The 55,589-nt window shown below is 63.1% G+C and carries 60 protein-coding genes (2 of these 60 only partly in view); 44 read left to right on the plus strand and 16 right to left on the minus strand.

Annotated features, from left to right (window positions below):
- Both RBJ75_RS03980 and RBJ75_RS03985 read right to left on the minus strand, forming a co-directional pair.
- On the minus strand, positions 1–1,271 hold the 5' portion of the coding sequence (locus RBJ75_RS03980; RefSeq protein WP_317528702.1) for a diguanylate cyclase domain-containing protein. Its footprint begins 526 nt before the window's first position; 1,271 of the gene's 1,797 nt are visible here — the first part of the coding sequence; the start codon lies at positions 1,269–1,271; its stop codon lies off the left edge, out of view.
- A gap of 224 nt (positions 1,272–1,495) precedes the next feature.
- On the minus strand, positions 1,496–2,098 hold the full coding sequence (locus tag RBJ75_RS03985) for a GntR family transcriptional regulator (RefSeq protein WP_234707435.1): 603 nt from the start codon (positions 2,096–2,098) through the stop codon (positions 1,496–1,498).
- Positions 2,099–2,507: 409 nt separating this feature from the next.
- On the opposite strand from RBJ75_RS03985, the gene RBJ75_RS03990 reads away from it, so the two are divergent.
- From RBJ75_RS03990 to RBJ75_RS04005, 4 genes are all read left to right on the plus strand, one after another.
- Positions 2,508–3,296: an ABC transporter ATP-binding protein gene (locus RBJ75_RS03990; RefSeq protein WP_044413085.1), complete on the plus strand. Its 789-nt coding sequence runs from the start codon at positions 2,508–2,510 to the stop codon at positions 3,294–3,296.
- Positions 3,296–4,174: an ABC transporter permease gene (locus RBJ75_RS03995; RefSeq protein ID WP_044413082.1), complete on the plus strand. Its 879-nt coding sequence runs from the start codon at positions 3,296–3,298 to the stop codon at positions 4,172–4,174. The genes RBJ75_RS03990 and RBJ75_RS03995 overlap by 1 nt, the downstream gene beginning before the upstream one ends.
- A gap of 55 nt (positions 4,175–4,229) precedes the next feature.
- Positions 4,230–5,210 carry an ABC transporter substrate-binding protein gene (locus tag RBJ75_RS04000; RefSeq protein WP_044413079.1) on the plus strand — a complete coding sequence of 327 codons (981 nt, stop codon included), beginning with the start codon at positions 4,230–4,232 and terminating at the stop codon, positions 5,208–5,210.
- A 65-nt stretch (positions 5,211–5,275) separates the two neighbouring features.
- Positions 5,276–6,571 (plus strand): amidase, encoded by a 1,296-nt coding sequence (locus RBJ75_RS04005; protein WP_044413076.1) that lies wholly within the window; start codon positions 5,276–5,278, stop codon positions 6,569–6,571.
- A gap of 34 nt (positions 6,572–6,605) precedes the next feature.
- On the opposite strand, the gene phaC is transcribed toward RBJ75_RS04005, so the two are convergent.
- Positions 6,606–8,411 (minus strand): class I poly(R)-hydroxyalkanoic acid synthase, encoded by a 1,806-nt coding sequence (phaC, locus tag RBJ75_RS04010; protein ID WP_044413074.1) that lies wholly within the window; start codon positions 8,409–8,411, stop codon positions 6,606–6,608.
- 262 nt (positions 8,412–8,673) lie between these two features.
- Between phaC and RBJ75_RS04015 the strand changes: the two genes are divergently transcribed.
- The 7 genes from RBJ75_RS04015 (at position 8,674) to recJ (ending at position 16,064) form a co-directional block, all read left to right on the plus strand.
- On the plus strand, positions 8,674–8,982 hold the full coding sequence (locus RBJ75_RS04015) for a hypothetical protein (protein ID WP_276156864.1): 309 nt from the start codon (positions 8,674–8,676) through the stop codon (positions 8,980–8,982).
- A 183-nt stretch (positions 8,983–9,165) separates the two neighbouring features.
- A complete protein-coding gene (locus RBJ75_RS04020; protein WP_044413069.1) occupies positions 9,166–10,386 on the plus strand; it encodes an LL-diaminopimelate aminotransferase in 1,221 nt (406 codons plus the stop codon).
- A gap of 26 nt (positions 10,387–10,412) precedes the next feature.
- Positions 10,413–11,735 carry a homoserine dehydrogenase gene (locus RBJ75_RS04025; protein ID WP_044413066.1) on the plus strand — a complete coding sequence of 441 codons (1,323 nt, stop codon included), beginning with the start codon at positions 10,413–10,415 and terminating at the stop codon, positions 11,733–11,735.
- Between the two features lie 48 nt (positions 11,736–11,783).
- A complete protein-coding gene (gene glpX, locus RBJ75_RS04030) occupies positions 11,784–12,782 on the plus strand; it encodes a class II fructose-bisphosphatase (protein ID WP_044413063.1) in 999 nt (332 codons plus the stop codon).
- Positions 12,783–12,787: 5 nt separating this feature from the next.
- Complete coding sequence (locus tag RBJ75_RS04035; RefSeq protein WP_044413060.1) at positions 12,788–13,237, plus strand: GNAT family N-acetyltransferase; 450 nt, start codon at positions 12,788–12,790, stop codon at positions 13,235–13,237.
- Between the two features lie 159 nt (positions 13,238–13,396).
- Positions 13,397–14,125 carry a haloacid dehalogenase type II gene (locus RBJ75_RS04040; RefSeq protein ID WP_044413057.1) on the plus strand — a complete coding sequence of 243 codons (729 nt, stop codon included), beginning with the start codon at positions 13,397–13,399 and terminating at the stop codon, positions 14,123–14,125.
- Positions 14,126–14,222: 97 nt separating this feature from the next.
- Positions 14,223–16,064 (plus strand): single-stranded-DNA-specific exonuclease RecJ, encoded by a 1,842-nt coding sequence (gene recJ / locus RBJ75_RS04045; RefSeq protein ID WP_044413054.1) that lies wholly within the window; start codon positions 14,223–14,225, stop codon positions 16,062–16,064.
- Between the two features lie 176 nt (positions 16,065–16,240).
- Here recJ and RBJ75_RS04050 read toward each other — a convergent pair whose 3' ends face one another.
- The gene (locus tag RBJ75_RS04050; RefSeq protein WP_044413101.1) at positions 16,241–16,531 is read right to left on the minus strand and encodes a hypothetical protein; all 291 of its coding nucleotides are present in this window, start codon (positions 16,529–16,531) and stop codon (positions 16,241–16,243) included.
- Between the two features lie 295 nt (positions 16,532–16,826).
- On the opposite strand from RBJ75_RS04050, the gene RBJ75_RS04055 reads away from it, so the two are divergent.
- A complete protein-coding gene (locus tag RBJ75_RS04055) occupies positions 16,827–17,402 on the plus strand; it encodes a sce7726 family protein (RefSeq protein WP_044413051.1) in 576 nt (191 codons plus the stop codon).
- On the opposite strand, the gene RBJ75_RS04060 is transcribed toward RBJ75_RS04055, so the two are convergent.
- From RBJ75_RS04060 to RBJ75_RS04070, 3 genes are all read right to left on the minus strand, one after another.
- Complete coding sequence (locus RBJ75_RS04060; protein ID WP_152647751.1) at positions 17,325–18,419, minus strand: beta family protein; 1,095 nt, start codon at positions 18,417–18,419, stop codon at positions 17,325–17,327. The two genes, RBJ75_RS04055 and RBJ75_RS04060, sit on opposite strands and share 78 nt — an antisense overlap.
- Positions 18,420–18,491: 72 nt before the next feature.
- Positions 18,492–19,715 carry a lytic murein transglycosylase gene (locus RBJ75_RS04065; RefSeq protein WP_044415328.1) on the minus strand — a complete coding sequence of 408 codons (1,224 nt, stop codon included), beginning with the start codon at positions 19,713–19,715 and terminating at the stop codon, positions 18,492–18,494.
- 84 nt (positions 19,716–19,799) lie between these two features.
- A complete protein-coding gene (locus tag RBJ75_RS04070) occupies positions 19,800–20,858 on the minus strand; it encodes an FUSC family protein (protein ID WP_234707489.1) in 1,059 nt (352 codons plus the stop codon).
- Between the two features lie 207 nt (positions 20,859–21,065).
- Here RBJ75_RS04070 and RBJ75_RS04075 point away from each other — a divergent pair, with 207 nt between their 5' ends.
- The 3 genes from RBJ75_RS04075 (at position 21,066) to RBJ75_RS04085 (ending at position 24,813) form a co-directional block, all read left to right on the plus strand.
- Positions 21,066–21,290, plus strand: coding sequence for a hypothetical protein (locus RBJ75_RS04075; RefSeq protein ID WP_152647810.1), 225 nt, complete (start codon positions 21,066–21,068; stop codon positions 21,288–21,290).
- A 67-nt stretch (positions 21,291–21,357) separates the two neighbouring features.
- Complete coding sequence (locus tag RBJ75_RS04080) at positions 21,358–22,233, plus strand: hypothetical protein (protein ID WP_152647809.1); 876 nt, start codon at positions 21,358–21,360, stop codon at positions 22,231–22,233.
- A 36-nt stretch (positions 22,234–22,269) separates the two neighbouring features.
- Complete coding sequence (locus tag RBJ75_RS04085) at positions 22,270–24,813, plus strand: hypothetical protein (protein WP_044415326.1); 2,544 nt, start codon at positions 22,270–22,272, stop codon at positions 24,811–24,813.
- A 141-nt stretch (positions 24,814–24,954) separates the two neighbouring features.
- Here the strand turns inward: RBJ75_RS04085 and RBJ75_RS04090 are convergent, their stop codons facing one another.
- Positions 24,955–25,512, minus strand: coding sequence for a MarR family winged helix-turn-helix transcriptional regulator (locus tag RBJ75_RS04090; protein WP_411194514.1), 558 nt, complete (start codon positions 25,510–25,512; stop codon positions 24,955–24,957).
- Between the two features lie 74 nt (positions 25,513–25,586).
- On the opposite strand from RBJ75_RS04090, the gene RBJ75_RS04095 reads away from it, so the two are divergent.
- A complete protein-coding gene (locus tag RBJ75_RS04095; RefSeq protein WP_234707427.1) occupies positions 25,587–26,054 on the plus strand; it encodes a carboxymuconolactone decarboxylase family protein in 468 nt (155 codons plus the stop codon).
- A 26-nt stretch (positions 26,055–26,080) separates the two neighbouring features.
- Here the strand turns inward: RBJ75_RS04095 and RBJ75_RS04100 are convergent, their stop codons facing one another.
- Together RBJ75_RS04100 and efp are read right to left on the minus strand one after the other, a co-directional pair.
- Positions 26,081–27,646, minus strand: a complete 1,566-nt coding sequence (locus RBJ75_RS04100) for a peptidoglycan DD-metalloendopeptidase family protein (RefSeq protein ID WP_044412545.1) — start codon at positions 27,644–27,646, stop codon at positions 26,081–26,083.
- Positions 27,647–27,839: 193 nt separating this feature from the next.
- Positions 27,840–28,406, minus strand: a complete 567-nt coding sequence (gene efp / locus RBJ75_RS04105; protein ID WP_044412529.1) for an elongation factor P — start codon at positions 28,404–28,406, stop codon at positions 27,840–27,842.
- A 441-nt stretch (positions 28,407–28,847) separates the two neighbouring features.
- Here efp and RBJ75_RS04110 point away from each other — a divergent pair, with 441 nt between their 5' ends.
- From RBJ75_RS04110 to RBJ75_RS04130, 5 genes are all read left to right on the plus strand, one after another.
- Positions 28,848–29,081, plus strand: coding sequence for an AbrB/MazE/SpoVT family DNA-binding domain-containing protein (locus RBJ75_RS04110; RefSeq protein WP_044412526.1), 234 nt, complete (start codon positions 28,848–28,850; stop codon positions 29,079–29,081).
- Positions 29,078–29,482, plus strand: a complete 405-nt coding sequence (locus RBJ75_RS04115) for a PIN domain-containing protein (RefSeq protein ID WP_044412523.1) — start codon at positions 29,078–29,080, stop codon at positions 29,480–29,482. The genes RBJ75_RS04110 and RBJ75_RS04115 overlap by 4 nt, the downstream gene beginning before the upstream one ends.
- Entirely contained in the window at positions 29,479–30,525 is a 1,047-nt protein-coding gene (gene epmA / locus RBJ75_RS04120; protein WP_044412520.1) for an EF-P lysine aminoacylase EpmA, read from the plus strand. The genes RBJ75_RS04115 and epmA overlap by 4 nt, the downstream gene beginning before the upstream one ends.
- Positions 30,522–31,616 carry a lysine-2,3-aminomutase-like protein gene (locus RBJ75_RS04125; protein ID WP_044412517.1) on the plus strand — a complete coding sequence of 365 codons (1,095 nt, stop codon included), beginning with the start codon at positions 30,522–30,524 and terminating at the stop codon, positions 31,614–31,616. Before epmA ends, RBJ75_RS04125 begins: the two co-directional genes overlap by 4 nt.
- A gap of 201 nt (positions 31,617–31,817) precedes the next feature.
- A complete protein-coding gene (locus tag RBJ75_RS04130; RefSeq protein ID WP_044412542.1) occupies positions 31,818–32,108 on the plus strand; it encodes a hypothetical protein in 291 nt (96 codons plus the stop codon).
- A gap of 42 nt (positions 32,109–32,150) precedes the next feature.
- On the opposite strand, the gene RBJ75_RS04135 is transcribed toward RBJ75_RS04130, so the two are convergent.
- Entirely contained in the window at positions 32,151–32,741 is a 591-nt protein-coding gene (locus RBJ75_RS04135; protein ID WP_044412514.1) for an HdeD family acid-resistance protein, read from the minus strand.
- Positions 32,742–32,994: 253 nt separating this feature from the next.
- Between RBJ75_RS04135 and RBJ75_RS04140 the strand changes: the two genes are divergently transcribed.
- Positions 32,995–33,369: a hypothetical protein gene (locus tag RBJ75_RS04140; protein ID WP_044412511.1), complete on the plus strand. Its 375-nt coding sequence runs from the start codon at positions 32,995–32,997 to the stop codon at positions 33,367–33,369.
- A gap of 168 nt (positions 33,370–33,537) precedes the next feature.
- Here the strand turns inward: RBJ75_RS04140 and pstS are convergent, their stop codons facing one another.
- A complete protein-coding gene (pstS, locus tag RBJ75_RS04145) occupies positions 33,538–34,542 on the minus strand; it encodes a phosphate ABC transporter substrate-binding protein PstS (protein WP_044412508.1) in 1,005 nt (334 codons plus the stop codon).
- 36 nt (positions 34,543–34,578) lie between these two features.
- Positions 34,579–35,856, minus strand: coding sequence for a phosphonoacetate hydrolase (gene phnA / locus RBJ75_RS04150; protein WP_044412505.1), 1,278 nt, complete (start codon positions 35,854–35,856; stop codon positions 34,579–34,581).
- A gap of 155 nt (positions 35,857–36,011) precedes the next feature.
- On the opposite strand from phnA, the gene RBJ75_RS04155 reads away from it, so the two are divergent.
- From RBJ75_RS04155 to RBJ75_RS04215, 13 genes are all read left to right on the plus strand, one after another.
- Positions 36,012–36,908 (plus strand): LysR substrate-binding domain-containing protein, encoded by an 897-nt coding sequence (locus RBJ75_RS04155; RefSeq protein ID WP_044412502.1) that lies wholly within the window; start codon positions 36,012–36,014, stop codon positions 36,906–36,908.
- A 109-nt stretch (positions 36,909–37,017) separates the two neighbouring features.
- Positions 37,018–37,329: a hypothetical protein gene (locus RBJ75_RS04160; RefSeq protein WP_152647745.1), complete on the plus strand. Its 312-nt coding sequence runs from the start codon at positions 37,018–37,020 to the stop codon at positions 37,327–37,329.
- Positions 37,326–37,640, plus strand: coding sequence for a hypothetical protein (locus RBJ75_RS04165; RefSeq protein WP_044412497.1), 315 nt, complete (start codon positions 37,326–37,328; stop codon positions 37,638–37,640). Before RBJ75_RS04160 ends, RBJ75_RS04165 begins: the two co-directional genes overlap by 4 nt.
- Before the next feature lie 447 nt (positions 37,641–38,087).
- Complete coding sequence (locus tag RBJ75_RS04170) at positions 38,088–39,287, plus strand: hypothetical protein (protein WP_044412494.1); 1,200 nt, start codon at positions 38,088–38,090, stop codon at positions 39,285–39,287.
- A 2-nt stretch (positions 39,288–39,289) separates the two neighbouring features.
- Entirely contained in the window at positions 39,290–39,616 is a 327-nt protein-coding gene (locus RBJ75_RS04175) for a hypothetical protein (protein ID WP_044412493.1), read from the plus strand.
- Complete coding sequence (locus tag RBJ75_RS04180; RefSeq protein WP_044412491.1) at positions 39,613–39,822, plus strand: helix-turn-helix transcriptional regulator; 210 nt, start codon at positions 39,613–39,615, stop codon at positions 39,820–39,822. The genes RBJ75_RS04175 and RBJ75_RS04180 overlap by 4 nt, the downstream gene beginning before the upstream one ends.
- 36 nt (positions 39,823–39,858) lie before the next feature.
- Positions 39,859–41,133: a phage portal protein gene (locus RBJ75_RS04185; RefSeq protein ID WP_080901057.1), complete on the plus strand. Its 1,275-nt coding sequence runs from the start codon at positions 39,859–39,861 to the stop codon at positions 41,131–41,133.
- 26 nt (positions 41,134–41,159) lie between these two features.
- Entirely contained in the window at positions 41,160–41,633 is a 474-nt protein-coding gene (locus tag RBJ75_RS04190) for an HK97 family phage prohead protease (RefSeq protein WP_317528708.1), read from the plus strand.
- Positions 41,634–41,637: 4 nt separating this feature from the next.
- Positions 41,638–42,804, plus strand: a complete 1,167-nt coding sequence (locus tag RBJ75_RS04195; RefSeq protein WP_044412484.1) for a phage major capsid protein — start codon at positions 41,638–41,640, stop codon at positions 42,802–42,804.
- A 63-nt stretch (positions 42,805–42,867) separates the two neighbouring features.
- The gene (locus RBJ75_RS04200) at positions 42,868–43,296 is read left to right on the plus strand and encodes a hypothetical protein (RefSeq protein WP_044412481.1); all 429 of its coding nucleotides are present in this window, start codon (positions 42,868–42,870) and stop codon (positions 43,294–43,296) included.
- Between the two features lie 126 nt (positions 43,297–43,422).
- Positions 43,423–44,010, plus strand: a complete 588-nt coding sequence (locus tag RBJ75_RS04205) for a phage head-tail connector protein (RefSeq protein ID WP_152647744.1) — start codon at positions 43,423–43,425, stop codon at positions 44,008–44,010.
- Positions 44,011–44,464: 454 nt separating this feature from the next.
- A complete protein-coding gene (locus tag RBJ75_RS04210) occupies positions 44,465–44,854 on the plus strand; it encodes a P27 family phage terminase small subunit (RefSeq protein WP_044412475.1) in 390 nt (129 codons plus the stop codon).
- A complete protein-coding gene (locus tag RBJ75_RS04215; RefSeq protein WP_044412472.1) occupies positions 44,829–46,418 on the plus strand; it encodes a terminase large subunit in 1,590 nt (529 codons plus the stop codon). The genes RBJ75_RS04210 and RBJ75_RS04215 overlap by 26 nt, the downstream gene beginning before the upstream one ends.
- Before the next feature lie 483 nt (positions 46,419–46,901).
- On the opposite strand, the gene RBJ75_RS04220 is transcribed toward RBJ75_RS04215, so the two are convergent.
- Positions 46,902–48,077, minus strand: a complete 1,176-nt coding sequence (locus tag RBJ75_RS04220; RefSeq protein ID WP_080901056.1) for a helix-turn-helix domain-containing protein — start codon at positions 48,075–48,077, stop codon at positions 46,902–46,904.
- Positions 48,078–48,101: 24 nt separating this feature from the next.
- Between RBJ75_RS04220 and RBJ75_RS04225 the strand changes: the two genes are divergently transcribed.
- The 3 genes from RBJ75_RS04225 to RBJ75_RS04235 all read left to right on the plus strand — a co-directional run bounded on the left by RBJ75_RS04225 (position 48,102) and on the right by RBJ75_RS04235 (position 50,057).
- Positions 48,102–48,560: a hypothetical protein gene (locus RBJ75_RS04225; RefSeq protein ID WP_044412463.1), complete on the plus strand. Its 459-nt coding sequence runs from the start codon at positions 48,102–48,104 to the stop codon at positions 48,558–48,560.
- A gap of 493 nt (positions 48,561–49,053) precedes the next feature.
- A complete protein-coding gene (locus RBJ75_RS04230) occupies positions 49,054–49,407 on the plus strand; it encodes a hypothetical protein (protein WP_152647743.1) in 354 nt (117 codons plus the stop codon).
- Positions 49,377–50,057 (plus strand): hypothetical protein, encoded by a 681-nt coding sequence (locus tag RBJ75_RS04235; protein ID WP_152647742.1) that lies wholly within the window; start codon positions 49,377–49,379, stop codon positions 50,055–50,057. Before RBJ75_RS04230 ends, RBJ75_RS04235 begins: the two co-directional genes overlap by 31 nt.
- Before the next feature lie 391 nt (positions 50,058–50,448).
- On the opposite strand, the gene RBJ75_RS04240 is transcribed toward RBJ75_RS04235, so the two are convergent.
- The gene (locus RBJ75_RS04240; protein ID WP_044412454.1) at positions 50,449–50,748 is read right to left on the minus strand and encodes a hypothetical protein; all 300 of its coding nucleotides are present in this window, start codon (positions 50,746–50,748) and stop codon (positions 50,449–50,451) included.
- Positions 50,745–50,996 carry a hypothetical protein gene (locus RBJ75_RS04245; RefSeq protein WP_152647741.1) on the minus strand — a complete coding sequence of 84 codons (252 nt, stop codon included), beginning with the start codon at positions 50,994–50,996 and terminating at the stop codon, positions 50,745–50,747. Before RBJ75_RS04245 ends, RBJ75_RS04240 begins: the two co-directional genes overlap by 4 nt.
- Before the next feature lie 37 nt (positions 50,997–51,033).
- Between RBJ75_RS04245 and RBJ75_RS04250 the strand changes: the two genes are divergently transcribed.
- From RBJ75_RS04250 to RBJ75_RS04275, 6 genes are all read left to right on the plus strand, one after another.
- Positions 51,034–51,525 (plus strand): hypothetical protein, encoded by a 492-nt coding sequence (locus tag RBJ75_RS04250; RefSeq protein ID WP_152647740.1) that lies wholly within the window; start codon positions 51,034–51,036, stop codon positions 51,523–51,525.
- 374 nt (positions 51,526–51,899) lie between these two features.
- Entirely contained in the window at positions 51,900–52,562 is a 663-nt protein-coding gene (locus RBJ75_RS04255) for a hypothetical protein (RefSeq protein WP_044412449.1), read from the plus strand.
- Positions 52,562–52,828 carry a helix-turn-helix transcriptional regulator gene (locus RBJ75_RS04260; RefSeq protein ID WP_080901055.1) on the plus strand — a complete coding sequence of 89 codons (267 nt, stop codon included), beginning with the start codon at positions 52,562–52,564 and terminating at the stop codon, positions 52,826–52,828. Before RBJ75_RS04255 ends, RBJ75_RS04260 begins: the two co-directional genes overlap by 1 nt.
- Positions 52,818–53,912: a tyrosine-type recombinase/integrase gene (locus tag RBJ75_RS04265; RefSeq protein WP_044412533.1), complete on the plus strand. Its 1,095-nt coding sequence runs from the start codon at positions 52,818–52,820 to the stop codon at positions 53,910–53,912. The genes RBJ75_RS04260 and RBJ75_RS04265 overlap by 11 nt, the downstream gene beginning before the upstream one ends.
- 214 nt (positions 53,913–54,126) lie before the next feature.
- Complete coding sequence (locus RBJ75_RS04270; RefSeq protein WP_044415921.1) at positions 54,127–55,374, plus strand: tyrosine-type recombinase/integrase; 1,248 nt, start codon at positions 54,127–54,129, stop codon at positions 55,372–55,374.
- 214 nt (positions 55,375–55,588) lie between these two features.
- Position 55,589 carries a 1-nt sliver of a helix-turn-helix transcriptional regulator gene (locus tag RBJ75_RS04275; RefSeq protein WP_044415923.1) on the plus strand. It continues 188 nt past the right edge of the window, so a 1-nt sliver of its 189-nt coding sequence is all that appears in the window; only part of the start codon is in view: it crosses the right edge, with 1 base visible at position 55,589; its stop codon lies beyond the right edge, outside the window.

A 55,589-nucleotide genomic window follows, 5' to 3' on the forward strand; every position in this document is an offset into this window, starting at 1 on the left:
TGGATCGCGTGCTGAAGCACGTGGGCGAATTCGTTGTGGAATTTGGTCCGGTTCGGCAATTGGGTGAGCGGGTCGTGCAGCGCCTGATAGGCGATCAATTGATTCGCCTCATGCCATTTGGTCACGTCTTCCACCGTCGCGACCCAGCCGCTGCCTTGCACTGGCTGCTCCGTCACCCGCAGGACCCTGCCGCCGAAGTCGACCTCCCTGACCGCCGGACGGCCGGCGGCCATTTCGGCCATGACATCCGCAAAGTATTGATCCGGGTCGCCGTCGAAATCGCCCGCGGCCTGGCGGTATTCGAGCTGATCGCGCAACGACATGCCACGCAGCGTCGCGGCCGGAACGCTGCTCATCGCCGCGTATCGCGCATTGAACAACATCGCGCGACCCGCCGCGTCGAACATGCACAGCCCCTGCGGCATGTTCTCGATCGCGGTGTCGAGCAACAGCCTTTGTTGCGCCAGCACGGCGCGGATGCGGCTGTCGCTCAGCGCCGCGATGAAGCACGCGCCGAGGATCGCCACCGCCACGCCGGCGAGCACGAAGGATGTCGCGGCATGCGACAGCGGGCCGCCCGCAATGGCGTGAGAGCGAACGGGCTGGAACGCAGTGGTGCCGATCGCCAGGACGTGGTCGGCGATCAAGGCGGCGGTGAGCAGCGCCGAGGCGGTCAGCATGATCGACAGCCGGTGGCGATGGATCGCCAGGTGAAAGGCGAGGCTGCCGAAACCGGCGCTCAGCAGCAAGGATGCAATCCAGGTCGTGGCGGACCAATCGACCTGGCGGGGGACGTCGAAGCCCAACACTTCGATGGCGTGGATGGCCGAGATTCCGAGCCCGACCACGGCGCCGCCGATCGCACCAGCCCAGGGCGAATTGTCGCGCACGGCGATTGCGACTCCGGTTCCGGTGGCCAGAATGGCGACCGCCAGCGACAGCAAGGCCAGGCCGAAATCATAGGCGGCGGGGTCGGCGATATGGGCACCCAGCATCGCGATCGCGTGGGTGGCGAAAATCCCGTAGCCGCATGCCGCGGCGTTAAGGCCGAGCCAGATCAGCCGGCTGCGCCCCCGACACGCCAGCGCGCGCTTGAACAGACCGAGCGAGACCACGCTGGCCAGCAGGCCGGTCGCCATCGCCAGCGCGACCAGACGCAGGTCATGGTGGGTGAAATGCTGGAGATCGACGTCAATCATGATGGGTCCGGGTAAGCAGCTGCGCTGTTTCCTCCCACGACAAGCGGTAATGGCCGGTGAATCGGCGCCCACTCGCTGCGCGCATGGCTAACAGAAACTTGAGCGCGGCACGCTATGATACGCGGTGGCCCGCGGCCACGCGCCATGCGCGCGGCGCCGGCATCGCTTCACATCGACGGCAACAGCATCGGCACCGAAGATGAAAATGATGGGTCCCGCCCGCGCTCTCGAAGGATAGGCCTGAAATTCAGTGCGCCATTGGAGCCAGGCCTTGCGGCAATGCCGGCTTCGGATTCCTAGCGCATGAATGCCGTGGTCAGCAGTCCATCGTCGTGGCCGTTCGCGGTCTTCTGTTCGGCCTCGTGTTCGATGGAGAGCAGGGTTTGCGCAAGATGGCGTTCGGTCTTGGCGACGATTCCACCGCGATCCCGGCTGCGGTACAGCGCCAACAGGTCGGCGTGGTCGCGATTGTTCATGTCGCGAATTTCGGGCTTGGCAAACAGCGACAGCACCACATAAGGCGAGGCCGCATGGGCCAGATTGTAGACGATGCTGCCGAGGCGGCTGCCGCTCGCATTGCCGGTCAACGCGGCATGAAACTCTTCGTTCAGGGTCGCCCAGTTCTGCGCCGAAACCTTGCCGCACATCTTGCGATGACAGGCTTCGGCGCGGTCGAGGCCGTCATCCGTAATCGCGTCAAAAGTTCGCTCGGCGAGCAAAGGCTCCAGCCGCAGCCGCATCTGGTAGATTTCCTGCACGTCGTTCAGCGTCAGCCCGCGAACTACCGCGCCGCGGCGTTCATCGAGTGAGATCAGGCCTTCGGCCAGCAAGTCACGAAACGCTTCCCGTACCGGCGTCGTGCTGACGTCGAGCTGGCGGGCGATGTCCTCCTGCCGCAAGCGTGATCCCGCCGGGTAGCGCCCCTGGAGAATTTTCGTCCGCAAGTTTCCCAGAACATATTGTCGGACTGTGGTGGGCTGTCCACGTCCCCTCATCGGTTGCTCCTATCCTGGTCGCGCCGGCATTCGGCGGCGGCACGCTCAACATCCGCCGCGGAACGAAACGAACCCGGCCAGCATACATCATCGATATCACATGTCAGCGGCGGAGCGGCGCCTGTCTCGTGTGCATAATGCACAATGCATTGTGGCCAGGGCGCGGGGTGGGCGTTTCGACGGCGGCGGCCCGGGGCACGCGCATTTCGGCAACTCGTTCAGTTGTCGCGGTTATTCCCGCTATGGCGACGTCGTGCGATTCATTCGCGAGTCTGGCATAGCGCTTGCTAGGTGTCTGCCAAAGGAGCTTCCGATGGCAGAGCCACAAATCCAGCTGAGTGTTCGTGACGTCCGGAAGGTGTTTCCCGGCAAGGGCGGCGCGGTCCCGGTGCTCGACGGACTCTCTTTCGACATCTATGAACGCGACTTCGTCAGCATCATCGGGCCGAGCGGGTGCGGCAAGACCACGATCTTCAATGTGATCGCCGGGCTACTCAACGCCGATAGCGGCAGCCTGATCTATCGTGGCGAGCACGTCACAAGTTTGCGTGGCCGCATCGGCTACATGATGCAGAAGGACCTGCTGTTTCCCTGGCGCACGGTGCTGGACAACGTCCTGCTCGGCCTGCGCGTGCGCGGCGTCGCGGATGCCGAAGCGCTCGACACCGCGCGGGAATATCTCTCGACATTCGGCCTGTCGGGATTTGAAAAGGCCTACCCGAAGACATTGTCGGGCGGAATGCGCCAGCGGGTGGCATTGATCCGCACGCTGATCATGGATCCCGACATTCTTCTGCTCGACGAACCGTTCTCCGCGCTCGACTATCAGACGCGGCTGTATCTCGAAGGCGTGTTGATGGAGGCGGTCGAAACCTTCCACAAGACCGTGATCCTGATCACCCACGACGTCGACGAGGCGGTCGCCCTGTCGAAGCGTGTCGTGGCGTTGAGCGGGCGGCCGACGCGGGTCAAGAACGTGCACACCATCGAGATCGAACGCGCTGGCCCCGTCGAGGCCCGCAGTGACCGCCGCTTCTCCGAATATTTTCACATGCTGTGCGGCGAACTCGACATTCAGACCAGCAAAGCGAAGGTCAACTGATGGCAAGCGCAGTCGAAGCCCGGTCGCCATCGGGCGGCAACGTGATCGCTGGTGACCTCGAGCCCGGCAAGTCGAGGCAGGGCCTGATCGTCACGCTTGATACGCGGATCGGCCGCGCGGCGCTACAAACGCTCGCCGTCGTGGCGTTCTTCGCGCTGTGGGAGTTCGGCGTGGCGATGGGCTGGATATCCGAGTTTCTGGTCGGCAAGCCGTCCGGCATCTGGGCGCGTTTCGTGATTCAGGTGCTCGACGGATCGCTGTTCGTCGACAGCGGATATACGCTTTATGAGGCGATCATCGGCTTCGTCGTCGGCACCATCGTGGGATCGATTCTCGGTCTTGCGATGTGGTACTCGATCTTCGTGGCGCGGATGGTCGAGCCGTTCATCGTGGCGTTGAACAGCGTGCCGAAAATTGCGCTCGCGCCCGTCATTCTGCTCTGGTTCGGCACCGGCCTCTTGTCCAAGGTCGTGCTCGTGGTGTCGATGACCGCATTGGTCGCCTTGATTGCCGCCTATCAGGCCGCCAAGGATGCCGACAAGGACCTGCAATCGCTGATGGTGTCGATGGGCGGCTCCAAGCACCAGATCTTCTACAGCGTTATCATCCCGTCCTCTTTGCCCGCAATCATCGCAACGTTCCGGATCAACATCGGCTTCGGCCTCGTTGGCGCGGTCGTCGGAGAATTCATTTCTTCAAAGCGCGGCCTCGGGCATCTCGTCTACAACGCATCGAGCCTCTACGACCTCAACTCGGTCTGGGTCGGACTCTTCGTTCTCATGTTCATGGGCTACGTGCTCTATCACGGGATCGATGCGCTGGAGCGATACCTGCTTCCTTGGAAACAGGACATCGGACACACCACCGCTCACGTTTGAGCGCGGCGGCAACTAATTCCAAGGATCACCAGCCCCAACCACGGAGCGTAACTAAATGCGGTCAATCCAAAAGTTCGTAGGTGCAGTGACGGTCGTCGCGTCGCTGGCGATCGCCGGCACGGCACCAACCGCCGCGATGGCGAAGCAGGTGACGATCTCTCAGGCCTTCCAGTCCATGCTCTATTTGCCGTTCTACGTCGCCATCGACAAAGGCTTCTTCAAAGAGCAGGGCGTCGACGTCGACAAGCAGACCGCCGGTTCGCCGACGACGGCGTTGTCGTCGGTGCTGTCCGGCAGCGCGCAGTTCTCGATTCACGGCCCCGAATGGACCGCGATCGCCAATTCGAAAGGCGCCGATGTCGACATTATCTGCAACGTCGTGAACGGCGCCGCGGTGTGGGTCGCCGCGACGCCCAACTTCAAGTTCGACAGCATCAAGGACGTCAAGGGTCAGAAAGTGGTCTCCGGGCTGATGCCGACCACCAGCACCTCGCTGTTCATGAAGCTGCTCAAAGATAACGGCATGAATCCGGATGCCGATGTCGACTTGCTGCAGGTGCAGATTGGCGCCGAGCCCGGACCGTTTCTCGGCGGGCAGGCCAAGCTGGCGGTGTTCTATGAGCCCGGCCTGGATCAGGTGGTGGCGAAAGGCATGAAAGTCGTGGTCAGCTTTCCGAAGTCCTATGGCCCCTACGCCTTCTCGTCGATCACGGCCAAGAAAGACGTCGATCCGAAGGACGCACAGGCTGTCGTCAACGCGATGGAACTGGCGCTGCGTTTCATGCAGGCCAATCCCGATGAGACCGTCGCCATCGCCAAGAAGGAATTTCCGACACTTGATGGCGCCATCGTCGAGGCAGCGGTCCGGCGCATGATGAAGGAGGAGGTCTATCCGTCGAGCGTGCAAACGTCGCCGCAGGCCTACAAGACAGCAATGCAGACCCAGATCGCCCTTGGCAATCTGAAAGAGGCGCCGACATACGAAACCTTCGTCGTTCAGGACTATGTCAAGAACGCCCTCGCATTGCCGAAGTAAATCGCAGGCGCCGGCGGTCAGCTGCGCCGCCGGCGCTCCTCCTCTCTTCAGGATTCGTCCCCACCATGTCGTACCCAGTCGGGCTGCTCGCGGCCCATCATGCTATTCGCGCAGGAACGCTGAGCCGTGCCGACTATCTGGCGGCCTGCACCGCGCGCGCCGATGAAATCGAACCCTGGCTCAAGGCCTTCGTCTATCGGGCGACCGCCGGTGAGCTCGATGGCGCTGGCGACGGCCCGCTGGCCGGCATCCCGGTCGGCGTCAAAGACATCATTGCCACCGCCGGCATGACGACGACGAACGGCTCGCCGATCTTCGCCGATCACGTTCCGGAACAGGATGCGCCCGTCGTCGCGCGCATCAAGCGGCTTGGCGGCATCGTCTTCGGCAAGACGGTGAGCACGGAATTCGCATGGCGCTGCCCCGGGCCGACGGTCAATCCCTGGAACCGACGACATACGCCGGGTGGCTCGTCGAGCGGTTCGGCGGCCGCCGTGGCGGCCGGCATCGTGCCGCTCGCGCTCGGCACCCAAACCGTCGGCTCGATCCTGCGCCCGGCTGCCTATTGCGGCGTGGTCGGCTTCAAGCCGAGCTACGGCGCCATCGCGCGCGAGGGTGTGCAGCCGCTGGCGCAATCGCTCGACCATGTCGGGCTGTTCGCCCGGTCGGTGGACGACGCGGCCTATGCGTTCAGCCTGCTGTCGGACGCCGGCGACGCCATGGCCGACGAGGTCGGCAACGGCGCCGGTGAAGCGCTCGCGACGTCCTCGCTGCGGCTCGGCATCGTTCGACCGCCGATCTGGGATCGCGTCAGCGGCGAGCAGAACCAGGCGTTCGACCAAGCCCTGGACAAGCTTCGGCGCGCCGGCGCCAAGGTCGAAGAGCTGCAATTGCCGGCGGTTTATTGGCAGGGGTTCGAAGCCGCTGAAACGATTCTCGCGGCCGAAGCCGCCACGATCTACAATCCTTTGGTCGAGCGGTTTCCCGATCTCACAAGTTCGCAATTGAAGGAATTGGCGGCGACGGGCAGCGCCATCGCGGTCACGCGCTATATCGCCGCGCGGCAGCTGCAATCAGAATTGCAGGACGCATTTCCGCGGCACGTCGATGGCCTCGACGGCATTCTCACCGTGCCGGCGCCGGGCGAAGCCCCCGAAGGACTGGCCTATACGGGCGATGCCAGCTTCTGCGCGGTGTGGACCTTGCTCGGTCTGCCGGCGCTCGCCATGCCGATCGCCAGATCCGCGCGCGGGCTGCCGCTCGCAATCCAGTTGATCGGCCGATATGGCCAGGATGTCGCGATGCTGCGCACGGCACGCACAATCGAGGCGTGCCTGGCGACGCCAGTCGAGGCGCTGTGACTGGCATAGACCATAACGGCGGCGTCCGCGGCAATCAGGCGCGGACGCGGACGTAGCTTCCGGGCGCGTCCTCGATCCCGGGGAATTCGGCGCTGCCGACCTGTCGGGCGGGAACCTGTTCGGGGTCGAATTCGCCCAGCCATTCGCGCCAGTTCGGCCACCACGAGCCCTTGTGCTCCTGGGCGGTCGCCAGCCATTCGGCGACGCTGGTCGCCTTGCTGGTATCATTGGTCCAGAATTGATACTTGCCCGCCGCCGGCGGATTGACCACGCCGGCGATATGGCCGGATCCGGACAACACATACTTCACCGGCCCGCCGAAGAACTGCGAGCCATACAGCACCGACTCGGCCGGCGCGATATGGTCCTCGCGGGTCGCCAGATTGTAGATCGGCACCTTGACCTTGGTGAGGTCGAGCAGGGTGTTGTCGAGCACCATGGTGCCGGCCGACAGCCGGTTGTCGAGATAGCAATTGCGCAAGTAGTAGGAATGGTTGGCCGCCGGCATCCGCGTGGCGTCCGAATTCCAGTGCAGCAGGTCGAAGGCGGAGGGCGGCTGGCCCTTCAGATAATTGCTGACCACATAGGACCAGATCAGGTCGTTGGAGCGCAGCATGTTGAAGGCCATCGCCATCCGCGCGCCCTCGAGCACGCCGCTCTGCTTCATGTCGCGCTCCAGCGCGGCGATCTGGTCCTCGTCGACGAACACCATCAGGTCGCCCGCATGGGTGAAATCGACCTGCGTGGTGAGGAAGGTCGCGGAGGTGACGCGGACCCGGCGCTTGTCGGCGAGCCATGCCAGCGTCGAGGCGAGCAGGGTGCCGCCGACGCAATAGCCCAGCGTATGCACCTTCATCTCGCCGGTGACCTTCTCGATGATGTCCATCGCGGTCAACGGCCCCTGTTTCATGTAGTCGTCAAAACCCTTGGCGGCGAGGCGCTTGTCCGGGTTGACCCAGGAGATCACGAATACGGTGACGCCCTGATCGACGCACCATTTGATGAAGGATTTGTCCGGCTTCAGATCTAGGATGTAGTATTTGTTGATCCATGGCGGCACGATCAGCAGCGGGGTGCGCAGCACGTTCTCGGTGGTGGGCGTGTACTGGATCAGCTGCATCAGCTCGTTCTGATAGATCACCTTGCCGGGCGTGGTCGCCATGTTGACGCCGACCGCCAGATTGGCCGGGTCGGACTGCCGGATCCGCAACTGGCCCTGGCCGGCCTCGATATCCTCGGCCAGCATCTTCATGCCGCGCACCAGGTTGTCGCCGTTCGACGCCAGCGTCTCGCGCAGCAATTCCGGATTGGTCATCACGAAGTTCGACGGCGCCAGCGCGTTGCTGATCTGCTGGACGTAGAACGCGGCCTTCTTCCTGGTGTGCGGGTCGAGACCCTCGGCCTCGGTGACCAGCTCATTGGCCCATTTGGCCGTCAGCAGATAGGCCTGCATCAGGAACTCGAAGAACTGGTTCGCCTTCCATTCCGGGTCGCTGAACCGCTTGTCGCGCGGCGGCGGCTCGATCACCGGCGCGACCTGCTCGCCGACCAGCCGGCGGGCGGAAGTGCCCCACAGGTCGAGATAGGCCTTGCCCAGCCTGGTCTGCAATTCGGTGGCGCGCGCGCGGTCCGACATCCAGTAGTCGGCGACCGTGGTGAAGGTCTTCACCACCTCGGTCATCTCGGTCGGCGGCTTGTCCTTGGCCTCGCCATTGTCGCGTGGCTTGAGATAGGCGGCGAGGGCCTGACCACTGGACTCCATCGCCCGCGCCAAATTCAGCGCGAATGCCTCCGGATCGAACTTTTTGGTAGGTTCGGCTTGTGCTAACACTTCGGACATTGTCGGACACTACGGTTTCGGTGGATTTCTCGCTCAGGTCGCGGCTTGCCGGCCGATGATGACACAGATCTGTTGACGTCGCTGATTTCGATGTGCTGCACTGCGACAAATGGACTTCGTTCGGTCACACTGCTGACCCCATGGCAGGCTTAGCTCACCGGACTTTAATGGATTGACAGCAAGATGGTTGCCCCGCCGGTGCGACGTTAAGTGGCAGGGCGGACGATGCGGGAAGTGACAGGGCGTAACGATGCGAGGCGAGATGATTTTTTTACGATCACCAGATTCGCCTGGATGGGCGGAACGCACGGCGCGCGGCACCGTCATGGCGGTGCTGTTGCTCGCTGGCCTTGGCCTCGGCGGATGTTCGATCTCGCTGTCGGAGCTGCCGGGGGGCAGTGACGCCACCCCCGCCAAGGAGGCGGACGCGTTTCCGGCGGTCAATGACCTGCCGACCGGGCGGGAAGACACCGCGATGGCGCCGGCCGAACGCAGCAAGATCGAAAAGGAGCTGATCGCCGCCCGCGAACGTCAGGCCGTCGTCGCCGCGCCGTCGTCGGCCACGAAATAGCCGCAAAGCACCCCCCGCCCGGTAACATCGCCCGGGGCAGGGCGGCTCCTCACGCCAGGCGCATGCCAGCCCTGTGGCCGCTCGGCGCAAAATCGGCTTATCAGACCGATTCCGCGTGAATCGGATTCCCCTCCGGTCGCAAACGCGGTAACGATCCAGCCGTTCGGTCGGGAGTCGAGGACCATGGAAGAATTTTACCGCATACGCCGTTTGCCGCCTTACGTGTTCGAGCAGGTCAACCGGGCCAAGGCCGCCGCGCGCAACGCCGGCGCCGATATCATCGATCTGGGCATGGGCAATCCGGACCTGCCGGCCCCGGCGCATGTGATCGAAAAGCTCAAGGAGACCCTCGGCAAGCCGCGCACCGACCGCTATTCCGCCTCGCGCGGCATCACCGGGCTGCGCAAGGCCCAGGCCGGCTATTACGACCGCCGTTTCGGGGTGAAGCTCAATCCCGATACCCAGGTGGTGGCGACGCTGGGCTCCAAGGAAGGTTTTGCCAATGTGGCCCAGGCGATCACCGCGCCGGGCGACGTCGTGCTGTGTCCGAATCCGTCCTATCCGATCCATGCCTTCGGCTTCCTGATGGCCGGCGGCGTGATCCGCTCGGTGACGTCGGATCCGACGCCGGAATTCTTCGCGGCCGCAGAGCGGGCGATCATCCATTCGATCCCCAAGCCGATCGCCATGATCGTGTGCTACCCGTCCAATCCGACCGCGCAGGTCGCCAGCCTGGATTTCTACAAGGATCTGGTCGCGTTCGCGAAAAAGCACGAGATCTACATTCTGTCGGATCTGGCCTATGCGGAGGTCTATTTCGACGAGTCCGACCCGCCGCCCTCGGTGCTGCAGGTGCCGGGCGCGATGGACGTCACCGTCGAATTCACCTCGATGTCGAAGACCTTTTCGATGGCCGGCTGGCGGATGGGCTTCGCGGTCGGCAATGAGCGCATCATCGCGGCGTTGGCGCGGGTGAAATCCTATCTCGATTACGGCGCCTTCACGCCGGTCCAGGTCGCGGCGACCGCGGCGCTGAACGGCCCGGACGACTGCATCCGCGAGATGCGCGACACCTATCGCAAGCGCCGCGACGCGCTGGTGGAGAGTTTCGGTCGCGCCGGCTGGGAGATTCCGCCGCCCTCGGCCTCGATGTTCGCCTGGGCGCCGCTGCCGCCGGCATTCCGCGAGGTCGGCAGCATGCAATTCGCCACCCTGATGGTGGAGAAATCCGGCGTCGTGGTGTCGCCGGGCGTGGCATTCGGCGAGCATGGCGAGGGTTATGTCCGCATCGCCATGGTGGAAAACGAGCAGCGGATCCGGCAGGCCGCCCGCGGCGTCCGCCGCTTCCTTGAAAGCGGCGTCGAAACGTTGCACAACGTGGTTCCTCTCGCCACCCGGCGATAGCTCTTTCCGCAAGGTCTCATCGCGTCATGGTCGCACCACTCAGAGTGGGGATCGCGGGGCTCGGCACCGTTGGTGCCGAAGTCGTCCGCGTCATCGAACGTCAGGAACGCGCGTTGTCGGCGCGCTGTGGCCGACCGATTCGCATCGTTGCGGTCAATGCCCGCTCCAAGACCAAGAAGCGCGGCCTCGATCTCGGCGGCATCGCCTGGGCCAAAAGCCCGATGGCGCTCGCCACCGATCCGCAGATCGACTGCTTTGTGGAATTGATCGGCGGCGTCGATGAGCCGGCGGGACCGGCGATCGAGGCGGCGCTGTCGTCGGGCAAATCGGTGGTGACCGCCAACAAGGCGCTGATCGCCAAGCACGGGCTGCGGCTCGCCAGCCTGGCCGAGCAGCATGGCGGTGCGCTCAATTACGAGGCCGCCGTCGGCGCCGCGATCCCGGTGATCAAGACGCTGCGCGAGGGCCTCGCCGGCACCGAGATCGACCGCATCTACGGCATTCTCAACGGCACCTGCAATTACATCCTGACCCGGATGGAGCAGGAGGGGCTGTCCTTCGCCGAATGCCTGGCCGACGCCCAGCGGCTCGGTTATGCCGAGGCCAATCCGTCCTTCGACGTCGACGGCCACGACACCGCGCAGAAATTGTCGATCCTGGCCAGCCTGGCGTTCGGCACCAAGGTCGCGCAAAGCGCGGTCTCGGTCGAGGGCATCTCCTCGATCGCGCCGGAAGACCTCACCGCCGCCGCCGATCTCGGCTACCGCGTCAAGCTGCTCGGCGTCGCGGTGCGCACCGCCACCGGGATCGAGCAGCGGGTGCATCCGACCATGGTGCCGCGCGCCTCCTCGATCGCCCAGGTGATGGACGTCACCAATGCGGTGACGATCGACGGCGCCGGGATTCCGCCGATCACGCTGGTCGGCGCCGGCGCGGGCGCCGCCGCCACCGCTTCCGCGGTGGTCGCCGATATCGCCGATGTCGCGCGCGGCATTCGGACGATGCCGTTTGGCCGTCCGGTGGCGAAGCTGAAACAGATCAAGAAGGCGCCGATGGAGCGCCATGAGGGCGGCTATTATCTGCGGCTGATGGCGCGCGATCTGCCCGGCACCGCCGGCAAGATCGCGACGCGGCTTGCCGAACAGGACATTTCCATCGAATCGATCATGCAGCGCCATCCCGACGGCCGGGCCGGCGGCAATGGCGGCGCGCGCAAGGCGCAGCCGGTGCCGGTGATTCTGGTCACCTACGCGACCAGCGAGGACGCGGTGCGACGCGCGCTGGCCGCGGTGCAGCGCGACAAGGTGATCAGCGGCCGTCCGCAACTGATCAGGATCGAGAAGAACTAGCAGCCTATTCGGGCCGACGGCCCGCCATGATTTTGGGGAGTACCACCGATGTCGACAGTGATTTCCGTCCCGCCGCAGCAATTGCTGGAGCGCATTCTGACCCTTGAGATCGTGCGGGTCACCGAGCGCGCCGCGGTGTCGGCGGCGCGGCTGCGCGGCCATGGCAATGAAAAGGGCGCCGATCAGGCCGCCGTCGACGCGATGCGCCGCGAACTCAACAAGATGCCGATTGAAGGCACCATCGTGATCGGCGAGGGCGAGCGCGACGAGGCGCCGATGCTGTTCATCGGCGAGAAGGTCGGCATCAATGCCGGGCCGCAGGTCGATATTGCGGTCGATCCGCTCGAAGGCACCACGCTGTGCGCCAAGGACATGCCGGGCTCGATCGCCACCATGGCGATGGCCGATGGCGGCACGCTGCTGCACGCCCCCGACGTCTATATGGACAAGATCGCGATCGGGCCGGGCTATGACAAGCATCTGGTCGATCTCGACGCGCCGCCGGCTGAGAACATCGCCCGCCTGGCCAAGGCTAAGGGCGTGCCGATGACGCAGATCACCGCGATGGTGCTCGACCGTCCGCGCCACGCCGCATTGATCGCCGCGATCCGCGCCACCGGCGCCGCGCTGCGGCTGATCACCGACGGCGACGTCGCCGGCGTGATCCACACCGCCGATCCCGACAACACCGGCATCGACATCTATCTCGGCACCGGCGGCGCCCCCGAAGGCGTGCTGGCGGCGGCGGCGCTGCGCTGCATCGGCGGCCAGATGTATACCCGGCTGATCCTCGACAGCCACGAGAAGCGCAATCGCGCCGAATCGATGGGCGTCACCGATCCGAAATTCATCTACGCGGTCGAGGACATGGTGAAGGGCGACTGCCTGTTCGCCGCCACCGGCGTCACCGACGGCTCGCTGCTGTCCGGCGTCAAATTCCGCCATGGCGTGATCCAGACCGATACCGTGGTGATGCGCTCGGTCACCGGCACGGTGCGCTACATCAAGGCCGATCACCGCCAGCTCGAAAAATTCCACCTCGGTTGAGCGCGATGTCGCCCGCCATCCTGATCCGACCGCTGCGCGCCGACGAGCGCGCCGCGTGGGAGCCGTTATGGGCGGGCTATCTGGCGTTCTACAAGGCGACCATCGCGCCCGAGGTGAGTGACGTCACCTGGGCGCGATTTCACGATCCCGCCGAGCCGATGTTCGTGCTCGGCGCCTATGTGGACGGTAAGCTGACCGCCATCGTGCATTACATCATCCATCGCTCGTGCTGGACTATCTCCGACTATTGCTATCTGCAGGATCTGTTTGTCGCCGACAGCGCGCGCGGGCTCGGCCTCGGCCGCGCGCTGATCGAGGCGGTCTATGACAGCGCCAAGGCGGCCGGTTGCGGCCGGGTGCATTGGCTGACCCAGCCGGGCAACACCACGGCGCGACAACTGTACGACCGCATTGCCGACGATTCCGGCTTCATGCAGTATCGGAAGATCTTTTGAGCGGCCGCGACGTCATTCCGGGGTGCGAGAGCGACGCTCGAGCGAACCCGGAATCTTGCACCCGCCGCGAGATTCCGGGTCCACACGCGGCTTGCGCCGCGCGCGCCCCGGAATGACGAATTGGGTTCAACCACAAATAATAACAACAGGAGCGTCTCGATGACCGCGAAGCCCGAAGCCCCGACCGTCAAGGCGCTGCTGTTCGACATTTTCGGCACCGTGGTGGATTGGCGCTCGAGCCTGATCGCGGATTTCACCCAATGGGGCCCGACGCGCGGCATCAGCGCCGACTGGGCCGGTTTGGTCGATGCCTGGCGGCAGGCCTATGTGCCGTCGATGGACGAGGTTCGCAAACATCCCGAGCGCGGCTTCGCCATCCTCGACACGCTGCACCGGCAATCGCTGGAACGGCTGGTGGCGCAGTTCGAGATCAAGGGGCTGAACGACGACGATTTGCACTACATGACGATGGGCTGGCGCCGGCTGAAGCCGTGGCCCGACGCCGTCGCCGGGCTGACCCGGCTGAAGACCAAATACATCATCTCGCCGCTGTCGAACGGCAATGTGGCGCTGCTCACCAACATGGCCAAAAATGTCGGCCTGCCATGGGACCTGGTGCTCGGCGGCGACATTTCCGGCCACTACAAGCCGGACCCGGAAACCTATCTCGGCGCCGCCCGGCTGCTCGGCCTGGCGCCCGGCGAGGTGATGATGGTGGCCGCGCATAACAACGATCTCGCCGCCGCGCAGGCGCTCGGGCTGAAAACCGCCTTCGTGCCGCGCGTCACCGAATACGGCCCGCTGCAGAGCAAGGATTTCAAACCCGAAGGCGACTGGGATATCGTCGCGGATGGTTTTGGCGACCTGGCCCAGCAGATGAAGTGCTAGGGTTGGTGTCCCGGACGCGATGCGGCACGCCGCAACAGCGGCGCGTTCCGCAGCATCCGGGGCACGCGACGATCCGGGGATGTGCTAGAAGGCCAGCATGACGCCTCCCGCAACCGCGATCCCGACCGAGCTGCCGACCGCGTTTCTCGGGGTGGCGCGCTCCGCCACCGGCAAGCTATGGCGCGACCGGCTCGATCCGCGCGGCGCAGCAAGGGCGCTGGCGATCGCGCAGCGCTATCAATTGCCCGAAATGCTGGCGCGGGTGATCGCCGGGCGCGGCATCGAGCTCGACGCGGTGGCGGATTTTCTCGATCCGACGATCCGCAAGCTGATGCCCGATCCCTCCACCGTGACCCAGATGGAGGCCGCCGCCAAGCGCATCGCCGACGCCGTGCAGCGCGGCGAGAGCATCGCGATCTTCGGCGATTATGACGTCGACGGCGCCACCTCGGCCGCACTGCTGGCCTGGCATCTGCGGCATTGCGGGCTCGATCCTTTGATCCACATCCCCGATCGCATCTTCGAGGGCTACGGCCCCAATGTCGATGCCATCCGGATGCTGGCCGGCAAGGGCGCCACGCTGCTGGTAACGGTAGATTGCGGCACCACCAGCCTGGAGCCGCTGGCCGAAGCCCGCAAGCTCGGCATGGGCGTGGTGGTGATCGATCATCATCAATGCGGTGACGCATTGCCGCAGGTCGAGGCGCTGGTCAATCCGAACCGGGCGGACGACCTGTCCGGCCTCGGCCATCTGGCCGCGGTCGGCCTGGTATTCATCACTCTGGTCGCGGTCAATCGCGAGCTGCGCCAGCGCGGGTTCTGGAGCGCCGAAATGCCGGAGCCCGACCTGCTCAACATGCTGCATCACGTGGCGCTCGGCACCGTCGCCGACGTCGCATCGCTGACCGGGCTCAACCGCGCCTTCGTCGCCAAGGGATTGATCGCGCTGCGGCGGCGCGATCATGTCGGCCATACCGCGCTGATGGACGTGGCGCGCCTCAACGGCCCGCCGGAAGCCTGGCATCTCGGCTTCATGATGGGGCCGCGGATCAATGCCGGCGGCCGCATCGGCCAGGCCGATCTCGGCGTGCGGCTGCTGCTCGAGGGCGATATCTCCGAAGCCGCGCGGATCGCCGCCGAGCTCGATCGGCTCAACACCGAACGCCGGGTGATCGAACAGATGGCCGAGGCCCAGGCCGAGGCCGAGGCGCTGGCGGCGCTCGGGCTCGAGGACAAGGGCTCGGTGATCGTCACCGCGTCGGAGGGCTGGCATCCCGGCGTGGTCGGCCTGGTAGCGTCGCGGCTGAAGGAAAAATTCGGCCGCCCGGCCTTTGCCATCGCGCTGGAGCCGGGCGGCATCGGCACCGGCTCGGGCCGCTCGATTTCCGGCGTCGATATCGGCAAGGCGGTGCGCCAGGCGGTCGATGACGGGCTGCTGATCAAGGGCGGCGGCCATGCGATGGCGGCCGGCGTGACGCTGCGCAAGGAACGGCTCGGCGAATTCCGCGCCTATCTGGAAACCGCGCTGGCCGCCGATGTCGGCCGCTCGCGCCATGTCAACGAATTGCTGATCGACGGCGCGGTGTCGGCCCGCGGCGTCACCACCGATCTGGTGGCGACGCTCAACCGCGCGGGCCCGTTCGGCGCCGGCAATCCGGAGCCCGTCGTGGCGCTGCCGTCGCATCAGCTGATCTATGCCGACGAGGTCGGCCAGGCCCATCTGCGGCTGCGCTTCAAGTCGGGCGACGGCTCGATCGTCAACGGCATCGCGTTTCGCAGCGTCGGCCAGAAGCTCGGCGACGCGCTGACGCAGAACCGCGGCCAGCCCTTGCATGTCGCCGGCTCCTTGGCGGTGGATCGCTGGCAGGGCGCCGAGCGCGTGCAACTGCGCGTGATCGACGTCGCGGTGCCGGACCCGGGGCCGGCGGTGATCCGCTGACGGGCGTCGACATCAATCGATGCGCGCAAACCAATTCGCTGACGTCATTCCGGGGCGCGAGGCCCAGGCCGAGCGAATCCGGAATCTTGCCGCGGGCAGGGCCTCGGACCGGCGCGAGATTCCGCGTTCACGCGCAGCTATCGCAGCTCGTGCCCCGGAATGACCAGTTCTGGCAACTACCGGCAGATCTCGCCCTGGCTGACAAACGCCCTGAACAGCGCGACGGCTTGCGGGTTGAGCGCGCCTTCGTCGGGCAGCACCAGCGGCAGATCCGGCGGCGCCAGGATGGCGAATTGCCGGCCCCATTCATAGACAAAGGCGAGGCCATCCTGGAACGCGATCTCGTCGTCGAAGCGCGGAAAGCGGCCGGCGCGGACCTCGGCGAAGCCGCGGCGAAAGGCTGCGTTCCAGACGATCTCCTCCAGCGGAGCCTCGAAGGTGTCGGCCTGGGGCGGAATCTGGGTCACGATGGATGATATCCGGCGATGCTGGTCTTGTGAGGCGGCATTATTGCATTTTGCCGGGGCGGCGCATTTGGACATTTGTCGGCTTGCAACTTGCCGAGGATTGCAATCTCATTTACATAAAAAATACATAAGATTGTCATCATAAAATATTGAATACATAGAAGAATATGCAAGGAAAGCGTGCGTGCCGCATTAGAAAGTGTTCGTCTCGCGAACACTGACGATTAATCGAATGGTTGTAGACTCCAACTCGCTGCGATATCGAAGGAAGAATACACAATCCCGAAAGTGATCAATGAGAGACCTCGACGTGCGAACGGCCCTTCGCCGCGAACTCGCTCAACAACACGTTAGCGATGGTCGTACGCTGATCGTCGAAGAGATGGGCATTTGGTCCGGCTCAGTCCGCGTAGATATTGCAGTTGTGAATGGTGAATTGCATGGGTTCGAAATCAAAAGCGCTCGCGACACACTAGCGCGTCTTCCAGCCCAGCAGGCCTTGTACAGTCAGGTATTCGACCGCGTGACACTCGTGGTGGCTGACAAGCACTTGGAGAAGGCCGAGAGGCTTATCCCTGACTGGTGGGGTACGCTTCTAGCTTCGATAGATGCTGAATCTATCGTTAGTCTGCGTATAGGTCGCCCGGGCAGCAAAAATCCTGCTCCCGACCCTTTGCAGACGGCGCGACTCCTCTGGCGAGCGGAACTCGTCAGCATTCTCGAACGTTATGACCTAATCAAAGGGATACGCAGCGCGACCTCCGACAAGCTTGTGCAAAAACTGGCAGCTGAACTATCGGAAGAATTGTTGCGATTCGAAGTAAGAGAGGCGCTCAAGAAGCGTGATAACTGGCCACGAAAGGCTGCTTAGGATAAAATTGAAGTGGCGGTTGGCGTTGATCTCAACCCATTGAGCGCGTCCGCCCGCGCTAACGGCTGGATTTGTCGCGATTGCGCTAATTCGTTCATCTGCCCAGCAACTCGATAATCCACCGAAATCAAATCGTGCAACTAACGTTCGCGAGTGTGACCGAAACTGATCGCCCATCGGGATACCGGCGACTCCAGTGGTTCGCCGGCCTTTTAGCATTACCCAATTATCCGATATTGTATATCTAACGCTTACTGTTGCCCCTGCCATGGCCACACCGGGTGGCTCGGTCAAATCTCGGTGCGAAATTCCAAAATCCGCGTAGTCGATCGGAGTTCTTGCGTTTTGGGGCAAATTTCTCCAAGTAAGCCAGTCGACCCTGCTGACGATTGTGGTTCCAAGACTTAGTTGGCCAAAGTCTTTCGGTGCCGCCGAGCTTGCAAGTGTAACGGATCGCCACTGACTTCCCGGTAGTCCGCTCTGCAAAATATGTCCAACATATCCAGCAAATGATATTGGATCGAACTCTGCAATGTGCCCTGCATCAATGACGAGGTCGATCTGGTCTTGCGGGATCTGCATTTGCTGCGCATAATTCGTTGCGGTTGCGAAATTTGCCGGAATGCATTTAAGCATTAAGCCAGCACCAAATTGATTCAAGTGACTAAACGCTGCTTGATTGTATCCGTTAGCAGCGATGATCTCGATCACAGGAATCACGGGAATGCCCGCGGCGCCAAGTGCGTTAAAGGTGTTGTCAAAATCAGCAGACGTTCCCGATAGATTAAAATTGAAGGCGCCATCCAAGAAGCACGTTCGGCCTGCCCACGCTTCGGCTAGTCTTTTTACGAAAGTAGCCGGTGGAGTTTCCGAAACTTGAAATATCGGGGCTATACGGTTTTTGTCCGGGGATGCAAGTTGGAGGAGTGCAATCGCTTCGCCAGCCTTGGTCTTCAACACAGGGCGATACATATAGGGCATTGGTAAATCCGAATCGTTGGAAAAATCGAAAACCAATCATCACGCAGCCTATCGAAATTTCAACCTGCCGTTGTTGATATCCCCTTTTTCAGCGATTTTTGCCCGGGCTCAGCGTCCCTGCCGCAGCCGTGCCAACACCTCCAGCCCGCCATAGCCGTCCGCGGGGGAGATCCCCATTCGGCTTTGGTAGTCCTTCACCGCCTGCATGGTGGCATTGCCGACGCGGCCGTCGGTGCCCTTGGTGTTGAAGCCGGCGCGGGTCAGCCGCGTCTGCATCTCCTGCACCTCGGCCAAGGTCAGCGCGCGCTCCGAGCCAGGGAAGGGATGGATGAAGGGCGGGCCGCCGAGAATGCGGTCGCCGAGATGGCAGATCGCCAGCGCGTAGTTCATCGACGGATTGTAGCTCTTCACCGCGTAGAAATTCGGCCCCAGCAGGAAGGCCGGACCGCCGCGCACCGGCACCCATAATTTCGCCGAGGCGTTGGGCTGCGGGAACGGCCGGCCATCGGCGCGGGTGATTCCGGCGCTGGCCCAGGCCGCATAGCTGCGGCTGCCGCCGGCGTCGCCCTGCGCGGTGACCTCATAGCCCCAATGCTCGCCGCGGTGATATTTGCCGCGCCTGACCAGGAATTTCGCGCTGGAGCCGAGCGCATCGTCGGGGCGGCCGAATGGCGACACCTTGCCGTCGCCGTCGTAATCGATCCCGACATTGAGCCAGACTTCCGGCATCCATTGGGTGTGGCCCATCGCGCCGGCCCAGGAGCCGCGCATTTCGCTGGGCGTCGACCAGCCGCGCTGGACGATTGTCAGCGCGTTGATCAGTTCGGTTTCCCAATATTTGCGTCGGCGCGGTTCGTTCCAGGCCAAGGCGGCCAGCGATGGGAACACCGGGCGCATATGGTTCTTCTGTACCAGCGGGTCGCCGAAGGCGCTCTCGACGCCCCACAGCGCCAGCAGCGTGCCGCGCTCGACGCCGAAATCGCGCTCGATCCGGGCGAACAAGGCCTGATGCTGGCGCAGCGCCTCCTCGCCGGCGCTGATGCGCCAGTCCGACACCCGGCGGTTGATATATTGCCACAGCTGCTCATGGAATTCGGGCTGCTTGCGCATGTTCTCGAACACCGACATGTCGGGTTCGATCGCGCCCATCACCCGATCATAGGTGGCGTTGGAAATGCCCTTGGCGCGGGCGCGCGCGGCAAAGCCGTCGCGCCATTGCGCAAAGCCGGCCGGGGCGGCGAGGCCGGTCGCCGGCCACAGCAGCGCGGCGCCGAGCGCCGATTGCAACAACCCGCGGCGGGTCAGCGTGAAGCGGGAATCATCATCTGTCATGGCCGCAGTGTAGCGGGCCGGGCCGGGCCGCCGCAAAGGGCAATCGGTCGCGGGAACCGGGCGCGCGAGCCCGGACGCGCGGCGTCACATGCTGAACCTTGCCGGAACCAGCCGTCGCATCTGCCGGCCGACGACGGCGCGGAAGGTCGGGCTGTGCAGGCAAAAGCCGCCGGCCAGGCCGACCGCGCAGCCCAGCAGCGTATCGATCAACCTGGCCTCGATCACCGTATTGGGCGTGCCATGGCCGAGCGTGGCGGCGTCGGCGAGGAAGATCGTCAGCGGCGTGATGAAGATCACCGCGAAGCCGTAATGGCGCATCACCGCGCTTTCGATGATGAAGCTGAGCGCGATCACCAACAGCGCGATGCTCCATTTGTCCAACGGCAGCGCCAGCAGCGCCCAGGCCAGCAGCAGGCCCAAAGCGGTGCCCAGCAGGCGATGCAGCTGCCGGGTCCACACCGCGCGCAGCGTCAGGCCCTGGATTACCGCAAGGCAACTGACCGGGACCCAATAGGGCCGCTCCAATTGCAACAGCTGCGCCAGCGTCAGCGAAATCCCGACGCTGACGCCGATCACCACCGAATCGAACACCACGAAATCGAATGTCGCCGGCGGCAGCGGCGCGACCGGCTGCGGCGACCGAAGCCGCAGAATGCCGACGCTGTAGACGAAAGCGATCAGCGCCGCCAGCAGCGAGCCCATCGCCAGCAGCCCGACCTTCAGCGGCACCTGCATCACCTCGCTCGGCGAATAGGCCGCGATCGAGGCCGCCATCACGAAGAACAGGCTGCCGGGCGGGCCGACGCGGTAGAACCGGCACACCATCGACACCAGAATGGCGACGATCCCCAGTACCGGTGTCAGCAGCAGCGGAAAGAAATGGGCGATGATGCCGAAGGCGTAGCAGGCGATCATGCCGAAGCCGACTGCCATCAGCGACACCATGCGGTGATGCAGCGGCGTGGCCGGCAGATAGATGAACGCCATGCCGCCCAGCGACGAGACCAGCCCGTAATCGAGCCGGTCGAACAAGGCGCCGATCAGCAACGGCACGCCCGAGGCCAGCGCCGCCGCGAACGGCATCTGCCAGGGCCGGTCGCTTTGATTGATCGTGGTCAGATGGCGCCACTCGCGCGCGAGCAACGTGGCAAGTCTATGCCCGATCCTGCGTCTCATAAGGCCCCTTGAATTGGCGTATCACGATGGCTGCCTTATCGCGTCGGTCGCGCCGCCGCCAGCAGCTTCGATCCGCAGCCGTCGTCGATTGCAAGAGCCGGGCGGGGGAGCATCAGATGTCGTTCCAACCGCTAGCTGCGGGCTGATCGCAAGACGACGCGGCGGATAAGCGTGGTGAAGCAATCAATGGTTTGGGCGGGGTGGCAGAACTGGATCGATCGGGGAGCCGCCTCCGATCTGTCGACCAACAGCACCGCCTTCGGACAGCGTCGCTTCAGGTTTGCCGCCAGGACAAAGAAAATATTGACGATGCAACCACAGCGTGTTTCAATTTCGCGTTTTTTCGATGCGCGATTTTTGCGAAGTAGTGTTGTCACCTACTTGTTTGTCACCTTCTGAAAGAGTGCAGACCCGACAGATTTCATCCAACGCAATGAGGCTTGACATGAGACCTCGGTGCGCGGCGATGCCGCTGGCAGCCATTGCAGGCTGCATGAGCTTGATACTCAGCTTGATAGTCGTCGGAAAGGCGTTTGCGGGTGACTGCGGCTTCCTGAAGCGGGATCCTCTTGATCTACTGAAGGACGGCCAGCTGTTCTTTCAGCCGCCGGGCCATTCGGATTGGGTGCCGGTCGACGGCTCTAGCGTCGCGCTCGGCAATCAAACGATTTCGTTTGCCTATGTTGTTCGGGAAACCATCGAAAAACGTCGCGCCGGCGTCGTGATCGTGAAATCCGGCCGGCTCCGCACGCCGGATGAACCACCGGTGAGCCGCGCCAGCCGCAGCGTTCAGCTGGTGCGCAATGCTCCGCCCCCGGACAGCGACGGGCGTCCATTTGACAACGGCAAATGCGGTCAGATTCCTGCATTCGGCGCGGCGAGCGTATCAGCTCAGTCCTATGACGATTTTCACGATCTCGGCGCCAGGGCCCCCGAACGGGAGCAGGGCATTCTCAATTCGTTTCACTACAAATATGTCGGCAGACGCAACGGATGCAAGCGAACCGACAATAGCGATGAAGATTCGCGGATTCCGCTGGATCGTCGCAGCAATCGCGGACAGTTCTCGTTCAACAGTGCGGTGGTTGCCGGTGCAACGCTCAGTCAAGTGGCTTCCTATGTCGGCCCCGGACCAGCCTATGCGAATTCGGAAAAACTCACCGAACAACGCGTCGAAATCCAAGCCTATCGGACCGCGACCGGATTCCCCAGCTGCGTTCGCTTCGACCTGAAGGTGCCGGCGCGCGCGGCTTTCGTTCGTATCAACGATCTGGAGGGGCTGAAGGAGCAGGGGCTCGACTACGTTCGAGCCGATGAGAAGGCGTGGTCGATCGCACCTTGATCGTGCGCGGGGAGGCGTGGTTTCGAGGACATGGCGATGTCGATCCAGCCGATCGAGGCGAAACCGCTGAAGCGCGCGGTGCTGAGCGAAGCCGAGGTGCTCGATGCCGAGCGCGCGCGAATTTCACAGAGCCGGCGTGAGCGGCTTGGGCCAGACAACGCGGATGCGCCCTGGAGCGGAATCGGGCTATCGGGCGGCGGCATCCGTTCGGCATCTCGGGCGCTCGGCGTGTTGCAAGCGCTGGCGGAACACGATTTGCTGCGCAAATTCGACTACCTGTCCAGCGTCTCCGGCGGCGGCTATCTCGCCGGTTCGCTGCAGTGGTGGTGGTGCGGAAAGCCGCGGGAGGACGGCGCCGGTCCGACGCAAACGCGATTTGGCCTGGGACCGACGGATTTTCCCTATGGCCCCGCGCGAATATCAACCGGTCCGGAACAAGCCATCACCCAGCGCGCGCGCTGCAATCTTGCGTTCCTGCGTTCGCACAGCTCCTATCTGACGCCCGGAAACGGCCTGAACAGCTGGTCGATGCTGGCGGTCTTGGTACGCACCTCGATCATCAGCCTGTTCATCTGGATCATGCTGCTGACCGGGTGTTTCGTCGCCCTGCACCTGTTCGACTACAATTTTCTCCAGGATCAGGCTTTCGCCGCGGGATTGTGGTCGCCGCTGGGGACGTTGATGCCGGCGCGCTGGCCGTCAAGCTGTCTGGGGGTCGAGTGCCAGCTCAGATATCGGACGATCTATGCGCTTGCCCTATATATTTATTACGGCGTTGCGGTGGCATTCTTCATGGCTGCGATTCTGTTTGCTTTTCTCAGCCGGGCTCCCCAGGGGCCGGGAGCCAATTGGTCGGTACCAAAGCTGCTGGTTCTGGTCGGCCTTGCGGTTTGGGGGCTCATCGACGTCTTGGGCAGGTTCGCCAGATTGGATGGCGCCTTCATCATTCTGACGAGTCTTGCCGGGATGTTTCTGGCCATTGCAGCGGCGATCATCGTCGCCGAACTGCGAACGGCGAAATCGCTGAATGCGAGCTATTTCCTGCGGCGGAACTACGAAAAGATTCTGGGTGCCGCGTTCATTCCCTCGCTCGCTGTCCTGGCCGTCGCGACAATTCCACTGCTGCCCTATTTTCTTCTGGCGGGCGACGGCTTCGAAAAGGGGGTGCTTGGTGGATTGGGGGGAGTCGTCGGTCTCCTCAGCGGTGTCGCCTCGGCGCTTTACGGTTACTACATCATCCTTCGCAATCTGCTTCCCAGTCTGTCGGGTCAGATCCTGGCCACCGTGGGGGCCTGCCTCTACCTCTATGTGACTCTGGTGATCGCCTATCTTTTGGCGATCGTCTGGCAACACGCCTCGCTCTTTGTGGAAGATTGGGGCGGTGTTGTCGTCGCCGCCATCGATGGCGGCTTCGTCGTCGCTGTCTTTCTCGGCGTGTTCGCCAACATCAACTATGTCGGATTGCACCGGTTCTACCGCGATCGCCTCATGGAGGCGCTCATGCCGACCGACGGCGCGGTCACTGCCATGCAGTCGCGTGACTCCCCGGTCGCCGACAATCTGCTGATCTCCGAACTTGGCTTCGCCTCGGGGCAAACCCCGTTGCCACCGCTGCCTTACCCATTGATCAATACCAACGCCATCATGATCAATGACGCCGATCAGAAGGTGGCGCTGCGCGGCGGCGACAATTTTGTGATTTCGCCGTTGTTCGTCGGCAGCTCGGTCACCGGATGGAGGGACAGCGCCGATTATATCAAGGCCGGCGGTCCGTTGACCTTGGCGTCGTCGGTGGCCGCCTCGGGAGCGGCGGCGACGGCGAGCGCGGGCTATATCGGGACCGGAATTACCATGAATCCGCTGGTTGCCACGGTGATGTCGTTGCTCAATGTACGGCTCGGGCTTTGGGTGACGAATCCCGGGCGCCGAAAATTGTGGCCGTGGAACTCGATTCCGACCTTCCTGTTTCCAGGTCTTGTTTCTGACATCTTGTCCAAACGTCACAGCCGCAACAGCAACTTCTTGGAACTGACGGATGGCGGCCATTTTGAAAATCTCGGCCTTTATGAGCTGGTGCGCCGTAAACTTCGGATCATCCTGATCGTTGATGGCGAGGCCGACCCCTCGATCAGTCTTTCGTCGTTGGTTTCGGCAGCCCGACGCATCGAGCAGGATTTCAAGGCCACCTTAACGTTTCCCGCCGAGGCCGGGCTCGGGCCGGAGCGCCTGATCATGTACGAGGAAAAGGGTTATCCGAGCGGCCGACGCGCCGCGCAGTCGCCGTTTCTGGTCGGACGGCTCGACTATGACGACCGCACATCGGGTACGCTGATCTACTTCAAGTCGACGCTGATCAAAGAGATGGATTTTACCACCGCGGGCTATCTTGCGACCAATCCGACCTTTCCGCACCAATCGACCGTCGACCAGTTCTTCGACCCCGACCAGTTCGATGCCTATCGCTACTTGGGCTATGATGGCGCATGCGAACTGATCAAGGCACTGCAATTGAATACGACGTTGGGGCGGCCGGACGATATTGTCGCGGCATACCGGCGAACTCTGGTGGCTCAGCATTGAGCGGGCGGGGACGTCCGAGCTCCGGCGTGCGGCATTGCCGCGCCCCAGACGTGGAAGTGCACGGTCAATTTGCCTGGTCGAAATGCAGATGCCGCGTGAGGCCGTCGGGTGGTGGCAAAGTTTGGTCGGGCTCGGGACCCGTCACTGCGGCAAATTCACTGCGAGCGCCGCCAGCCAGCGCCGCACCGTTTTTTGACCGCGGACGGAGAGGCCGGCGGCCAGCCGCCGTTCGACCGCGTGGGCCTTGGTGCGGCAACGGGCGAGCAGCGCCGTGCCGCGCGGCGTCAGGGTCCATTGCAGCAATCTTCCATGCACCGGATGCGGTGCCTTTCGGATCGCGCCCGCGCGTTCCAGGTTGCGGATGATGAGGCCGACCGTCTGCGGAGTCAGCAGCGCCACCCGCGCCAGATCGGCGCCGGACAGGCCCGGATAGGCCTTCAGCATGGTGAGCACGACGAATTGCGGCGGCGTCACGCCGAGATCGGCGAGCGCACGCTCCAGCGTGAGCCGGGCCGCCGCCTGGGCCTGGCGCAGCAGATAGGCCAGGTGGCCGTCCTCGCCGCGCTTGCCGCGGCCGGGCAGGGGCGGGCGCGCGCCCGCCACCACGGCGCGTTTTGCGGCGGGCTTGCGCGCCGCGGGGCGTTTCACGCCGCGCGGTTTTTTAGTTCGTGCTTCGGGCCGCGATTTGGGGGAGCCCATGGACGCTGTGATCCCAAATATGATATCAGTGCACTGATTAGAAATCAGTGCCCTTATACACAAGGAACATGGAAATGTCATCTGGTCATACCGCGCGGGGAGAGATGCGGGACCTCGCCTCATTGGCGCCCGAGCTCGAACAGATGGTGCGGGCGCTGTCCGGCGCCGCGGCGCAATTTGGCATCGACAAGCAATTGTTGGAGCTGATCAAGGTGCGGGCGTCGCAGATCAATGGCTGCGCCTTCTGCGTGAAATTCCACATCATGCTGGCGCAGCGTCTCGGCGTGTCGGCTGACAAGCTCAGCCTGGTCGTGGTCTGGCGCGATGCGCCCGTGTTTTCGGCGCGCGAGCGCGCGGCGCTGGCCTGGACCGAGGCGCTGACCTTGATTGCGGACGGCGTCGACGACGAGGTCTATGCGGCGGCGCGCGCGGAGTTTTCCGATCAGGAATTGGTGTATTTGTCGTCGGCGATCGCCGGCATCAATGTCTGGAACAGATTCGGCGTCGCCTATCGCTGGACCCCGCCGATGTCGGTCGCCTGACGCTGCCCGGACTACGGCGCTGGCCTCTAATTCTCGGCGGACCCCGGCGCGTCGGATTTCGCCAGCGCCGGGGCCGTCGGTTGCTCGCGTCCGATTTCGCTGCCATGGCCGCCGATCAGTCGCTCATAGGCCGAGATCAGGGTGACGTAGGGATTGACCCAGAGCCAGCCGTCGGGCGTGAACAGCTGGACGTCGAAATGCAGATGCCGCGTGGTGCCGTTGGGGCGGTCGAGATAGTTCGACACCACGCCGATCGGTTCGCCCTCGGCCACGCGGCGGCCGTTGAGCACGCCGTCGCGGTCCATCCGTCGTGGGTCCATGTGCATATAGCGAAAGCGGATATGCTCGGTGGCGCTGTTGACCTGCAGCGTCGCGGCCTGCTGCCGGGGCGAGCGGATCAGCATGCCGTCGCGGACCGCGACCACCGCCTGCTGCCGCGGATCGCAATCCTCGCTGCCCGGCAGGCAGGCGCCGGGGCGGATGTCCTGGCCCTGATGGCCGCGCCCGGCGGGACATTGGCCGACGCCGAAACTGCGGCCCTCGCAGAAATTGTCGCGCCACGGATAGGCATAGGGCCCGCTCGGCTCGTCCGCCCCCGAGCGTTGCCGTTCGGCGCGGCGCAATCGGCTGGATTGGCTATGGATATAGGCCGGGGCTTGCGCCAGCGGAAACCGGATCTGCGAATAGGCCGTGGGATCGGGGCGGCCGCCCTGATTGCGCGAGCCGGAATTGGCGATGATGTCGCCGCTCGGCCGATAGGTGAAATCCGGCGATGGCGTCACCGGACGTTCGGCGATGCCAGTCGCCCGATCCGGAAGCGGCGGCGCCGGCATCCCGCCGACCACGCGCAACGCCTTGAGAAACCGCTCGGCCACCGGATAGGCCTCGCGACAGGCCAGCCGCTTGCGCCGCGGCGTCGAATCCAGGCACTGGATCGACACCACATAGGCGACGCCAAAGCGGGTGAAGGCGTAGCGCAGGTAGCCTTCGCGGATGAAGCGGCGCAGGCCGGGAAACCGTGCGGCGAAAGCCAGGACCGGCGCGCTGGTATCGGCGCGCGGGTCGTCGAGATCGTAAGTCAGCAGCGAGCCGGTGATCTGCACCTCGACCGGCTCGGCGAATATCCGCGCCGGCATGTCGTCGCCAGCGCCGGGCTCCAGCGCGAACAGTGCGTCATAACCGGCCGGGCCAGCGTCGAACATTTCGGCGGGGCGGAAGCCTTGCTGATAGCGCGCCAGCGTCGCGCTGTCCGTTGCGCCGTCGGTTGCGAGCCATGACGCGGTGTCGAACGGCAACAGCACCGGCACCGCGCTTTGGCTGATGCCGGTGAACAGCGCCGAGGTGATCGCGTTCAACTGCACCAGCGCCGGCGGCAGATCCGATCGCCGCGACGGGTCGACGCCGGTGAAGGTGAAGCGCGACGCGATCGCCGGCTGGGTGCCGATCTCGCCGCGCAGCTGGTCGAGCGCGGCGCGCCAGTCGACCCGCAGCGCTGAGACCGCGGGGGTGCGGAACTCATCGGCGCGCAGCGTAGCGGGTGCGATCAGCGCGACGGCGGCCGCGCCAACGCAAAAAGCAATGCGCAAGCCCAGCGCGAAGCCTGTCCGGGTCCGGCCCAATTTGCGTCGTGCCTCCGTCGTCAGAGTGCCGCGCAAAATCTACCGAGGATTTCCGCCGAGCGCCAAGCCAATATGGCTGGCGTGTTGCCGAGCCGGCCGGGCGCCGACAAGACTTGGCCCGGGCCGATGCGATCGGTCCCGGGCCAAACGAAAGGGCAGGGGTGGGTCAGTCCTTGGCGCGTTCGACGTAGGCGCCGTCCTCGGTCATGATCACGATACGGGTGCCGACATTGATATGCGGCGGCACCAGCGTACGCACGCCATTGGACAGGATCGCCGGCTTATAGGACGACGAGGCGGTCTGGCCCTTGGTCACCGGCTCGGTCTCGACGACTTCCAGCGTCGCGCGCTGCGGCATCGTGATCGACACCGGGACCACGCCGTGCAGCGACAGCTTCACCGTCATGTTTTCCTGCAGATAGGGCGCGGCGCTGCCGATGACGTCCTTCGGCACCTGGACCTGGTCGTAATTCTCGTTGTTCATGAAGTGGAAGCCGTCGGCGTCTTCATAGAGGTAGTTGAAATTGTGGTCCTCGATGGTCGCCTTTTCCACCTGGTCGGTGGTCTTGTAGCGCTCCGAGACCTTCACCCCGTCGCTGATTCGGCGCATTTCGATCTGGCTGACCGGGGTGCCCTTGCCGGGATGGATGTTCTCGGCGGTCAGGACCACATACAGCTTGCCGTCCTGCTCGATGACGTTGCCCTTGCGGATAGAACTGGCGATGACTTTCAACGGATGATTTCCTAGCGTTCAGGCCCGGGCCCGATCCGGACAATGGTGTCCCGGGGCCTACGAAGCGGTTTCGGGCCGCAACCTACGCAGTTCCCGATCATTGCGGAAAGTGCGTTGGTCGACAGCCACTGCGGTTATTGCGATCAGTCTGCCGCGGCAGGTGAAACGCCTGCGCAGCCTCAAGTCAGCCTATCCGGGTGGTGCCTACCGACCCGTCGCGGCGTCCGGTCCGACATATCAAGGGAACGGGCCTCTTGCCAAGTCGGATCGCGATTGCAGACCAAATGAGTTGTTGGGCCAAGGGCGCCGCGCCAGGCTGAAGCCGCTCGAAGGCCCGACCTGAAGCGGGGACCGCCCGGTGATGCCTTGAATTTCAATGATATCCGAAATATGATATACATTCGAATTCAGGATATCATCCAGGCAAGCAGGGAGGCATCAATGCTGGTTTCCAAATGGGGCAACAGTCTTGCGGTGCGGCTGCCCAAGGCGCTGGTCGAGCAACTCGGCCTCAAGGAAGGCGACGAGCTGAATGTGGTCGCCGCCGGCGCCGGCGCCATCACGGTCGAGACCAAGGAGCAGCAGCGGCAGCGGGCGCTGGACAATTTGGCGGCGCGCAACTGGACGCTGCCCGAGGGCTATAAATTCGATCGGGACGAGGCCAACGCAAGGTGAGCGCGTTCTTCGATACCAATATCCTGATCTATGCCCAGCAAATTGGCGACAAGGCCGACCGCGCGCGCGCCTTGTTCGCCACTGGCGGCAAACTCAGCGTGCAGGTGCTCAACGAATTCACCGCGGTCTCCCGGCGCAAGCATGGCAAGGACTGGCACGAGATCGGCGACGCGATTGCCGATGTGCTGGCGCTGCTCGATCCGCCGCAAGCGCTGACGCTCGACATTCACACTGCCGCGCGATCGCTCGCCGAACATCACAGCCTGTCATTCTACGACGCGCTGATCGTCGCCTCGGCGATTGAAGCCGGCTGCGACACGCTCTACAGCGAGGACATGCAGCACGGCCGCGCCATCGGCGGGCTGACGATCCGCAATCCGTTTCTTGAAAGCGCTCCTTGACCACGCAACGGCCCTGGTGGGACCCCTCAAAGCATCTGGATCGACGGCCGTTTCTGCGCGCCCGCGGCGACATCACCCGTGCCACGCGGCACTGGTTCGAGGCCGAGGGGTTTTGCGAGGTCGAGACCGGCATTTTGCAGATCTCGCCGGGCAACGAGACCCATCTGCATGCGCCGCGCACTGAGATCATCAGCGCCGACGGCGCGCACCTGACCCGCTATCTGCGGACCTCGCCGGAATTCGCCGCCAAGAAGCTGCTCGCCGCCGGCGAAGACCGGATCGTCGAATTCGCCCGCGTGTTCCGCGACCGCGAGCGCGGACCGCTGCATCTGCCGGAATTCACCATGCTGGAATGGTACCGCGCCGGCGCGCCGTATCAGGCGGTGGTCGCCGATTGCATCGCGGTGATTGCGCTGGCGGCCCGCACCCTCGACACCCGGACATTTTCGTTTCGCGGCCGGATCGCCGACCCGCTGGCCGATCCCGAGATGCTCAGCGTGGCGGCGGCATTCGACTGCTTCACCGGGATCGATCTGTTGGCGACGATCGATCGCGCCGCGCCCGACCGCGCGGGGCTCGCGGCTGCGGCGCAACGCTGGGTCCGCATCACCGATGACGACACCTGGTCGGACATTTTCAGCAAGATTCTGGTCGAGCATATCGAACCCAATCTGGGGCAGGGCCGGCTCACCGTGCTGTGCGACTATCCGGCACCGGAAGCCGCCCTGGCGCGCACCAGCGCGGACGATCCGCGGGTCGCCGAGCGCTTCGAGGTCTATGCCTGCGGCGTCGAACTCGCCAACGGCTTTGGCGAACTCACCGACGCGGCCGAGCAGCGCGCTCGCTTCACCGCAGCGATGGATGAAAAACAGCGCCGCTATGGCGAGCGCTATCCGCTTGACGAGGAGTTTCTGGCCGCGGTCGGGCAGATGCCGGACGCCAGCGGCGTGGCGCTCGGCTTCGACCGGCTGGTGATGCTGGCGGCGGGTGCGACAAGGATCGATCAGGTGGTGTGGACGCCACCGGCGGGCGAGACGTCATGAGCAATGTGAAACCAGCGCAGAACACCGCTGCCGCGACGCTGCGCCAGCCGGCCGAGCTGGTGGCGCACGGCCTGGTGCCGGCGCAGGAGCTCGCCGTGCTCGAACAGGTCGCGGCGCGTTACGCGGTGGCGGTGACGCCGGATGTCGCCGCCCTGATCGATCCCGACGATCCCGACGATCCGATCGCGCGCCAATACATCCCGAGCGCCGCGGAGCTGGACGCCTTGCCGGGCGAGCGGGCCGATCCGATCGGCGACGTCGCCCATTCCCCGGTCGAGGGCATCGTGCACCGTCATCACGACCGGGTGCTGTTCAAGCTGGTGCATGTCTGCGCGGTGTATTGCCGGTTCTGCTTTCGCCGCGAGATGGTGGGGCCGGGCAAGGACAGCGCGCTGTCCGGCGCGGCCTATGCGGCGGCGCTGAGCTATATTCGCGCCCATCCGGAAATCTGGGAGGTGATCCTGACCGGCGGCGATCCGCTGATGCTGTCGCCGCGCCGGCTCGGCGAGATCATGGCCGAGCTGGCGGCGATCGATCACGTCAAGATCATCCGGATTCACACCCGGCTGCCGGTCGCCGATCCGGCGCGGATCAGCGCCGCGATGGTGGCCGCGCTGCAGGTCGAGGGCGCGACCGTCTGGTTGGCGCTGCACGCCAACCATCCGCGCGAAATGACGCCGGCGGCGCGGGCAGCCTGCGCCCGCCTGGTCGATGCCGGGATTCCTATGGTCAGCCAGTCGGTGCTGCTGCGCGGGGTCAATGACGATGCGGCGACGCTGGAGGCCCTGATGCGGGCCTTCGTCGAATGCCGGATCAAGCCCTATTATTTGCACCATGGCGATCTGGCGCCCGGCACAGCGCATCTGCGCACCTCGCTGGCCGACGGCCAGGCCTTGATGCGCCAGCTGCGCGGCCGGGTCTCCGGATTGTGCCAGCCGGATTATGTGCTCGACATTCCGGGCGGCTATGGCAAGGCGCCGGTCGGCCCGACCTATTTGACGCCCGACGCGCCCGACGCGGACGCTGCGCCGACGCGCTATCGCGTGACCGATTATTGCGGCGACGTGCACCGCTACCCGCCGCTGCCCTGATCGGGTTCAAATGACCGGACAGCGCGCAGCCGGACCGCGCCCACCAGCGAATTCTCCGGCGAAATCGGTTTTGTAGGGACGGGGCGCAATGCTAGCGTGGCGCTGTTCGATCGCAAGCCCGGACCGTCGATTCCGATGCGGCCAATGATCGGGCAACCAAGTCGGTCCGAGCAAGTTGTGATCCAAAACGGGAGAAGCCAGATGAAGAGGTTGATCGTCGCGGGCGTGGTCACGCTGATGGGTGGTGCGACGGCGATGGCGCAGAACGGCAAGCTGGACTGGCCGAACAATGTGCCGCTGAATGCGCCCACCCAGCAATCGCAGGATCAGAACCAGAATCAGGAGCGTCGCGCCGCCCCGACGGCGCCGATCGGTCACCGCCAGCCGACGCCGAGCGAATTGCCGCGGTCGGAATCCGATTCGATGACAAAAGTCGATCCGGCCGACGCGGCGCTCGATCGCAAGATCAAGGGAATCTGCCGCGGCTGCTGAGCCGCGACAGATGGCGTTTAGCCTTGGCTCGGTCGATCAGCCTCAGGCTTTTCGCGCGGCGAGCGCCAGACCGATCAGCGAGCTGCCGCCGAACAGCAGGTTGATTCCGACCAGCAGCCCGATCGCCCAGGTCGCCGTACCGGGCAGGCCGGCGATGATGATGAACGCCACCAGCAGATCCAGGACGCCGGCGGCCAGCATCCAGCCCCAGCGCTGTGACAGCACGCGACGATGGTTGAGCGCATACATGATGGTGGAGACGCCCTCGGCCAGGAAATAGGCGCCGACCACGATGGTCAGCGTCAGCGTTGCCGCCAGCGGCCGCCCCAGCAGGATCAGGCCGGCGCCGATCGCCAGCACGGCGGAGGCGAGCGACCACCAGAAGCCGGGAGCCTGCCGAGCCCAGAAGCTGAACACCAGGCCGGCGATGCCGCTGATCAGGAACAACCAGCCCAGCAGGATGGTGATCGCCAGGCTCGCCAGAAACGGCAACAGGATTGCGGCGAGGCCGAAGATCACCAGCATGATGCCTTCGAACAGGAACGCCTTCCAATGGCCCTGAATGGCGGTCTCCAATTGCGCCTGGATTTTCGCGGTATCACCAGGGCTTACGGTATGATCTGGAAGTGTCATCGAAACTCTCCTGTAACGTCCCAATATTGCGACGTCCACGATGGAACAAACGCAACAAGGGGGTGATTGTTCGCCGCCACGGGAACTTTTTCATCGTGGCGCCGCGGGCTCGAGCCTGCCACCGGAATCCTGGCCAGATCGATCCTAACCGAGACACATGACACCACGACCGCTCGCGAGGAGGCGCAGCCTGGCTATGCCTGCGTTAACGCAAAATTCAGCGTGATCATTGACCATGATCGGGGGAACGCGGATGCAGCCGAACGCCAAGCAGTCAGATTGCGACCCGGTTCTGTCACGATCGGCGGTCCATATCTTGATTGTCGGGTCGACGGTCTATTGGTTGTTCATGGCCATTGCGGCGGCGTGCTGCGCGGCCGGCCTGGTTTGCGCGGTCTGTGCGACCAGCGAACCCGTCTTCCAACGCCTGATGAGCGTCGTGATGCTGGGGCTGGTGCCCGGCGCATTTGTCGTTGTTGCCGCCTATGCGATCCGCGTCATCGCGGCCGTGCTCAGCATTGTTTACGATCCCACCGCGCGCGTCCTGATCTTGCTGACACGGCGGCTTGTCGGATTGCGACCGGGTCGAAGCGTTGGCTGCGCGCCAACCGGTCTTGATCCAGCCTAGGCTTTGACGATTCTGTGCCGCCGCCGATCCGATCGGCCGGTCAATGCCCGCCAAATCCGGAGCGCGCTTCGCCACTGCGCTGATCGCGCGGCAGTGGCTGACGCGTCAACAGTCGCTTTGCTAATCCGACGGTGCAGGGCCATTCACGGCCCGGCACCGTCTTGCGTATCAATTCGTAATAGTCCCGACGATGGCGGCCTTGACCTCGCTGGGCAGAGGGACGAACTGCATCGATCGTGCTGTGCCGTCGCCATGGATCAGGGCCCATCTGAAGAATTGCAGGGCGGCGGTCGAGGTGGCGGCTTTGGCCGGACTTTTGGGGATGAGGACAAAGGTGGCGGTGACGATCGGCCAGCTTTGTTCACCCGGCATGTCGGTGAGATCCACGGCGTAATTCGGCACCGACCAGTCGCCATTCGCGGCGGCCGCCGCGAACGTGTCTCCGTTCGGGAGGACGAACCGGCCGGCCCTGTTCTTTAACTGGACGGTCGCGAGATTGTTGGCCGTCACATAGGAGAGTTCGGCGTAGCCGATCCCGCCGGACGTCATCCGCACAGTCGAAGCCGCGCCGTAGCTGCCCTTGACGCCGGCTCCAACCGGCCAGTTGAGGGTCATGCCAGTCCCCATCTTGACCCGCCAGGCGTCGCTGTTCTTGGACAGATAGCGGGACAGCGCATAGGTGCCGCCCGATCCACCGGCGTGATAGAGCAGCGAAATCGCCAGCTTGGGTAAGGTCAGGCCGGGGTTGAGTTGTCCGATCCGCTCGTCATCCCACGACCTGATGCCGCCCATGAATATGTCAGCAAGGACCGGTGCCGTGAGCCGGAGCTGGCCGGGCGCGACGCCGGGGATGTTGACCACGACTGCATAACCGCCGGCGACGGTGGGAAACTGCAGGATTTCACCCTCCTTGAGCTTGCGGTCGTCCATGGGGACGTCCGAGGCTCCGAAATCCGTCAAGCCCCTGAGGACCTGCAATTGCCCGACAGACGATCCCGACGGTTGATAGTTGACGGCGAGACCGGTGAGCGATTTTTGCTGTTCGGCCCATTTGATGTAGATCGGAGCAGCGAAGGCCGATCCGGTTCCCGTCAACGATGTCTCCGCATGGCCGCCGCTCGGACCGGACGTGACAATGGCGAGCGCCATCAACCCAATAAGAATTGCACGCATGTTTGTTTCCAATGACCGCAAGGGGCTGACGATGGGTCACGCGACCCCGTTCAGGACGAAGTCGAAGATGTCGTAGTTTCGCAGCACGCCGGTTTCGGCGCGCTCCCGGTAGTCACGCTTCAGCGGACGCGACACCACGAAGGGCACACGCTGCTCGCCAAGCCCGCCATGCGAGCGCAAAGGGTGGTTGCCGAGGGCCGACAGGTCGTGGTCTTCACGCCGCGCGCCCACCGCGGTGTCGCGATCCGTGAACACCGCGAAGTCCCCCTCGCGATCCGGTGGCAACTGGAAGCGCTCGCACACCGTGGCGCGGTCAAGCACCAGTTCCACGCCGGGCAATGACCGCGCATAGGTCATCATACCTTTGATGTCGCCGGCTCCGAGGACGTGGACGCGCACGAAGCCGCCGAGCGCCCCGTGATGTCGAACGAACGGGTCGGCGATCGGACAGATCACGCGCACAGCACCTGAGCCGAATTTTTCGTTCAGTGCGTCCTCGAGATAGACCACGCTCGGCTGTCCATCGTCGCCCGACTTGTCGGCCATGCCATGATCGGCGGTCAGGGCGACGGTCGCGCCGAGTTCAATCAGGCGGGCGATGCGCGTGTCCACCGCCAGGTGGAAGGCGTTCGACTCGGTGTCCCCAGGTGCATATTTGTGCTGCACATAATCCGAGGTCGACAGATACATGAGGTCCGGCTTGAGTTCGGGCTTGGCCGTCTCCAGCAGCTTGATCCCCGCGTCGAGCGCAAACAGCGAGAGGTCGGCGGAATATTGATCCGGCTTGGCGCGGCCCACCATCTCCTCACCGTTCTTGAAACCGAACGCGGTGAGATCGGCAGAGTTCGGGTGTTCGGATGAGAAGGCGATCCCGTCCATTTCGTAAGCGAGCACCTTCAGGAGCTTATCCTTGGCGGTGACCACCGCGGTCTGCACGCCCGCTTTGCTCATCGCACCGAGAATGGTGCCGCAGCGCAGTCGCCTGGCGTCCGTCACCATGATCTCTTCGCCGGTTTCGGCATCGAGATAGTAGTTGCCGTTGATGCCGTGGACGGCGGGGGACACGCCGGTGACGATCGATGTGTTGTTGGTGTTGGTGGTCGTCGGTACCGTCGCCAGCGCCGTCCCGACATAGCCCGTTGACCGCAGCGCGGCGATGGTCGGAAGGGTGCCGTCCGCAATTCCGCGCTCCAGATATTCGGGGTCAAAGCCGTCGAGGCAAATCACGACCACTGGCCGTTGTGGCAACGCGTAGCTGCGCCCGTTGGCCTCGACCAAAGTCTGCGACACGGCGGATGGAAGAGGGGTCGTCATGATGTCACCCGATGCTGGAGCGGCCCGTTGGGGCGGCCGATGACCGGCGTGATAGGTTGTCACGATGTGAGAAACTATCGAATAAAATGCACAAAATGGTGAGAAAAAGTCGTAGATAAAATGACGCAGACTGAGGCTGTCGTCACACGGAGGTCATGGTGAAAGAACGCGAATTGCCGCTCGTTGCCCTTCGCGCGTTTGCGGTTGCCGCGCGCAGCGACAGCTTGAACGCGGCTGCCAGGGAGCTGGGGGTCACCCACGGCGCCGTCAGCAAGCAGGTGCGATTGCTGGAGCTCTGGCTCGGACAGCAGGTCTTTACGCGCGAGGGTCGCAGCCTGGCGCTCACGCCCTATGGCAGGGTTCTGGCCGAGCAGCTGAGCCGGTCGTTCCGCGACATCGAAGCCGCTTGCCACGACGTCCGACGCCGACGCGGCAAGGCGGTGCTGGCGGTCGAGGCGCCGTCGACATTTGCCATGTACTTTCTCATGCCGCGGCTCAAACGGTTCGAGAAAGCGCATCCCGACGTGGCGGTCTGGATCTCCACGCGCATGACGGGACAGACGCCGGATGTATCCTCGCATGATCTGCTGATTACACGGGGCAGCAGCGAACGCATCGGGGGACATTCGAAAGCACCGGTCGTGTTGTTCGAAGAACATTTGACGCCGGTCTGCAGCATCGACCTTCTGCAGGCGAGCCCGATCAAAAGTGCCGCGGATCTCCTCGCGTTTCCATTGATCACGTCAGCCACGCGGCCGGGCCACTGGGAAGCCTGGCTGCAGAAGGCAGGCCTGCGCGACCACGTTTTCGAAGGCGGTCACCGTTTCGACCATATGTTCGTCGCGATGCATGCCGTGCGCGAAGGTCTCGGCTCGATCGTGGCGCCCCGGGAGTTCTTCCCCGGCCAGCCGGAATGGCGACTCATGTGTCCCTTTCCCGAACTGGTCGTGAAGGGGGAGAAATACGTCGCTCATCCGACGTCGCGCGCGGACCCCCGATATGTTGGCCGTTTCATCGATTGGCTCAAGCACGAGATCAAGAACGCGCCCTGATCCCTCGGCCAGCAATTTCCGCTTTTGGGGCCAAGCGGACATTATTGATCGCCCAGCGTGATGGATCGCCTGGCGTTACGGCTCACTCTTCCATGCTGAATGTGAGGAAATGGCGCTCCCTAGCGAAGCGCACGATTCCAAGGATTGCAACAACTTAGCGCCAAGTTTGGGCAAAACCCGCTGCATTGAATTGCAAGGCGTTTCAGGACGGCTCCCCAAACGATGCCCGGTTCGGAAGGCCAAGGCCTACTCCGACCAAGATCCCGACGCGTCCGTTTATGACGGCCGGACCCTCTTGGGCTTCCTGGTCGACGAGCGCAGCCAATGCGCCGCGCTCACCCCTGATCGGTTCCTAATCGGTCTGTACCCCGATCGCAAGGCCGCCACGCACGCCATCATCACCCGCGGACCTGCAGCGTGACCAGCGTGACGCCCGCACCGTTCGACTGGAACGAGGAGGTTGTGGCCATCCCCCACCAACGCGCCATCACCGTTTACGTGACCGAGCGACTCGACGTCGTGGTGATCCGCCAGCAGGGCGAGCACGGCGCACCCGATGCCACGATCGAGGTCGCGTCCCGCAACTGCATCGAGCTTGCCGCAACCATCTTGCGTGAGGCCGGCCAGCACCGCTTCCGAATCGTTGAACTCGATGACGACGAGATCGTCGGCCGGGACGGCAATCGGATGCACATCCCTCAAGCCATGGAGGGGTTCTTCGACAAGCAATAACGAAAAACGGGCCTGACCTCGGAAGGGTCAGACCCGTCAAAAAAATGGCGCTGAACGGTTACGACGGCAGCGGCGCCACCACTTCCCGATGAAGTGGAAAGTCTACTGCGGGGAGCGGCCATAGACAACAGCCCGGTCCGAAAAGTGCGAGGGCGGCCGCCGGAGCGATGCAGAGCTTCGAGAAGTTGGCACCAAGGTGATCCGCAGCATCGCGAGGTCACCGCCCTAAGCGACGGTCGACGGTGACGGCAAGATCGCAGCGGGCATAGGGACCGACCTCGTCACTTTGACGAGGGAGGTCGTCCTATGCCCATCACTCGGGTCTCTGGATCAAGCAAGACGCTGAAGAAAGTAAGGAAGAGAGATGCAGCCGTTGATAGTTCGAGATCGCGGGATTCCCAAATCAGCTTTGCGAACTTACAGAATCGTCATGCACAGGCTGTTGGCATGACGACGAGCTCGGGACTCCGCACCGTCAAGCGGCGGATATTTTCCGCGAAGGGCGGACGGTTCAATCATCTCGACGCCGTTCTGGCGCTGATCGCCGGCGGCATGTCGGTGAAGGCAGCCTGCCGATCGAAGCCACATTTTCCGACGGCAGCGCAGTTCAATTGCCGGCTTCGCACAGATCCCGCGCTCCGGGCTCGCTTCGAAGCCGTCTGCGCGCGAGCCGGTCAGGGCCGGCCGAACTTAGGTGCGCTGGATCACGCCGACGAGATCCTGAAGCTGATCGAAGGCGGCATGTCGGCGCGCCGCGCCTGCGCCAGCGACTCCCGCTTTCCAAGCCGGGGTAGCTTCGTCGCCGCGCTCCGCTACAACCCCGACCTGGAGCTTCGCTACGATCTTGCGCTGGCGCGCCGCGAGCGACCGCACGCCAAGGCGCTCGCCGCGTTCGACGAGATCGAACGTCGCATCATCGCCGGCGGCGCCATTCTCCAGATTCTCAATTCCGATCGGACCCGGTTTCCGGACTACACCGCGTTCGCCAAATTCTTGAAGACCCATCCCGAGTTCGACGCCCGGTACCGCGCCGCCGGGCGGACGCGCCAGGCCGGGCCGAATGCGTTGCGCCAAGGTCCGGCCTATTCCGCCAATGAACTGCGGCGGGCGGCCACCGCGCTGATGCTGTCCAATGCCCGCGGCGAGGTCCACACGTCGCGACTCGCGCCCGGCGGAATTCACACTCAGAGCTTGCTGCGGGCGCGGTTCCGCAATCCCGAACTGCTGGTAGCTGTCGAAAGCGCGGTGGTGGCGCGCCGGACGCGCCTGCATCTCGTCAACGGACGGCCGAAGATCGATCCGGCCAACGTTCGGCTGGTCGCACCGAGCACAATGACGGTCCGCGGCCTCATGTTGGCCGGCGAGCGCCACGCCGCCGCGTTGTCGCAAAACGATCTATGGCGACGCGCCGTCGCGGTACTGCCGAGAGCCCTGGACCGTGACGCCCGCGATGACATCGCCAGTGCCATCGTGCTCGCCATCCTCGAGGGGGCCATCGATATCTCGATGATCGCCAGCGAAGCGCAGCGGCTCCTCACGATCCACAACCGCGAAAGGTTCGATCCGAACCGTAAGTCGCTGGACGCGCCGATCGGTGCCGACTCGGCATTTTCCTTGGCCGACGTTCTCTCAAACAACTGGGATTGATCATGCTCAGAAGCGGCGAGATGGTCAAAGGCGACGCTGGGCCGCCGATGCGTTTTCTCGGCATCGATCCTGATGGTATGGCCCGCTGCCTGGTGGTCGATGACGACGGTGTCATCCGCCATTGCACGGTGTATCCGAACAACCTTCGTGCGATGCGCGACGTGTTCCGGCCGCGGACATGCTGGCGTGAGACGAACAGCTTCGACCTCGTGGAGATCGAAAAGGAAGAGCGTGCCGCCGCGGAATCGCGGCGCCTGCAACGGAAGTCCGCCCGCAAGGCCAAGCGCAGCAACAAAATCAAGCGCGGCAAAGCGCCGGTGGCCGCATGACAGACGCGTCGCTGCGCGGAGAGAAACTGTGGGGCGCGCCGTCGATCGCGCAGTTCATGGGGCTGTCCTGCGACACGGTCTATAAGCTGTCGGACGACCCGGATTGCCCGATCTATCGGCCCCCGGGAACGAACCGGCTCTTCGCCACCCGGTCGGAATTGCTGGTTTGGCTCCGAACCAAGCGGAAACTACCCGACGATACCTGAGATTGGCTGAGTGGCCTTTTTGAGTTCGCGCGACGCATGTTCCCACAACGGGATGGTCGCGGCGAACAGATGGGCTGGTATTCCAAAATCTTCGGTAGCGGGCGCAAGAGCTTCGACGAGTCGGCGTGGTCCGCGCTGATCGACGAGGGCGCGAAGACTGCCGCCGGCATATACGTCTCACCAAGCAAGGCGCTCAACTGTCCCGCCGTCGCGGCGGCTGTTCGAATCCGCGTCGAGACGCTGGGATCTCTTGGCCTGTTCCTCTACCGACGTGGCCCCGACGACGAGCGCAGCCGCGCAACCGACCATCCCCTCTATGCCTTGCTGCACGATCGGCCGAATAGCTGGACCAGCGCCGCCGAATTTGTGATGCAGCTCGAGACGGACGTCATCACCGAGGGCGCCGGCTTTGCCTACGCCAACCGCGCCAATGACCGGATCATCGAACTGATCCGCCTGGATCCGCTGGCTGTCACCGTCAAGCGCGACCCGGCGACCATCGAACCGTTTTACGAGGTGGCGCTATCGACCGGCGGGACGCGGCGTTACGGCTGGCGGGACATTCTGCACATCCGCGGATCGATCGACCTCGCCAATCGTCATGATGCGCGGCCGCTGTCGGCGCTGCGCCAGGCACGCCAGGCCATCGGCCTTTGTCTCGCCCTCGAGGGCCACGCCGCCCGCTTGCTTGGCAACGGTGCGCGGCCAAGCGGCGCGCTCAGCACCGGCGGCAAGCGGCTCGACGACGTCGCTTACAAGCGCCTGCAGAAATCATGGCGCGGCACACACTCCGGCGAGAACGCCGGCGGCACCGCGATTTTCGAGGATGGCGTCACCTTCACGCCGATCACCTTCAGCAGCGTCGACCTTCAGTTCGCGGAAATGCGGGTGTTTCAGTCGATCGAGATCGGCCGCGCGCTCGGTGTTCCGCCGACGCTGATTTTCGAACTGGGACGCGCCACCTGGTCGAACAGTGAGGAGATGGCGCAGTCGTTCCTGACCTTCACGCTGCTCGGCCGCTGCAAGCTTTGGCAAGGCGCCATCTCCCGGCTGCTCAGCGCTGAGGAGCAAGCCGAATACTACCCGGAATTCGAGGTCGACAGCCTGGTCAAAGCCGATCTCGCCGCGCGCTACGCCGCCTTCGCTCAGGCCTGCGGCGGTCCGTTCCTCACCGCCAACGAAGTCCGCGCCACCGACAACCGGCCCGGCATCGACGGCGGCGACGAGCTACGGCCGCCGGCCAACGCAGTTGGCGTCACCGCGACGCCGGCGCCGAAACCGAAACCCGGACCGATCGCGGTGGTGGCATGAACGCACAGTTCGAATTCAAGGCCGATTTGGCCGTCGACGATGCCGGCGCGATCACCGCGATGGCATGGCCGTTCGGCTCCGGCGATCGCGTCGGTGATTGGATCCACAAAGGCGCGTTCGCCTCAACACCGGCAACGCTTCCGATGCTGTTCGGTCACCGGCCCAATGATCCCGTCGGGGTGTGGAACGACATCAAGGAAGGTCCGGACGGACTGCAGGCCAAGGGCCAACTGCTGATCAACGACGTGCCGCGGGCAAAGGAAGTTCACGCGCTCGTCAAGGCGAAGGCCCTCACGGGCATCAGCATCGGTTTCATCACGCGCAAAGCCAGCGCCCGCAAGGGCGGCGGCCGCGACATCAAGCTTCTCGACCTCGTCGAGATCTCGCTCGTCACGGTGCCGATGCACCCGGGCGCGCGCATCACGTCATCGAAATCCGCAGCGGAGGCCATCGCGCTTTCCGAGGCGATCAACCGCGCCGCTGCGGCGCTCAAGAGGTAGGCCCATGCAACACGTATCGAAACAGGCGCTGCTGCGCGGCGCGATCGAACTGAAGGAAGGCGATCTCGACCCGGCTGCCATCGTGCAAAAGGCGCTCGACGATCTGCAGAAGAGCGTCGACGATCGGCTCAAGGCCGTCGAGGGCAAGGGCATCGACCCGAAGCTGCAAGCCCAGATCGATGCGATCCAGGCGAAGCTGAATCGCCCCGGCACCGGCACCGAGGAGAAGGAAGCCGACGTCGTCGAGAAGAAGGCGTTCGACACCTACGTCCGCCGCGGTCGCGAGGGCCTGACAGCGGACGAAGTGAAATCGCTTCGCGTGTCCGATGACACCGCCGGCGGCTTCCTCGCACCCGATGCGTTCCAGGCTGAGCTCGACCGCAACGTCGTGCTGTTCAGTCCGGTCCGCTCCGTCGCCCGCGTGCTGCCGACGGGCGCGCCCGCGGTGCTGTGGCCGAAGCGCACCGGCGGCATGACCGGCGCGTGGGTCGGTGAGACGCAGGCGCGGCCGGAAACGACCGTCACCTTCGGTCAGAACCGCTACACGGTCTGCGAACTCGCGGCATATGTCGACGTCAGCAACGCGATGCTCGAGGACTCGGCTTTCGACGTAGGCCAGCTTCTGGCCTTCGAATTCGCCGAAGAGTTCGGCCATCTCGAGGGCGTCGCATTCGTCAACGGCGCCAGCCCGCTTGCGCCGTCCGGCTTCATGCAGGATCCCAACATCGCCTACACGCCCGGCACCGACGCCAGCCTGGTGAAGGGTGACGGCCTGATCGACCTGTATCACGCCATCAAGGCGCCGTACCGCGCCAACGCCGTGTGGGGCATGAACAGCGCCACGCTCGGCGCCATCCGCAAGCTGAAGGACACGCAAGGCAATTACCTCGTCGCGATGCAGGGCATCAACAACGCCCCGGTCACGACGTTGCTTGGTCGTCCGATTCTGGAATTGCCGGATCTGCCGGACGTCGGCAGCGGTGCGTTCCCTATCGTGTTCGGCGACTTCAGCCAGGGTTACAGGATCTTCGACCGCATCTCGCTGTCGATCCTGCGCGACCCGTACAGCCAGGCCACCAACGGCATGACCCGCTTTCACGGTCGTCGCCGCGTCGCCGGCGGCGTCGGCAAGGCCGAAGCCATCCGCAAGCTCAAGATCGCAACGTCCTGATCATAGCGGGGCGCGCTCGCCGCGCCCCGTCACCTCAACCGACTTTCACAAGGGAACAAGACGATGCGAGACCTTTCCAGCAGGATCCACATCAAGCCGGCGATCGCGCCGGCCGCGGCGCGCACCGACAACACCGCGATCGTGTCAGCGATCCTCGATACGTTCGGCTTCGGCGCCGCGATGCTGGCGCTAATCACCGGCACCGAGACGGACACCAATGCAACCTTTGCCGTGCTGCTCGAGGAATCGAACGATTCCGGCATGAGCGGCGCCGCCGCGGTTGCCGATGGCGACCTGATCGGCACTGAGCTCTTGGCCGGCTTCCAGTTCGACGACGACGTCGAGTGCCGCAAGCTCGGTTACATCGGCAACAAGCGGTACATCCGCGCCACGATCACCCCGTCCGGCAATGACAGCGGCAACATCTTCCTTTCGGGAGTGTGGGTGCTCGGTCTGCCGAACAGCGCGCCGACGGCGAACCCGCCGCAGTAGTTCGGTTCGCGCAGCCATCGGTTACATCGCCGGATTTCAAAATCCGGCGATGGCGGCTGCCCGGCCGGCAGATCATTCCCGTGGCCTGAAGCGTTTCGGGCAGCCGCATTTTCATTCGAGGGCGCAATGCTAACCGTCGTCACGTCAGCAGCATCAGAAGACCTCGCGACGTTGGCCGTGGTGAAGGCCGCGCTCGGAATCACGGACACCAGCGAAGACGTAGCGCTTGCGCTGCACATCACCAGGGCAAGCGCGGCCATCGCCACCGCCTGCAACCGGGTGCTCGTATCCGAACTTGTCGAAGAATCGCTGCGCTCCAATGGCGGCGCCTCGTTCATGCTCGAGCGATACCCGGTCTGCAGCATTACAAGCGTGAGCGAAGCGGGCGCCGCATTGACCGGCGATGATTACGAAGTTGACGCCGATGCTGGCATCATCACCCGCCTGCGTTCGGACAAGGCCTCGGGGTGGGCATCGGGCCGCGCGGTGATCAGATATCGGGCCGGCTACTCGCTGGCAGCCATGCCGCCAGATCTGGTGCAGGCAACCATCGTGGCGGTTGCGCAGTATCGTTCCGCCGCCGCACGCGATCCGTTGTTGAGATCCGAGAGCACGGGTGACGTCGAGTCGCTGGAATGGCAGATCGCCACGGGCGGGCTGCCCGGCGCTGTGCTGGACCTGATCGCCAGCCACCGCAAGCCGGCCGGGTGCTGACCATGGCAATGCGGGCACCATCCCTTCGGCCCTGCGGCTGCATCGTGAGATCGGGTGCGACGTGCCAGCACGCCCGTGCCCGCAAGGCTGCATCGGAAGCCCGCCGCCCGTCGGCCCGCGATCGTGGCTACACCACCAAATGGGAACGCGAGAGCAAGGCGTGGCTGGCGCAGCCAGGGCATGAGCGGTGCGCGTGCGGGTGCGGTCGCCGCGCCGACATGGTCGACCACCGCATCGCCCCCAAGGGCAACCAGCGCCTGTTCTGGGATAGGTCGAACTGGCAGCCCTACGCCAGCGTCTGCAACACCCGCAAAGCCATCCGATCGGAAGGCGGCTTCGGTCGCACCCCCACCGGGGGGGCATCGCCGTCTTTGGCAATAGGAAGCGGGACCGCTGCTGGTCCACTCCGCGACGTATTTTCGAATTTTTCCCCTCCCGGAAAAGGTCAAATTCCATGACCGGCCGGGTGCTGAAATTGATCAAGACGCCCGCCGCGCCGCCGCTGGTCGCGCCGAAATCGTTGCCGAAGGCGGCCCGTGCGGAGTGGCTGAGGCTTGCTCCGCTGCTCAAGGCGAACGGCACATTGACGCCGGCGAACGAGCCGCTGCTGGGCGCCTATGTCGGTGCGATGGCCCTGATCGCGGAGTGCGACAAGGAACTGGCCAAGGCGAAGATCCTGGTGAAGGGCGCCAACGGCAGCCTGCGGCCGCACCCGCTTATCGGCGCCCGCAACAAGGCCTTCGCCACCGCCCTGCAACTCGCGAAAAGACTCGGCATCATCGGCAACGGCATCGCCCCTCCGGAGCAGGGAGGCACCGATGAGTGGTCCGGCATGGATCTCTGACGCCAGCCCGATCCCTGATCCGCTGGGCCGCGGACAGCGCGCCGTCGACTTCCTGCGGTTGCTGAAGCACCCCAAGAGCCGGCTGCCGGGGAAGGCCTTCCAGCTCGACCCGCCGTTCGAGCGCATCGTGCGTGCGATCTATGGGCCAACTGATGCGCATGGCGCGCGCCTGGTGCGGGTGGTGTATCTCCAGGTCGGCAAGGGCAGCCGCAAGACGTCGCTCGCCGCGGCGCTGGCGTTGCTGCACACCTACGGCCCCGAGCGGCTACCGCGCGGCGCGAATTACGTCGCCGCCGCCGACAAAGGCCAGGCCCGCGTCGCCTTCGAGGAAGCGCTCGGCATCGTCGAAGCGATCCCGCAATTGGCTGGCGCGTCGCGGCCGGTCGATAGCAAAAACCGGCTGATCCATCCGAAGTCCGGCTCGTTCTTCGAGGCGCTGTCGTCCGATGGCCGCAACGCACACGCCCGCACGCCGATGTTCATCCTGGTCGACGAGCTTTGGGCGCACCGCAAAGCCGATCTGTGGCAGGCGCTGCGCACCGGTGCCACCAAGGCGCCGGGCTCCCTGCTGATCGTCGCCACCACCGCCGGGCGCGGCAACGAGTCGCCGGACTATCCGATCTACGAGTACGCGAAGAAGGTACAGGCCGGCGAGATCATCGATCCATCGTTCCTGCCGATCATCTTCGAAGCGGATCCCGCCGACGCCTGGGACAGCGAGGAGACCTGGTCAAAGGTGCTGCCGGGTCTCCCGTATGGCTATCCCGACCTTCCTTCGATGCGCCAATACGCGCGCGAGGCGAAGGAACGCCCGGCCGATCGCGCCGCATTCGAGCAGTTCTACCTTGGCCGCCGGCAGGAAAACAGCCTCAGCCCCTTCGTTGACATGGCCGTCTTCGACGAGGGCAAGGCTACGATCGACGTCGAAGCGCTCGCCGGCCGGGAATGCTGGATTGCCGGCGACATGAGCAGCACAACCGATCTCAGCGCGGTGCTGGCCTGCTTCCCGGACGGCGACGACTTCATCGTGTTGTGCTGGGCCTTCGTCCCCGCGGACAATCTGCAGGCCCGCGCCGATCGCGACGGCGTGCCGTACCCCCGTTGGGCGAAAGAGGGCTGGATCATCCCGACTCCCGGCGGCGTCATCGATTACCGGTTGATTGAGAGCCACATCCGCAACTTGTGCGAGAAATACGAAGCGCGAGAAATTGCGTTCGACCCGGCCTATGCGACACCAGTGCTGGCGCCGCTGACCGACGACGGTTACCCGACGCTCACGATGCGCCAGGGATGGGTGACGCAGTCGCCGGCACTCAACATCGTCGAGCGCGCCGTGATCGGCAGAAACCTGAAGTGGAATTCCCCGGTTCTCCGCTGGTGCGTCGAGAACGTCGCGATCCACACCGACAGCGCCGGCAATCGCGTCATGCACAAGGGCAAGAGCCGCGATCGGATCGACCTCGCCGTGACGCTGTGGATGGCGCTAGTGCGGGCATCCGCCGGAGACTCCAACGTCAGCATCTACAGTACCGACGAGCGGCCCGACGGGCTGCTAACCATTTAGGGGCGATACGGAACTGTATGAAACTCTAATATCCCTCTCGCCAGGGCCCTAGAGGAGGGCGAAGTATTGGTCGGCGCATAAAAACGGAATGCCATAATGCTGGCAAAGGTCTCCAACTGTCGTATAGACGATTGATTGATGGTTCGAAATCACTCCAAAGTTACGTGCGGCCGCTGTCGCCGCCAGAAAGAGCGCAGACTCATTCCCTACAAGTCGCTCCTTAGCGAGCGGGGTTTTCGAGATTCCGATGCACCTCCTCATAACGTCCTCGTCAGGAACAAGGATGCATTTGTGATCCTGAATAAAGTTCTGCTTCAGAGCAGGTAATTGTTTGAAGAGGTCCTGCTCGCAGTAGCACGCAAACAGCGATCCGCGCGCGCACATGCTTACACAGTGATCTATCCGCTCATTATTGAATGACGCGAATATATCCCGGGCCGTTCGAAAATCGATCATCCACCCGTCAACATCTGGCAACGGCATTTAGCTCACCGCCGCCAGAAATCTACGCGACGCCAAAGCAAAAGCGCTCTCTTGAAGCGATTCGCTTAGTTTCATTCCAGATTGCACATCAAGACTATCGACTATCTTCTCGTCGATGGCAATTTTCGCCAAGTATGTCGGAAGGTAGCCAAGCTCGCCAATCCTTTTTGCATGCACGGCCCCGAACTTACCCACGGCCGCATCAGTTTCGTCATCTTTTTCCAGCGTGGGAGTCTTTGACCGTTTACTTTCCCAGGTACGCAGGAAGGATTGACTAAGATAGTTTGCCTCGACTAGGCGAATGGCTGTGGCGTGCTGGCTGAGCAATAGATTCTGCGAAACCAATCTGATCAACTCAAATGCATCGGAGCGGACAGAGCGCCCCAGCTGTTCGACATACCTCTGGAATGTCGACATCGGCGCTAGAAATTCCGCAGCAAATCGGTTGCACGTTTGCTCGGTCGCATTCTTCACGATGAAGGGATTCGAAACGCCTTCCGTGTTAGCTAGGATGTGGCCAAACTCGTGAACGAGTGTGAATAGCTGGGCCTTTCGCGAAGAAATCTTTCTATTAACAAACGCAACGGGTGCGGTCTCCGAGTGATTGACATAAAAACCGAGAAAATCATCAGGAGGCGCGTCGTTCACGTTCACGATCGTACCCAGAGCTTCAAGAAACATCCTAAATGCCCCGAAGAATATCTGCTCCGGTGTGCCGTGGAAATCTAGCCCGGTACTACGGCGCTCCAGCCAGTCATCAAAGAACTCCCTCAAGTGGGTTGCGCGGGGCACTGTCGGCAGTCCGAGCGGGACATGGTCCTTCCACGCAGGCTGTGGGCGGCTAACAGCGCTATCAATCTGATGCGTAAAACTAGCAATCTTTTCGGACGACCAAATGCGTCGCATGCCCGCGGGAGAAAGACGTGCTGGCTGAGGAGTCGACCGTCGAAAATCGGGAAGCGCCTCGGGTAGATTGGGAAGATTGCGGCTTGCTAATAGGTATGAAGGGAGACCATAGACGTCGGCGAGTTTTTCAATCTGAATGAATGACGGCTCAATGTCTCCGGATTCAAATTTCTCAAGACGTGACTCGCTAATATTTGACGATGAAGCGACATCAGCCAATTCGAACTGGCGTGTCTCACGGACCTGCCGTAAAATACGTCCTAGTACCATATCGATTCCTGGTTAGAGCGCAGAATGGCGACATTAGGAGAGTTCAGCAGTCTGTTGCAGTTGGGATTCGGCATTGGGATTGGCTTGTCTTATTTTCGGGCGCCCGTTGAGCTCAGGGCTAAAGAGTTGGCGATGGCGATCGATAATGAGATTATTGTTCTTGAGGGTTTGTCATCGGCGAAAGCCCAGCAACAGCGCGGGGATTTATCGTTGTTAAAGCTCGCCTTTAACGTTGAGGCTGATAACCTCGAAAAGTGGCTGTTTCCGTTCATGATTGGCGCTCTTGTCGGCGCGGTTGGCAATTGGACCGCGCTCGTCCTTGCCTCTCTCTACGCGCCATACGTTCTCAGTGCACACGAGAAGATTGGATTATTGTTCCTTTCTGTTGCCTATTATCTCATCCTGGGTGCCTTGCTCGAAATTATGGCGCGATGGCGATTTCACATCATTAAGTTGAGATTAGCGGAGATTCGATCGACGTAAAGCCGGATGTAGTGTTTCTCCATGCTCAATTGGACCAATGCCAAGCTTCTTCCGTCCCTCTATCGTATTGGAGAGGCGTCGGTTTTCGTCGTCGCAAGGACATCTTGGTTGACGAAGGTGCCTGATGTCCAACGGGTTATTGCCGCTGGTCTTGCAGCGATAGCATCTGACCTGCTTGCCGAGACCGCCGGCAATGACTGGATTATCGCTGAAGACGGCTCCGCCGTTCATTCCAGCTTGGAAGCGCAAATTTGGTGCAGGCCGAATCGGTAAACCGCTTGCCTCCAGTTCTTCAGCCCGGGAGCGTGAGAATTCCGGTGATCGGATTCACTCACTTAGTTCCTTCTTCAAAGCTTTTCGGTCACTGCCGTTCAGGGGGGTGACATGACGCCATTCATGGGCAGAGCGGAGGAGCTTCCAGTCCGCAAATCATGCTATACTTTGTGCACCAGCGCACTGCCACTAGTGATGAAAATTGGGGAGTAGTGGAACCATGAACCAGACCTCAGCTAGGCGTGCCCGAGCTGCGATCAACCGCCGTGGACACCTCGTCAGCTTTCGTCGTATGACGACAACGATGCCGCAAACTGTTCTGGCGCGCGCAGACGTCAAGGCAACTGTCGAAGGATACAAACCGGACGAGTTGATCAGCGGCATCACCGCGGGTTCGCGGAAAGTCATCGTGTCGTTGCTCGAACTAATCTCGGCCGGCTTTCCGATGCCTATCAAAAAGGGCGACCGCATCTATCTTGGCGATGCCTTGGACGTGCCGACTACCATTGATGCCGTGGATCCGGACCACCGCGAATTCAGCGGTTGCCTAGATATCAGCACCAAGGGAACGTGATGCCCCGTATTTCGACTTTCGCGAAGGATCTGCAGCTCGCCACGGCGGGCATCGCGCCGGAGAACGTCGCGCGAGAGCTTGCCGCTTACGCGAGACGCGAATTGGCGCGAGCGATCCAGGACGGCGAGGGATCAGAGCGATTCGATCGCTACGTAAACGGCAATCTCGGCGCGGCAGAGAAAAGTGTCGTTCCGCCCGGACCGATCGTCTATCAGTTCCGATGGTGGCGCGAGATCCTGGAATTTGCTCTGCAGACTTTGGTCGAGCGATCGCCGCAGAAGTCGGGCCGCTACAAGCAATCCTGGTTTGTCATGACGCCTGGTGGCCGCGTCAAGGATTTCGACAGCATCCCAATCAACGCCACGGTGATTATCTGCAACGATCAGCCGTATTCGCGTAAGATCGATGTCGGTCACATGCAGATGTCGGTTCGTCCAGGCGTCGTTGAGGACGCCAAAAAGGCCGTGATGTCGCGGTTCGGCAATATGGTCATGGCGAAACGGACGATGATCCCTTTGCCCGGAGGGTACGTGCTGAAAGGTCATTTCCGGCGCGGCTACCGGCAGTTCGCGAGGAAGAGGCTGCGCCCAGACACCACGGCCGGCAGTCAGATGCTGTACCCGGCGCTGGTCCTATCGATGCGCAGCTAAGCTAATGGTTTTGCTATTTCAACATGCCAAGCATCAGCGAACCGCTGAAAGTCTCCGTCCGCAATGAGATGGCGAACGAACGGAACACCCTCCGCCCCGTGAGGCGTTATATCGATAAGCTCGCCAAGCTCCGTTTCGACAACAGAGTGAGCGACTACATCAAAGTGCCGCGGAAAATCCAGCACCGAATATCCACGAACGTGCCTATGAATTGGCAGGCAATGCACCCAAGTTGCGACGTTGGAATGGCAGTTGCCCAAGCGCGGCACCCATTCAGCCGGCTTGCCTATAGGAAGCGAAACACTGACAAAGCGCGGTACTACGGATTGGTCCAAACGCTTCAAGACCGATCTCGCCTGAGCAATAAGTTCTTCGGACGGTACCTGCGACATCACACCTGCACGTCGGGATCTTCATAAGCAGACGTTTCGTTCACCGCCTGAAGATATTCGCGTACAGCCCAGGCTTTACCGACAAGATCGCGAATCCGCTGCGCAAGGTAATGCTCGTAAGAGTCGACGCCTTTCGCGCTTCGCATGTAGTTGCCCATGGCTTCGGCGCTAAAAGCTGGATCTTCGACGACTTTTTGAAGGCAGAGGAAGAATCTCTTGTCGTCCAGTGGATGGGAACTCTGCCAAGAGTCTACTCGAAGAAATTTGTCAAAAACTGTGTAGTCCACGACCGCGCTCATTTCTTTTTCCCTTTTGCCTTCACCGTCAGCGCCTCGTCGAGCAGGCGCCGAATCGCCTCCGGCCGCGTCAAGTCAGCATCTTCTTGCTTATTGATCCAAGCATCGATTGCCGCGGCCTGGTCCGGCAAGATGCGCAGATGCACGGATTCGGCCCCCGTGGCCGGTCGGCCTCTCGATTTTCTCGTACCAGTTATTGCCTTTGCCATGATTTTCGTGTACCAGAAAATCGAGCCGGTCGGAAGCGCCAACTTCCTGCCCGGCTCTAACTCTCACCATGGAGGCCCCATGCCGAAAGCTGACACCAGGAATAGACGAGTCGCCACCAGCCATCTTCCGGAATCGATTGGCCCGGCGAACTGCCCCATTGCCGCGATCGCCGCACGATTTGAGGAGCTTTGGCGGGAACACGATCGCATTGAGGATGTGCCAAAGCCGGAGGACAGACGCGACGATGGGCGCGGCGCTGAACAGATGCTGCTCTTCTCTGCGGCTGAAACTTTGAAAGACATGGCGTCTTACGCGCGTGCGCGGTCGCTGGAAGGTGCGCTGTTTCAGATCCGACTCGCCGCTGATTGCATCGGCGACATCAAGGCGAACGAGCACACGCAGGACGAACGAGACTGTCTGGTCGATCAGGCGATGCGCCTGCTGTTTTCGGCGATCGGTCCTGTCCGTGCGATCGCGACGGGACCGCTCGCGGACGTGGCATCGCGATATATGCCGGCTGCGCACGACCCGTTACTTTGCTTCGACCGCGCGCGCGGCGAGGCGGCCTGACGGCGCGGCCCTTTTGTCGAAGGGCATCGACCGTCGTCAGCACACCGAGCAGCACAGTCCACGGCGTCACCACGTTGCTGGCGCCGTCGACATTTCGACGCCGGCGCCGTCGACACACTCCTGCATTTGATTCGGGCAACCTATCTTGTTGAAATCGTTCATGGTGCCCCGATCGATCGATCCAGCAGGCCCGCATCGACTTACGCGCCCGCGCTGCTCACGTGAAAAATCCTAACGAAACCTTTCCAGCACGAAATCAACACGTTATTGGCTTTTACAAGCAATGCGGCGATCTTCACGAGGAATGCTGCCTTGTATTCCAAATGCTCCACGGCTAATGATTCGGAATGCCGCGTAGCACTCATAAACGCATCATGGAACTTCCCCCCGTCATCTTCGAGGCGGGCCCTTTCTCGCCGGCCGAAACAGTCATTCTGACCGGCATAACTGAATCCACGCTGCAGAATTGGACGAACAAGGGCTACCTCGGAGCCGACAAGGTCGGATTGGGTCGGGGTGCGAAACGCCGCTACACGTTGGCTGACATCGAGACCATCATGTTCGGAATGGACATGGTGGGGGCCGGCATCTCGCCAGTTGTCGCATTTGAGTACGCGCCCGTGGTCCAGCGGCGGACCGCCGAAGCCGTCGAGCGAATTAGAGATCGCCTGATCGAAGACGGCCATTCCGCGGCGTCGCTGCAAAGGGATCTAAGCGATCAGGTCGTTGAATTGCTGGCCTGCTTTGCGGCCAACCCAGACGTTGGCAGCAGCGAGGATTACTACGCGGTCAATATTTTGCACGGCGGCAAGCTGCAGTTTCAGCACCTGCCGGACGGCAAATGGGCCGTGATGCTCTTGCGGGTTGGTTTGCGCAAGCTCGGGCTGGCGAGTCATCTCGATGCCATCAAAGCCGCGAAGCAGGCAAAGCGGGCGGCGCGGCCAAAGAGACCGCCAGTCAAGCGGATGACCGAAGAGGAACTTCTGGCTGGCCTCGAGGGGATGGACGAACCGGGCACCGAGAAGGGGAAACCCTGATGCCTCGTCAGCTTGCCCTTCCGCCGAATCTGCCGCCGCGGCTGATCGCTCGAGAGGCCAGCGCCGCGTATGCGTGTCTCTCGCCCAACACCTTCGATGAAATGGTGAGGGATGGCAGGATGCCGAAGCCCCGAATGCTCGGCTCGAAACGTCTGGCATGGGACGTCCGCGAACTTGATGCTGCGATCGACGCTCTTCCCCGCGATGGTGAAGATGCGAACACCGTCGCCGCTGATGACGGTTGGGGAGAAGAGCATGCCCCGTAAGCTCCCGCCGCATGTCGAGCGCAATCACGTGAAGGGACACACCTACCTGTCCTTCAGGATAGGGAAGGGGCCGCGCACCCGGTTGCCGAGCGATCCGTCGTCGGCTGAATTTCGCGAAGCCTACGCGGCCGCCATGGCCGGCGAGACTCCGCCAGCGCGTGCCGCGATGCAAAAGGACGCGCCCGGGACCATCGGCGCCTTGGTGACCTCCTACATGCAGACCGCAGCGTTCATCTCTCTGCGAGACACGTCGAAAGCCGGCTATATGACGCGGCTTGAGACGATCCGAGTGGAGCACGGTCACCGCAGCGTCGCGGGCCTCACACGCGATCGGATCAACACCTTCATCCTGTTGCCCTACGCCGACAGGCCAGGCGCGGCACTCGACACGTTGAAGAAGCTGCGGATCCTGATTCGGCACGCGATCGAAAAGGGACTGCTGAAGCACGACCCGTCGGCGGGCATCAAACGACCGAAATCCAAGCCGATCAGGGCTTGGACCGATGCCGAGATGGCGGCCTATGAGGAACGGTGGCCGCTCGGCACGAAACAACGCACCGCCTATGCGCTGATGCTGGGAGTCGGTACGGCGCGCGTCGACGTTCACCGGATGACCTGGACGCAAGTCGATTCTGCCGGTGTTGGCTACACCCGCAACAAGACCGGCGTGGCCGTCGATATCGGGCTGGACACGGGCTTGCGGGCGGCATTGGACGCGGCGCCGCGGGAACACGTCACGATCATCAACACCGAGTTCGGCCGGCCCTTCACCGTCGATGGGTTCAGCGGCTTCATGCGGGATGCGATGACAGCGGCGGGACTGCCGCTCGATTGCAAGCCACACGGTCTACGCAAGACGCTCGGTCGGAAACTCGCCGACGCCGGCGTCTCGGCACACGACATCATGGCCGCGCTCGGTCACACGACGCTCGCACAGGCCGAACTCTACACCAAAGAAGCGAACCGGCGACGAGGCGGACAGCGCGCCGTCACCCAGCTTAACGACCATAAGGCGAACATCCATTCCCAAACCGCATCCGAGCGTTTGGGGAAAGTGGTCAAAACCGGTGGAAAATCAGAATGATGGGCAAGCCGATGGCGCTCCCTAGCGGAATCGAACCGCTCTCTCCACCGTGAAAGGGATCGTAATCCGTCCACGGTGGACCATAAACATTTTCGCAATTCAATAAAACCAATGGTTACAGCCACTTTCGGCAACGTGCGTCTATTGACGTTCACGGGTGTATATTGGACATGTGTTGGACACGCTCGTTTATCCACCGTGCACGGGATACATCATGGCTCGGACTGTCCAAGACGCGAAGCTTGAATCCCGCACCGCGCGCGACCGGCTCAAGAGCAGCGGCAAGCCTTACTTCCGCACGCTGGAGCCTGGCCTTCACCTTGGCTACCGCAAGCCCGTCAGTGGCCCCGGCAAGTGGGTGGCGCGGCATTACATCGGCGAGGGCGGTTATGAGATCGAGACGTTGGCCATTGCCGACGACTTTTCCGACCCCGATGGCGTGGCGATTCTGTCCTTTGGCCAAGCGCAGACGCTGGCGCGGTCCCGAATGGTGCTGCGCGCGCACGCTGCCGTCGGCAAGACCAAGCCCCTGACCGTGGCCGATGCCGTCGAGTCCTACATCCAATATCTGATGACGAATAAGAAATCGGGGCAGGAGGGGCGGTACGCCGCGGACGCCTTCATTCTTCCTGCCCTTGGCAAAATCGAGGTCGACAAACTGACTACTGACCAGATTCGGAAATGGCATGTCGGCGTTGCCGCCGCACCGGCCCGCATCCGAACCAAGCCGGGCGGAAAGCAAAAGTTTAAGCCTGACGTGTCGGATCCGGAACAGGCTCGCCGCCGCAAGTCGTCGGCGAATCGCATCCTGACCGTTTTGAAGGCGGCACTTAACCGGGCGTGGCGGGATGAGCAGGTCGCGTCTGATGGCGCGTGGCGACGGGTCGAGCCGTTCGAGGGCGTCGAGTCCGCACGGGTGCGGTATCTGACGTTGCCCGAGGCGTCTCGCTTGCTCGCAGGCGCTGACGACGACTTCCGGTTGCTGGTACGGGGCGCGCTGGAAACAGGCGCCCGGTATGGCGAACTGTGCTTGCTGACCGTCGCCGACTTCAACCCAGACAGCGGCACCGTGACAATTCGCCAGTCAAAAAGCGGGAAGGCCCGCCATGTGGTGCTGACTGCAGACGGCGCGGCGTTCTTTGCCGAGCGGACGAAGGGACGGCAGGGTGGCGAACCGATGTTCGTCAAAGCGGGCGGGGGACCATGGCTGCCGTCGCATCAAGCGGCGCCGATGGAAACCGCCAACACGCGAGCGGCGATCGATCCGCCAATCAACTTCCACGGCTTGCGGCACACATGGGCATCGCATGCGGTGATGGGCGGCGTCCCGATGCTGATCGTTGCGAAAAACCTTGGACACTCCGACACGCGCATGGTCGAGAAGCACTATGGGCATCTGGCAAGTAGCTTCGTTACCGATGCAATTCGAGCAGGTGCTCCGCGATACGACGGCACGGTTTAGATAGTTAATCTACACTTAACGAAGTCCACGGGCGTTGCTTGTTGACAACGGGGGCTCATTATGCAATTATCTGCGCGCAGTAGAAATCCGCACTAAGGGTTTTTATTGGTCAAACATAAGGTGCAACGCTCCCTGAGCGTGGCGCCTTTTTTCATATCTGCCATCGCCCGCCCGACATTCGTCGCGGCGGGTTTTTTCGTACCTGGAGCACACCA

It is taken from the genome of Rhodopseudomonas sp. BAL398 (assembly GCF_033001325.1).
In the GTDB taxonomy this organism is placed as follows: domain Bacteria; phylum Pseudomonadota; class Alphaproteobacteria; order Rhizobiales; family Xanthobacteraceae; genus JARJEH01.

Coding starts and splice junctions, on each gene's coding strand:
- RBJ75_RS04220 (WP_080901056.1), bottom strand. CDS start 48,077: ATGGTACTAGGACGTATTTTACGGCAGGTCCGTGAGACACGCCAGTTC.
- RBJ75_RS04020 (WP_044413069.1), top strand. CDS start 9,166: ATGGAAGAATTTTACCGCATACGCCGTTTGCCGCCTTACGTGTTCGAG.
- RBJ75_RS04155 (WP_044412502.1), top strand. CDS start 36,012: ATGGTGAAAGAACGCGAATTGCCGCTCGTTGCCCTTCGCGCGTTTGCG.
- RBJ75_RS04180 (WP_044412491.1), top strand. CDS start 39,613: ATGACAGACGCGTCGCTGCGCGGAGAGAAACTGTGGGGCGCGCCGTCG.
- RBJ75_RS04250 (WP_152647740.1), top strand. CDS start 51,034: ATGCCGAAAGCTGACACCAGGAATAGACGAGTCGCCACCAGCCATCTT.
- RBJ75_RS04005 (WP_044413076.1), top strand. CDS start 5,276: ATGTCGTACCCAGTCGGGCTGCTCGCGGCCCATCATGCTATTCGCGCA.
- RBJ75_RS04215 (WP_044412472.1), top strand. CDS start 44,829: ATGAGTGGTCCGGCATGGATCTCTGACGCCAGCCCGATCCCTGATCCG.
- phnA (WP_044412505.1), bottom strand. CDS start 35,856: ATGACGACCCCTCTTCCATCCGCCGTGTCGCAGACTTTGGTCGAGGCC.
- RBJ75_RS04160 (WP_152647745.1), top strand. CDS start 37,018: ATGGCGCTCCCTAGCGAAGCGCACGATTCCAAGGATTGCAACAACTTA.
- RBJ75_RS04240 (WP_044412454.1), bottom strand. CDS start 50,748: ATGAGCGCGGTCGTGGACTACACAGTTTTTGACAAATTTCTTCGAGTA.
- RBJ75_RS04260 (WP_080901055.1), top strand. CDS start 52,562: ATGCCTCGTCAGCTTGCCCTTCCGCCGAATCTGCCGCCGCGGCTGATC.
- RBJ75_RS04175 (WP_044412493.1), top strand. CDS start 39,290: ATGCTCAGAAGCGGCGAGATGGTCAAAGGCGACGCTGGGCCGCCGATG.
- RBJ75_RS04085 (WP_044415326.1), top strand. CDS start 22,270: ATGTCGATCCAGCCGATCGAGGCGAAACCGCTGAAGCGCGCGGTGCTG.
- RBJ75_RS04130 (WP_044412542.1), top strand. CDS start 31,818: ATGAAGAGGTTGATCGTCGCGGGCGTGGTCACGCTGATGGGTGGTGCG.
- RBJ75_RS04185 (WP_080901057.1), top strand. CDS start 39,859: ATGTTCCCACAACGGGATGGTCGCGGCGAACAGATGGGCTGGTATTCC.
- RBJ75_RS04000 (WP_044413079.1), top strand. CDS start 4,230: ATGCGGTCAATCCAAAAGTTCGTAGGTGCAGTGACGGTCGTCGCGTCG.
- RBJ75_RS04195 (WP_044412484.1), top strand. CDS start 41,638: ATGCAACACGTATCGAAACAGGCGCTGCTGCGCGGCGCGATCGAACTG.
- RBJ75_RS04080 (WP_152647809.1), top strand. CDS start 21,358: ATGCCGCTGGCAGCCATTGCAGGCTGCATGAGCTTGATACTCAGCTTG.
- RBJ75_RS04125 (WP_044412517.1), top strand. CDS start 30,522: ATGAGCAATGTGAAACCAGCGCAGAACACCGCTGCCGCGACGCTGCGC.
- RBJ75_RS04270 (WP_044415921.1), top strand. CDS start 54,127: ATGGCTCGGACTGTCCAAGACGCGAAGCTTGAATCCCGCACCGCGCGC.
- RBJ75_RS04225 (WP_044412463.1), top strand. CDS start 48,102: ATGGCGACATTAGGAGAGTTCAGCAGTCTGTTGCAGTTGGGATTCGGC.
- RBJ75_RS04110 (WP_044412526.1), top strand. CDS start 28,848: ATGCTGGTTTCCAAATGGGGCAACAGTCTTGCGGTGCGGCTGCCCAAG.
- RBJ75_RS04210 (WP_044412475.1), top strand. CDS start 44,465: ATGACCGGCCGGGTGCTGAAATTGATCAAGACGCCCGCCGCGCCGCCG.
- RBJ75_RS04015 (WP_276156864.1), top strand. CDS start 8,674: ATGATTTTTTTACGATCACCAGATTCGCCTGGATGGGCGGAACGCACG.
- RBJ75_RS04090 (WP_411194514.1), bottom strand. CDS start 25,512: ATGGGCTCCCCCAAATCGCGGCCCGAAGCACGAACTAAAAAACCGCGC.
- RBJ75_RS04065 (WP_044415328.1), bottom strand. CDS start 19,715: ATGACAGATGATGATTCCCGCTTCACGCTGACCCGCCGCGGGTTGTTG.
- RBJ75_RS04135 (WP_044412514.1), bottom strand. CDS start 32,741: ATGACACTTCCAGATCATACCGTAAGCCCTGGTGATACCGCGAAAATC.
- RBJ75_RS04035 (WP_044413060.1), top strand. CDS start 12,788: ATGTCGCCCGCCATCCTGATCCGACCGCTGCGCGCCGACGAGCGCGCC.
- RBJ75_RS04055 (WP_044413051.1), top strand. CDS start 16,827: ATGAGAGACCTCGACGTGCGAACGGCCCTTCGCCGCGAACTCGCTCAA.
- RBJ75_RS04255 (WP_044412449.1), top strand. CDS start 51,900: ATGGAACTTCCCCCCGTCATCTTCGAGGCGGGCCCTTTCTCGCCGGCC.
- RBJ75_RS04200 (WP_044412481.1), top strand. CDS start 42,868: ATGCGAGACCTTTCCAGCAGGATCCACATCAAGCCGGCGATCGCGCCG.
- RBJ75_RS04170 (WP_044412494.1), top strand. CDS start 38,088: ATGACGACGAGCTCGGGACTCCGCACCGTCAAGCGGCGGATATTTTCC.
- RBJ75_RS04025 (WP_044413066.1), top strand. CDS start 10,413: ATGGTCGCACCACTCAGAGTGGGGATCGCGGGGCTCGGCACCGTTGGT.
- pstS (WP_044412508.1), bottom strand. CDS start 34,542: ATGCGTGCAATTCTTATTGGGTTGATGGCGCTCGCCATTGTCACGTCC.
- phaC (WP_044413074.1), bottom strand. CDS start 8,411: ATGTCCGAAGTGTTAGCACAAGCCGAACCTACCAAAAAGTTCGATCCG.
- RBJ75_RS04095 (WP_234707427.1), top strand. CDS start 25,587: ATGTCATCTGGTCATACCGCGCGGGGAGAGATGCGGGACCTCGCCTCA.
- RBJ75_RS03995 (WP_044413082.1), top strand. CDS start 3,296: ATGGCAAGCGCAGTCGAAGCCCGGTCGCCATCGGGCGGCAACGTGATC.
- glpX (WP_044413063.1), top strand. CDS start 11,784: ATGTCGACAGTGATTTCCGTCCCGCCGCAGCAATTGCTGGAGCGCATT.
- RBJ75_RS04265 (WP_044412533.1), top strand. CDS start 52,818: ATGCCCCGTAAGCTCCCGCCGCATGTCGAGCGCAATCACGTGAAGGGA.
- RBJ75_RS04230 (WP_152647743.1), top strand. CDS start 49,054: ATGAACCAGACCTCAGCTAGGCGTGCCCGAGCTGCGATCAACCGCCGT.
- RBJ75_RS03990 (WP_044413085.1), top strand. CDS start 2,508: ATGGCAGAGCCACAAATCCAGCTGAGTGTTCGTGACGTCCGGAAGGTG.
- RBJ75_RS04040 (WP_044413057.1), top strand. CDS start 13,397: ATGACCGCGAAGCCCGAAGCCCCGACCGTCAAGGCGCTGCTGTTCGAC.
- RBJ75_RS04140 (WP_044412511.1), top strand. CDS start 32,995: ATGCAGCCGAACGCCAAGCAGTCAGATTGCGACCCGGTTCTGTCACGA.
- recJ (WP_044413054.1), top strand. CDS start 14,223: ATGACGCCTCCCGCAACCGCGATCCCGACCGAGCTGCCGACCGCGTTT.
- RBJ75_RS04205 (WP_152647744.1), top strand. CDS start 43,423: ATGCTAACCGTCGTCACGTCAGCAGCATCAGAAGACCTCGCGACGTTG.